Origin of the sequence: Streptomyces pyxinicus (assembly GCF_024753135.1) — a bacterium.
GTDB classification, from domain to species: Bacteria; Actinomycetota; Actinomycetes; order Streptomycetales; family Streptomycetaceae; genus Streptomyces; species Streptomyces pyxinicus.
On the sequence record NZ_JANUGP010000028.1, the window covers coordinates 1 to 57,248 of the forward strand.

Genomic DNA, 57,248 nt, shown 5'->3' on the forward strand with positions numbered 1-57,248 from the left:
CCCGGCCCGCACCCCCCACTCCAGCTAGGCTCACCCCTGGACGACCAGGACACGGACGGATGCCAGGGGAGGCCCAGCATGACGCCGGGGCGCAGGAGCAGTACCTTCACCCGTCTGCTCCGGCACGGCTTCACCGACCCCTCCGCCGCCGAGCGCCTGCTGGACGGCCCGGAGCTGGGACCCGTACGCGAGGACCCGGTCCTGCTGGAGGCCCTCGGCGCCACCGCCGACCCCGACCTCGCCCTGCACGGCCTGGTCCGCCTGCTGGAGGCCCAGGACGGCCCGACGGGCCACCGAAGCCTGCTGGACACCCTGATCGCGGCCAAGCCGCTGCGCGACCGCCTGCTCGGCGTGCTCGGCGCCTCCGAGGCCCTCGCCGACCACCTCGCCCGGCACCCGGGCGACTGGCAGGCTCTGGTCACCTACGAGCCGCGCGACCTGCACCCGGGCGTCGCGGAGTTCGAGCGGGGCCTGGCCGAGGCTACCGACCCGGTCTCCCTGCGCGTCGCCTACCGCCGCTGCCTGCTGTCCATCGCCGCGCGGGACGTGTGCGGCACCACCGACCTCGCCGAGACGGCCGCCGAACTGGCCGACCTCGCCACCGCGACCCTGCGCGCGGCGCTGGCAATAGCGCGGGCGTCGGCCCCGGAGGACGCCGCCGCCTGCCGCCTCGCGGTGATCGCGATGGGCAAGTGCGGCGGCCACGAGCTGAACTACGTCTCCGACGTGGACGTCATCTTCGTGGCCGAGGCAACCGAAGGCACGGAGGAGGCCAAGGCGATCAGCGCGGCGACCCGCCTCGCCTCGCACCTGATGCGGATCTGCTCGGAGACGACCGTCGAGGGCTCCATCTGGCCGGTTGACGCCAACCTCCGCCCCGAGGGCCGCAACGGCCCCCTCGTGCGCACCCTCTCCTCCCACCTCGCCTACTACCAGCGCTGGGCCAAGACCTGGGAGTTCCAGGCCCTGCTGAAGGCCCGCCCGGTGGCGGGCGACGAGGACCTGGGCCGGGAGTACGTCGAGGCGCTCGGCCCCCTGGTCTGGAAGGCGGCGGAACGCGAGAACTTCGTCGCGGACGTGCAGAAGATGCGCCGGCGCGTGGTCGAGAACATCCCGGTCACCGAGGTGGACCGCGAGCTGAAGCTCGGCCCCGGCGGCCTGCGGGACGTCGAGTTCGCCGTACAGCTCCTCCAGCTCGTGCACGGCCGCACCGACCCCGCGCTGCGCAGCGGCACCACCCTGGACGCCCTCCAGGCGCTGGCCGCCGGCGGCTACGTCGGCCGCGAGGACGCCGCCCGCCTGGACGAGGCGTACCGCTTCCTGCGCACGATGGAGCACCGCATCCAGCTCTACCGCCTGCGCCGCACCCACCTGGTCCCGGAGGCGGAGCCGGACCTGCGCCGCCTCGGCCGCTCGCTCGGTCTGCGCACCGACCCGGTGGCCACCCTGAACCGCGAGTGGCGCCGGCACGGCGGCGTCGTACGACGGCTGCACGAGAAGCTGTTCTACCGCCCGCTGCTGGACGCCGTGGCGCAGCTCGCCCCCGGCGAGACCCGGCTGAGCCCGGAGGCGGCCCGCGAACGCCTGGTCGCCCTCGGCTACGCCGACCCGGCCGCCGCCCTGCGCCACCTGGAGGCCCTCGCGTCCGGCGTGACCCGCAAGGCGGCGATCCAGCGCACCCTGCTGCCGGTGCTGCTCGGCTGGTTCGCGGACTCCGCCGACCCGGACGCCGGCCTGCTGAACTTCCGCAAGGTCTCCGACGCCCTCGGCAAGACCCCCTGGTACCTGCGGCTGCTCCGGGACGAGGGCGCGGCGGCCGAGAACCTGGCCCGGGTGCTGTCGGCCGGCCGCCTCGCCCCGGACCTGCTGATGCGCGCCCCGGAGGCGGTGGCGCTGCTCGGTGACGGCGACGGCGGCACCGGTCTGGAGCCGCGCGGCCGGGCCCAGCTCGAACAGGAGATCCTGGCCGCGGTGCGGCGCGCGGAGAACGCCGGGCAGGGCGTCACCGCCGCCCGCGGGGTGCGCCGCCGGGAGCTGCTGCGGACGGCCGCCGCCGACATCATCGGCTCCTACGGCACCGAGACCAGCCCCGCCGAGGCCGACCAGGGCGCCCTGGTGGACCGGGTCGGCGCGGCCGTCTCCGACCTCACCGCGGCCACCCTGGCCGGCACCCTGCGCGCGGTGGTGCGGGCCGGCTGGGGCGACACCCTGCCGACCCGGTTCGTGATCATAGGGATGGGCCGCTTCGGCGGGCACGAGCTGGGCTACGGCTCGGACGCGGACGTGCTGTTCGTGCACGAGCCGCGGGACGGCGTGGCCGAGCAGGAGGCGTCGGCCGCCGCGAACAAGGTGGTCGCCGAGATGCGCCGGCTGCTGCAACTGCCCAGCTCGGACCCGCCCCTGCTGATAGACGCCGACCTGCGCCCGGAGGGCAAGTCGGGCCCGCTGGTGCGCACCCTGAAGTCGTACCAGGCGTACTACCGGCGCTGGTCCCTGGTCTGGGAGTCGCAGGCGCTGCTGCGGGCCGAGCAGGTCGCCGGCGACGACGACCTGGGCGGGCGCTTCCTGGAGCTGATCGACCCGCTGCGCTACCCGCGCCAGGGGCTCACCGAGGAGTCGGTGCGCGAGATCCGGCGGCTGAAGGCGCGCATGGAGGCCGAGCGGCTGCCGCGCGGCGCCGACCCCAAGCTGCACACCAAGCTCGGCCCCGGCGGCCTGTCGGACGTGGAGTGGACCGTGCAGCTGCTCCAGCTCCGGCACGGCTGGGAGGTGCCGGGCCTGCGCACCACTCGCACCCGCGCGGCCCTCGCCGCCGCCCGCGAGGCGGAGCTGCTGAGCGCGGAGGACGCCGAGATCCTGGACGAGGCGTGGGTGCTGGCGAGCCGGGTGCGCAACGCGGTGATGCTGGTGCGCGGCCGGGCCGGGGACACCTTCCCGACCGAGCCGCGCGAGCTGGCGGCGGTGGGCCGGTATCTGGGTTACGGCTCCGGGCACGCGGGCGACATGCTGGACGCCTACCGCCGTACCGCCCGGCGGGCGCGCACGGTGGTGGAGGAGCTGTTCTACGGCGACGGGAGCTGAGGGGCGGGCCCGGGGTGCCGGGCCGGGCTGGGCAGCCGGTACGGCAGGGCGCCGTACCACAGGCGGGCCACGGTGAAGCCGAAGGCGAGGCAGAGCAGGCCGCCGACCGCGTCCAGCCAGAAGTGGTTGGCGGTGGCGACGATCACCAGCAGGGTGACCGCCGGGTAGAGCAGCCCCAGCACTCGCGCCCACGGCACCGAGGCCAGCGCGAAGACGGTCAGCCCGCACCACAGCGACCAGCCGATGTGCATGGACGGCATCGCCGCGTACTGGTTGGACATGTGCTTGAGGTCGCCGGAGGCCATGGAGCCCCAGGTGTGGTGCACCATCACGGTGTCCACGAAGCCGCCGCCGCGCATCAGCCGGGGCGGCGCCAGCGGGAACAGGTAGTAACCGAGCAGGGCCACACCGGTGGTCGCGAACAGCACTGTCCGGGAGGCCGCGTACCGTCCGGGATGCCATCGGTAGAGCCACACCAGCACGCCGATGGTGATGACGAAGTGCAGGGTGGCGTAGTAGTAGTTCATGCCGACGATCAGCCAAGTCGCCGAGTCGAACGCATGGTTGACCGACCGCTCGACGGCGATGCCCAGGGTGTGCTCGGCGCGCCAGATCCAGTCCGCGTTGCGCAGCGCGGCCGAGCGCTGCTCCGGGACGGCGTTGCGGATGAGCGAGTACGTCCAGTAACTCACCGCGATCAGAAGGACCTCGAACCAGAGCCGGGGGCGACGGCCCGGACGCCGCAGCCGGCCGAACGGACGCCGGGCACCCCTACCCGTGACGGTGTCCGGAACGGCCACCTCCTCGCGACCTTCCGACTGTGTCACGGTCGAGTCACTCATAGGCATCAAGTCTGCCAGACAAGGCTTCCTCGACCGATCATCCCAAGGCCGGGTCCGCCGCGCACCTTCTACGGCGTGCGCGGGACACGCGGGTGCTACGGCAGGCGGGGGAACGCGGGTTCTACGGCGTGCGCAGGACGTGCGGGGCGGAAGCCGTCGAACCGCGCACCACCAGCTCCGGCATGAACACGAACTCGCTGTGCGGCGCCGGCGTCCCGCCGATCTCCTCCAGCAGCGTGCGCACCGCCGCCTGACCCATCGCCGGGACCGGCTTGCGGATGGTGGTCAGCGGCGGGTCGGTGAAGGCGATCAGCGGGGAGTCGTCGAAGCCGACGACCGACACGTCCCGCGGCACCTCCAGGCCCTGCTGCCGGGCCGCCCTTATGGCGCCGAGCGCCATCATGTCGCTGGCGCACACCACCGCCGTGCAGTCCCGCCCGATCAGCGCGGTCGCGGCGGCCTGACCGCCCTCCAGCGTGTACAGGGAGTGCTGCACCAGCTCGGTCTCGACCCGCTCGGCGGTCAGCCCGAGCTGGTCGTGCATCGCGCGGACGAAGCCCTCGATCTTGCGCTGCACCGGCACGAACCGCTTCGGCCCGAGCGCGAGCCCGATCCGGGTGTGCCCGAGGGAGGCCAGGTGGGTCACCGCGAGGCCCATCGCGGCCCGGTCGTCGGGGGAGATGAACGGCGCCTGCACCTTCGGCGAGAACCCGTCCACCAGCACGTACGGCACGCCCTGGGCGCGCAGCCGCTCGTAGCGCTGCATGTCGGCGGTGGTGTCCGCGTGCAGCCCGGAGACGTAGATGATGCCGGCGACCCCGCGGTCCACCAGCATCTCGGTCAGCTCGTCCTCGGTCGACCCGCCCGGGGTCTGGGTGGCGAGCACCGGCGTGTAGCCCTGGCGGGTCAGCGCCTGGCCGATGACCTGGGCCAGGGCCGGGAATATCGGGTTCTCCAGCTCCGGCGTGATCAGGCCGACCAGGCCCTCGCTGCGCTGGCGCAGCCGGACCGGACGCTCGTAGCCGAGGACGTCCAGGGCGGCGAGCACGGACTGGCGGGTGGTGGCGGCGACGCCCGGCTTCCCGTTGAGGACCCGGCTGACAGTCGCTTCGCTCACCCCCGCCTGCGCAGCGATGTCGGCAAGCCGTGTGGTCACGGCATTGGACTGTACCGGTCGCCCGCCGCCTTGCACACCGGCGGGACGCCGGGCGCGGGCGGGCGTGCGGCCTGCTCCGGGTTGCTGCCTCATCGCGCTCCCTCGGGTTCCTCGTGGCAAGAGCTTGCAGAGTCTTGCACAACCGGCCCCGATACCGCTCAAAGGCCTGGCCAAGCGGTCGCGAACCGGTCGACCTCCGGTCACGGCGGCGTAACCATCGCGTTCCCTTGCACTTTTTTTCTGCAAGGTCTTTCGCAACGCTTACATGGCTGTTACGTTCCGAGTCGCCCGGCCGCGGCAACGGCGCAGTCGGCACGACCGCGGGGACGGCGGACGGGACCGTCCCTGCTTCACACGGGCTTAACCCTCAAGGAGAACTCATGCGGCGTGGCATAGCGGCCTCCGCGCTGGTGGCGTCCCTCGCCCTCACGGCGACGGCCTGCGGCGGGAGCGACAGCGACGGCAAGTCGGACGGCCCGGTCACCATCACCTGGTGGGACACCTCCAACGCCACCAATGAGGCACCGACGTACCAGACCCTGGTCAAGCAGTTCGAGGCCGCTCACAAGGACATCAAGGTCAAGTACGTCAACGTCCCCTTCGACCAGGCGCAGAACAAGTTCGACACCGCCGCCGGCGCCTCGGGCGCCCCGGACGTGCTGCGCTCCGAGGTCGGCTGGACCCCGGCCTTCGCGAAGAAGGGCTACTTCGCGCCGCTGGACGGCACCGAGGCCCTCGCCGACCAGGCGAAGTTCCAGCCGAACCTGATCAAGCAGGCCCAGTACGACGGCAAGACCTACGGCGTGCCGCTGGTCACCGACACCCTGGCCCTCGTCTACAACAAGGCGCTGTTCCAGAAGGCCGGCATCACCGACGCCCCGAAGACCTGGGACGAGCTGAAGGCCGACGCCGCCAAGGTGCGGCAGAAGACCGGCGTCGACGGCTACTGGGGCTCCACCCAGGCCTACTACGCGCAGAGCTTCTTGTACGGCGAGGGCGCCGACACCGTGGACGTCGCCGGCAAGAAGGTCACCGTGCGGTCGGCCGCCGCGAAGAAGGCGTACGGCACCTGGCTGAGCCTGTTCTCCGGCAAGGGCCTGCACAAGGCCGACACCACCGCCGACGCCTACGCCCACATCCAGGACGCGTTCGTGAACGGCAAGGTCGCCGCGATCGTCCAGGGCCCCTGGGAGATCACGAACTTCTACCAGGGCAGCGCCTTCAAGGACAAGGCCAACCTCGGCATCGCCACCGTCCCGGCCGGCTCCAGCGGCAAGGCGGGCGCCCCGACCGGCGGCCACAACCTCTCGGTCTACGCCGGCTCGGACAAGGCCCACCAGGATGCGGCCGAGACGTTCGTGAAGTTCATGACCTCGGCGAAGTCCCAGGAGACCATCGCCCTGAAGAACTCCACGCTGCCCACCCGCTCCGACGCCTACACCGCCCAGGTCAAGGCCGACCCCGGGATCGCCGGCTACCAGACGGTGCTGTCCGCCGCCCAGCCCCGCCCGGCGCTGCCCGAGTACAGCTCCCTGTGGGGTCCGCTGGACACCGAGCTGCCCAAGATCGCCGGCGGCAAGGAGTCGCTGGACAAGGGGCTGAGCAACGCCGAGCTGGCCATCGCCAAGCTCGTGCCGGACTTCAGCAAGTGAGCCCGGGTGGCCGTCGGAATCCTCGCCGAGCGGGGCGGGGATTCCGACGGCCACCACCCCGCGGGGTTCCGATGGCCACCACTCCGCGCCCGGCCCCACTCCCGGAACCCGCCCGGCCCCCCTCCTGGAACCATTGAAGGTGTCGAACCATGACAGTCGCCATCGACCGCGCGACCGGCAAGCGCCGCGGTGACCGCGCGCCTCGGCCCGGGCTGGGCCGGCGCGTCCGCAACGGCTACCAGCGGCACTGGTACGCCTACGCGATGATCGCCCCGGTCGTCGTCGTGCTCGGCGTCCTGGTGCTCTACCCGCTGGTGTACGGCCTCTACCTGACGCTGACCGACGCCAACAGCCTCAACACCGCGCGCACGATCGGCGTCAACCACATCGACGCCACCTACAAGTTCATCGGGCTGGACAACTACCAGGACATCCTGTTCGGCCCGACGGCGTACGACCGCTTCTGGTCGCACTTCATCTGGACCATCGCCTGGACCGCGCTCTGCGTCGCGCTGCACTACTGCATCGGCCTCGGCCTCGCGCTGCTGCTCAACCAGAAGCTGCGCGGACGCACCGTCTACCGGCTGATCCTCATCCTGCCGTGGGCCGTGCCCACCTTCGTCACCGTCTTCGGCTGGCGCTTCATGCTCGCCGACGGAGGCGTCATCAACTCCGCGCTGGACGCGCTGCACCTGCCGGCGCCACTGTGGCTGGAGGACACCTTCTGGCAGCGGTTCGCCGCGATCATGGTCAACACCTGGTGCGGTGTGCCGTTCATGATGGTCTCCCTGCTCGGCGGCCTCCAGTCCATCGACGCCTCCCTCTACGAGGCCGCCGAGATGGACGGCGCCAACGCCTGGCAGCGCTTCCGGTACGTCACCCTGCCCGGCCTGCGGTCCGTCAGCTCCACCGTGGTGCTGCTCGGCATCATCTGGACGTTCAACCAGTTCGCCGTCATCTTCCTGCTGTTCGGCAACACCGCCCCGGACGCGCAGATCCTCGTGACCTGGGCCTACTACCTGGGCTTCGGACAGCAGCCGCGTGACTTCGCGCAGTCGGCCGCCTACGGCATCCTGCTGCTGGCCGTCCTGATCGTCTTCACCTCGTTCTACCGCCGCTGGCTGAACCGCGACGAGCAGCAGCTCGCGATCTGAGGCAGGAGTCCTGATGAGCACCACCACTCCCCCCGAGACCGCCGCCGGCGAGCCGGTGGCGAAGGTCCTCGCCGCGCCGGGCCCCGGCCCCCGGCGCCCCCACGGCCGGCGCGGGCTCCTCACCTCCCTCGCCTCCCACGGCATCCTGACCGTCGCGAGCCTGATCGCGCTGTTCCCGATCGCCTGGCTGGTCTTCCTGTCCCTCGGCCCGGACAAGGACGACTACCTGCACCCCGGCGACATCTGGCACAAGATGACGTTCAGCAACTACGCGTTCGTCCTGGAGCACACCGGGTTCTTCGGCTGGCTGAAGAGCTCGCTGATCGTCTCCCTCGGCACCACCGTGATCGGCGTCCTCGTCGCCGCCACCACCGGGTACGCCGTCTCCCGCATGCGCTTCCCCGGCTACAAGAAGCTGATGTGGGCGCTGCTGGTCACGCAGATGTTCCCGATCGCCGTGCTCATCGTGCCGATGTACCAGATCCTGTCCGACCTCCAGCTCATCGACAGCTACCTCGGCCTGATCCTGGTCTACTGCTCGACCGCCGTGCCCTACAGCGCCTGGCTGCTCAAGGGCTACTTCGACACGATCCCCTTCGAGATCGACGAGGCGGGCCGGGTCGACGGCCTCACCCCCTTCGGCACCTTCTTCCGGCTGATCCTGCCGCTGGCCAAGCCCGGACTCGCGGTCGCCGCCTTCTACAACTTCATCACGGCCTTCGGCGAGGTGGCCTTCGCCTCGACGTTCATGCTGGACGACAGCAAGTACACCTTCGCCGTCGGCCTGCAGAGCTTCGTCAGCGAGCACGACGCCCAGCGCAACCTGATGGCGGCCACCGCCGTGCTGGTGGCGATACCCGTGTCCGCGTTCTTCTACCTCGTGCAGAAGAACCTCGTCACCGGTCTCACCGCCGGCGGCACGAAGGGCTGACCCGCCCTTCGCGGCCCACGAGCCAGGCGGCCGCGGTGTCCCATCCGACCCCGCAGACACCGCGGCCGTCTCACCCCACCCCCCGGCTCCCGCACCCACGTCATGACCCGAACACCGTCACGCACCACCAAGGACGCCATGAGCCAGCAGCACTCCGCAGCCCCGGCCACCGACTCCGCCGTCGTCACCGTCGCCTCGCGCCGCGACTGGTGGCGGGACGCGGTCATCTACCAGGTCTATCCGCGCAGCTTCGCCGACAGCGACGGCGACGGCATGGGCGACCTGGAGGGCGTGCGCTCCCGCCTGCCCTACCTGCGTGACCTCGGTGTCGACGCCGTGTGGCTCAGCCCCTTCTACGCCTCCCCGCAGGCCGACGCCGGCTACGACGTCGCCGACTACCGTGCCGTGGACCCCATGTTCGGCACCCTGCTGGACGCCGACGCGCTGATCCGCGACGCCCACGAGCTGGGCCTGCGCATCATCGTGGACCTGGTCCCGAACCACTCCTCCGACCAGCACGAGTGGTTCAAACGCGCCCTCGCCGAGGGCCCCGGCTCCCCGCTGCGCGAGCGCTACCACTTCCGCCCCGGCAAGGGGGCGGACGGCGAACTGCCGCCCAACGACTGGGAGTCCATCTTCGGCGGGCCGGCCTGGACTCGGGTCACCGAGCCCGACGGCACCCCCGGCGAGTGGTACCTGCACCTCTTCGCGCCCGAGCAGCCCGACTTCAACTGGGAACACCCGGCCGTCGGCGACGAGTTCCGCTCCATCCTGCGGTTCTGGCTGGACATGGGCGTGGACGGCTTCCGCATCGACGTGGCCCACGGCCTGGTGAAGGCCGAGGGCTTGCCCGACCTCGGCGACCACGACCAGCTGAAGCTGCTGGGCAACGATGTCATGCCGTTCTTCGACCAGGACGGCGTGCACGAGGTCTACCGCCAGTGGCGCCGCATCCTCGACGAGTACTCCGGCGAGCGGATCTTCGTCGCGGAGGCGTGGACGCCGACCGTCGAGCGCACCGCCCACTACGTCCGCCCCGACGAGCTGCACCAGGCCTTCAACTTCCAGTATCTGAGCACCGAGTGGGACGCGGACGAGCTGCGTGCCGTCATCGACCGCACCCTCGCCGCCATGCGCCCGGTCGGCGCCCCGGCCACCTGGGTGCTGTCCAACCACGACGTCACCCGGCACGCCACCCGCTTCGCCAACCCGCCCGGCCTCGGCACCCAGATCCGCACCGCGGGCGACCGCGCGCTCGGCCTGCGCCGGGCCCGCGCCGCCACCCTGCTGATGCTGGCCCTGCCCGGCTCCGCCTACGTCTACCAGGGCGAGGAACTGGGCCTGCCCGACGTGGTGGACCTGCCCGACGAGGTGCGCCAGGATCCGGCGTACTTCCGGGGCGCCGGCCAGGACGGCTTCCGCGACGGCTGCCGGGTGCCGATCCCGTGGACCCGCGCGGGCGGCTCGTACGGCTTCGGCGCCGGCGGCAGCTGGCTCCCGCAGCCCGCGGGTTGGGCCGAACTGAGCGTCGAGGCGCAGACCGGGGAGCCCGGCTCGACGCTGGAGCTGTACCGGACGGCGCTGCGGCTGCGCCGGTCGCAGCCGGACCTCGGCGCGGGTGACGCGGTGGAGTGGCTGCGCGCCCCCGAGGGCGTCCTCGCCTTCCGGCGCGGGGAGTTCGTGTGCGTCGCGAACACCACGGGGGAGTCGGCGACGGTCCCGGCCCACGGCCGGGTGCTGCTCACCAGCGGTGAGGTGACCGAGGCGGACGGTGAGGCGAAGGTGCCCGCGGACACCACCGTGTGGTGGTCCACGGCCGCCTGACGGCCCCTCGGAAAGTTCTTGCATCAACTTCACATCGGCCCGCTGTCTTTCAGGCAGCGGGCCTTTACCATCTGCGTCACCGAAAGTTTGCTGCAATATTGCAGCAAGCGCCTTCAACGATGAAGGACCCCACATGGCACGCAGACTCCTCCCCATGGCGGTCGCCCTCACGACCGCCGCCTTGATTGGCATGAACCCGTCCACCGCTGCGGCCTCGCCGCCCGGCACCAAGGACGTCACCGCCGTCCTCTTCGAGTGGGACTTCGCCTCGGTCGCCAAGGAGTGCACCAACACCCTCGGCCCCGCCGGCTACGGATACGTGCAGATCTCCCCGCCCGCCGAGCACATACCGGGCTCCCAGTGGTGGACCTCGTACCAGCCCGTGTCGTACAAGATCGCCGGCCGGCTGGGCGACCGTACCGCCTTCCGGAACATGGTGAACACCTGCCACGCGGCCGGTGTGAAGGTCGTGGTCGACTCCGTCGTCAACCACATGTCGGCGGGCAGCGGCACCGGCACGGGCGGCTCGTCGTACACGAAGTACGCCTACCCCGGGCTGTATTCGAGCTTCGACTTCGACGACTGCACCGCCCAGGTGAGCGACTACCAGGACCGCTGGAACGTCCAGCACTGCGAACTCGTCGGCCTGGCCGACCTGGACACCGGCGAGGAGTACGTCCGCAAGACCATCGCCGGCTACCTGAACGACCTGCTCTCGCTCGGCGTCGACGGCTTCCGCGTCGACGCGGCCAAACACATACCCGCCGAGGACCTGGCCGACATCAAGAGCCGGCTGACCAATCCGTCCGTGTACTGGAAGCAGGAGGTCATCTACGGCGCCGGCGAAGCCGTCCAGCCGAGCGAGTACACCGGCAACGGCGACGTCCAGGAGTTCCGCTACGCCTACGACCTCAAGCGCGTCTTCACCAGCGAGAAACTCGCGTACCTCACCAACTACGGTGCGGGCTGGGGCTATCTGAACAGCTCGGTCGCCGGTGTCTTCGTGGACAACCACGACACCGAGCGCAACGGCAGCACCCTGAACTACAAGAGCGGCGCCGACTACACGCTGGCCAACGTCTTCATGCTGGCCTGGCCCTACGGCGCCCCGGACATCAACTCCGGTTACGAGTGGTCGGACGCGGACGCCGGACCGCCCAACGGCGGCAGGGTCAACGCCTGCTGGCAGGACGGCTGGAAGTGCCAGCACGCCTGGCCCGAGATCAAGTCCATGGTCGCCTTCCGCAACGCCACCCGCGGCCAGGCGGTCTCGAACTGGTGGGACAACGGCAACAACGCCATCGCCTTCGGCCGGGGCGGCAAGGGCTACGTGGCCATCAACCACGAGTCCTCGTCCCTGACCCGCACCTACCAGTCCGCGCTGCCCGCCGGCACCTACTGCGACGTGCAGAACAACACCACGGTCAGCGTGAACTCCAGTGGCCAGTTCACCGCCACCCTCGGCTCCGACACGGCACTGGCCCTCTACGCGGGCAAGTCGAGCTGCTGACCGGCACGGTGACCGGATGAAACCTCTTTCCCGAGGTTTCAGAAGTCTTGCTGCAACCCTTTCGTCGGCGGTACGGTCGCGCGGGCGCCCGGCGGCGCGTCGTGCCGCCGGCGGAGGGGTCGGACCCAACAGAGCCGCAACCGCAAGGAGTTACCACCGGTGATACCGAGATGGCCGGCGCCCGGAAGGCGCCGTACCCCGCTTCGCGGAAGGGCGGCGGCCGCCACCGCCCTGGCCCTGGCCGCCGCACTGATCCAGCCAGGGGCCGCCCGGGCCGCGACCCCGCCCGGGCCCCCCTCGGACGCGCGGCTCGCCGCCGCGCCCGCCCGGCACGACGACACCCGCGAGCAGTTCTACTTCGTCATGCCGGACCGCTTCGCCAACGGCGACACCGCCAACGACCGCGGCGGCCTCACCGGCTCCCGGCTGAGCACCGGCTACGACCCCACCGACAAGGGCTTCTACCAGGGCGGCGACCTCAAGGGCCTGACGAAGAAGCTGGACTACATCAAGGGGCTCGGCACCACCGCCATCTGGATGGCGCCCATCTTCAAGAACCGGCCCGTGCAAGGCACCGGCAAGGACGCCTCGGCCGGCTACCACGGCTACTGGATCACCGACTTCACGCGGGTCGACCCGCACTTCGGCACCAACCAGGACCTGTCGAAGCTCATCTCCCAGGCACACACCAAGGGCATGAAGGTCTTCTTCGACGTCATCACCAACCACACCGCCGATGTCGTGGACTACGAGCCGGCCTCCCACGACTACCTCTCCAAGGGCGCCTTCCCGTACCTGACCAAGGACGGCCGCCCCTTCGACGACGCCGACTACGCCGACGGCAGGCGGAAGTTCCCCGCCACCGGCACCGGCACCTTCCCGCGCACTCCGAGGGCCACCGACGACTCCAAGGTCCCGGCCTGGCTCAACGACCCGACGATGTACCACAACCGGGGCGACTCCACCTACACCGGCGAGTCCACCACCTACGGCGACTTCTCCGGCCTGGACGACCTGTGGACCGAGCGTCCCGAGGTCGTCAGCGGCATGGAGAGGATCTACCAGCGCTGGGTGCGGGACTTCGGCATCGACGGCTTCCGGATCGACACCGTGAAGCACGTGAACATGGAGTTCTGGACCCAGTGGGCCACCGCGCTGGACGCCTACGCGGCCCGGCACGGGCGCAAGAACTTCTTCATGTTCGGTGAGGTCTACTCCGCCGACACCTCCGTCACCTCCCCGTACGTCACCGAGGGCCGCCTCGACGCCACCCTCGACTTCCCCTTCCAGGACGCGGCCCGCGCCTACGCCTCCCAGGGCGGCAGCGCCCAGCGCCTCGCGAGCGTCTTCGGCGACGACTACACGTACACGACCGACAAGGCCAACGCCTACGAACAGGTCACCTTCCTCGGCAACCACGACATGGGCCGCATCGGGTCCTTCCTCAAGCAGGACAACCCCGAGGCGACCGACGCCGAGATCCTCAAGAAGGACGAACTCGCCAACGAGCTGATGTTCCTCAGCCGCGGCAACCCGGTCGTCTACTACGGCGACGAGCAGGGCTTCACCGGCGCCGGCGGCGACAAGGACGCCCGCCAGACCATGTTCGCCTCCCGGGTCGCCGACTACCTGGACGACGACGAGATCGGCACCGACCGCACCCACGCGAGCGACGCCTACGACACCAAGGCCCCGCTGTACCGGCAGATCGCCGCGCTCGCCAAGCTGCGCAAGGCGAACCCGGCGCTGACCGACGGCGTCCAGACCCAGCGGTACGCGGCCGACGGCGCCGGTGTCTACGCCTTCACCCGGACCGACGCGAAGACCGGCCAGGAGTACGTGGTCGCCCTCAACAACGCGGAGACGCCGAAGACCGCGAGCTTCCCGACCGACGCGGCGAAAATGTCGTACCGGGGGATCTACGGCGCCACCGGCACCCTGAGCACCGACGGCGACCGCAGGCTCACCGTCACCGTCCCGGCCGGCTCCGCCGTCGTCTACAAGGCGGCCGGCACCCTCGCCGAGCCCACCGCCAAGCCGGTGATCAGCCTCAAGGCGCCGGACGCGGGCGCCACCGGCACCGTCGAGCTGTCCGCCGACGTGACGGGCGGCGGCCTCGACCGGGTCGTCTTCGCCGCCCAGGTCGGCAACGGCCCATGGCGGACGCTCGGCTCCGCCGACCACGCCCCCTACCGGGTCACCCAGACCCTCGGCGAGGACGTGCCGTCCGGCACCGCCCTGCGCTACAAGGCCGTCGTGGTCGACTCTGCCGGGCACACCGCGAGCGCCCTGGCGACCAGCAGCACCGGCACCCCACCCGCGCCCGAGCCCCCCACGGCCTCGTCCCGGGACTACGCGATCGTCCACTACCAGCGCGCCGACGGCGACTACGCCGACTGGAGCCTCTACGCCTGGGGCGACCTCGCCGACGGCGAGGCCACCACCTGGCCCGCCGGCCACCCCTTCACCGGCCGGGACGCCTACGGCGCCTTCGCGTACGTCAGGCTCAAGCCCGGCGCCTCCACCTTGAACTTTTTGGTGGTCGACAAGAACGGGACCAAGGACGTCTCCGCCGACCGATCCATCGACGTCACCCGGACGGGCGAGGTCTGGATCGAGCAGGGCAAGCCGGACGTACGCACCGAGAAGCCCGGCTACCCGCCCCAGGACACCACGAAGGCCGTCCTGCACTACCACCGCGCCGACGGGGACTACGACGGCTGGGGGCTGCACGTCTGGACGGGCGCCGCCCAGCCCACCGACTGGTCGAGCCCGCTGAAGCCGGTGAAGACTGACGCCTATGGCGCGGTCTTCGAGGTGCCCCTCACCGAGGGCGCCGGCAGTCTCGGCTACATCCTGCACAAGGGCGACGACAAGGACCTGCCCACCGACCAGTCGCTCGACCTCAGGGCGAACGGCCACGAGGTGTGGCTGGTGAGCGGGCAGGAGAAGTACCTGCTGCCGCAGCCGGCCGGCACCGCCGCCGCGCTCGACCTGACCACCTCAAAGGCGGTCTGGATCGACCGGGACACCCTCGCCTGGAACGGCGCCGAAGGGGCCGCCTCCACCCAGCTCCTCTACTCCCGCGACGGCTCCCTCACGGTCAAGGACGGGACGCTGACCAGCGACGACGAGCGCTGGATCCGGCTCACGAAGTCCACACTCAGCGACGCGCAGAAGGCGAGGTTCCCGCACCTGAAGGACTACACCGCCTGGACCGTGGACCCGCGCGACCGCAGCCGGGTGCGCTCCGCGCTGACGGGCCAACTCGTCGCCTCGCAGCGCACCGCCGACGGCGCCGTCCTCGCCGCGACCGGCGTGCAGACCGCCGGCGTGCTGGACGACCTCTACCCGGCGGCGACCAAGGCGAAGCTCGGCCCGACGTTCCACCACGGCAGACCGACCCTCGCCGTGTGGGCGCCGACCGCCCAGCGCGTCTCCCTCGAACTGGACGGCTCCCTCAGGCCCATGCGCCGCGATGACACCACCGGCGTCTGGTCGGTCACCGGCCCGGCGTCCTGGACGGGCAAGCCCTACCGGTACGTCGTCCAGGTGTGGGCGCCCAGCGTCGACAAGATGGTCACCAACAAGGTCACCGACCCCTACTCGGTCGCGCTCACCGCGAACTCCGAGCGCAGCCTCGTCGTCGACCTGGCCGACAAGTCCCTCGCGCCGAGCGGCTGGTCGGACCTGCGCAAGCCCAAGGCCGTACCGCTGAAGGACGCGCAGATCCAGGAACTGCACATCCGGGACTTCTCGGTGGCCGACCCCACCGCCCGGCACCCCGGCACCTACCTGGCCTTCACCGACAAGGACAGCGACGGCACGAAGCACCTGAGGGCCCTGGCGAAGTCCGGGACCTCGTACGTGCACCTGCTGCCCGCCTTCGACATCGCCACCATCCCCGAGAAGAAGGCCGACCAGGCCCACCCCGGCTGCGATCTCGCCTCCTACCCGGCCGACTCCGACCGGCAGCAGGAGTGCGTGGCGAAGACCGCCGCCAAGGACGCCTACAACTGGGGCTACGACCCCTACCACTACACGGTCCCCGAGGGCTCGTACGCCACCGACCCGGACGGCACCGCCCGTACCGTGCAGTTCCGGAAGATGGTGCGGGGGCTCAACCAGGACGGGCTGCGGGTCGTCATGGACGTCGTCTACAACCACACGGCGGCCGGCGGCCAGGCGGACACCTCGGTCCTCGACCGGATCGTGCCCGGCTACTACCAGCGGCTGCTCGCCGACGGCTCGGTGGCCGACAGCACCTGCTGCGCGAACACCGCGACCGAGAACGCGATGATGGGCAAGCTGGTCGTGGACTCGATCGTCACCTGGGCCAAGCAGTACAAGGTCGACGGATTCCGCTTCGACCTCATGGGCCACCACCCGAAGGCCAACATCCTCGCCGTCCGCAAGGCCCTCGACGCGCTGACCGTCGCCAAGGACGGCGTCGACGGCAAGGAGATCATCCTCTACGGCGAGGGCTGGAACTTCGGCGAGGTCGCCGACGACGCCCGTTTCGTGCAGGCCACGCAGAAGAACATGGCCGGCACCGGCATCGCCACCTTCTCCGACCGGGCCCGCGACGCCGTACGCGGCGGCGGCCCCTTCGACGAGGACCCCGGCGTCCAGGGCTTCGCCTCCGGCCTCTACACCGACCCCAACTCCTCCACCGCCAACGGCAGTACGGCGGAGCAGAAGGGCCGCCTGCTGCACTACCAGGACCTGATCAAGGTCGGCCTGACCGGCAACCTCGCCACATACCGCTTCACCGACACCGACGGCAAGGAGGTCACCGGCGCCGAGGTCGACTACAACGGCCAGGCCGCCGGGTACGCGGACGCGCCCGGCGACGCCCTCGCCTACGTCGACGCCCACGACAACGAGTCGCTGTTCGACGCCCTCACCTACAAACTGCCCGCGAAGACCAGCGCGTCCGACCGGGCCCGGATGCAGGTGCTCGCGATGGCCACGGCCACCCTCTCGCAGGGGCCGGCCCTCTCCCAGGCCGGCACCGACCTGCTGCGCTCCAAGTCGCTGGACCGCAACTCCTTCGACAGCGGCGACTGGTTCAACGCCATCCACTGGAACTGCGCCGACGGCAACGGCTTCGGACGCGGGCTGCCCCCGGCGGCCGACAACGCCGCCAAGTGGCCGTACGCCAAGCCGCTGCTCACCACGGTCACGGTCGGCTGCCCGCAGATCACCGGCGCCTCGGCCGCCTACCAGGACCTGCTGAGGATCCGGACGACCGAGAAGGCGTTCTCCCTCGGCACCGCCGCCCAGGTGCAGGACCGGCTGTCCTTCCCGCTGTCCGGCAAGGACGAGACGCCCGGCGTCATCACCATGCGCCTCGGTGACCTCGTCGTCGTCCTCAACGCCACCCCCGAGCGGCAGACCCAGCGGATCGACGCCCTCGTCGGCACCCCCTACCGGCTGCACCCGGTGCAGTCCGGCGGCACCGACCCGGTGGTGAAGACCTCCGCCTATTCGGCCGCCTCGGGCACCTTCACCGTACCGGCGCGGACCGTGGCGGTGTTCACGCGAGGGGGGAACTGAGGCCTGTCGCCTGACGCCCGACCGCCGGCGCCGTCCTAGGACGCCAGCGAGATGAGCCGGCCGGCCAGCTCCGCGAAGGGGCCGTCGGCCGGCTCGTCCTTCACCATCGTGCGCAGCAGCCGGGCCATGTCCTCGTCGTAGGCGGCGCTCACGGCGGCCAGCGCGGCGAAGTCGTGCACCAGCTTGAGCTCCAGCTCGGCGCGCGGGATGCGGCGGCCGTCCAGCCAGAGCAGGGCCGTGGACTCGGCGAGCGAGATCCACGAGCGGACCACCAGCTCCAGGCGCGCGGAGGCATCGGTGACACCCAGATGCGCGAGGATCTGCTCGTAGGCGGCCTGGCGGACCGAGTCGATGAGCGCGTTGGTGGCCGATACGTGCTCCTTGGCGCCGGCCCCCTCGGCGGAGACGGCCGGACCGCCGCGCATGAGCGCCGAGAAGCCGGGGCCGTGCTCGTCCACGAAGTCGAAGTAGCGGCGCATCACCCGCAGCAGCCGGGTGCCCAGCGGGCCCTCGTGCGGTTCGGCGAAGCGACCCGCGAGATCCTCCGCCGCGCGCCGCAACGCGGCCTGGTACAGGCTGAGTTTGCCGGGGAAGTAGTGGTAGACCAGCGGGCGCGAGATGCCCGCCGCCGTCGCTATCTCGTCGATGGAGACCTCGTCCGGCGAGCGCCTGCTGAACAGGTCGAGGGCGACGCCGATCAACTGCTGCCGCCGCTCCTCGACGCCCATCCTGCGGCGAACCCCGGTACTCATGCGAACACCTTACCGACCGGTTCCGGCCGCCGGAGATCACATGTCGAGCACCAGACGCTCGCCGCGGGCCCGGGAGACGCAGATCAGCATCGAGTCGCCGCGCTCCGCGTCCGTCAGCAGCTCGTCCCGGTGGTCGATCTCGCCCTCCAGCACCCGCTGTTGGCAGGTCCCGCAGAAACCCTGCTCGCACGAGTAGACGGTGTCCGGCAGCTCCCGCCGTACGGCGGCCAGCAGGGTGGAGTCGGCCGGCACGGTCAGGGTGCGGCCACTGCGCCGCAGTTCGACCTCGAACCCGGCGTCCCCGTCGCCCGAGGCGCGCGGCGCGAACCGCTCCAGGCGCAGGGCGGCGCCCGCGGGCAGCCGGGCCTCGACCGCCGCCATCAGCCCCTCGGGACCGCAGCAGTACACCGCCGTCCCGGCCGGCACCCCGGCCAGCAGCCCGTCCAGGTCCGGCAGGCCGTCCTCGTCCTCGGCGACCACCGTGAGCCGGTCCCCGGCCAGCTTCGCCACCTCGTCGAGGAACGGCATCGACGCCCGGCTGCGCCCGCCGTACAGTAGCCGCCACTCGGCGCCGGCCGGCAGCGAGCGCAGCATCGGCAGGACCGGGGTGATGCCGATACCGCCGGCGACGAACACGTACGCGTCCGCCTCGACGAGCGGGAACCGGTTCCGGGGGCCGCGCACCTCCAGCTCCATGCCCTCGGCCAGGTGCTCGTGCACCTCGCGCGAGCCGCCCCGGCCGTCCTCGACCAGCCGGGCGGCGACCGTGTAGGAGGAGCGGTCCGCCGGGTCCCCGCACAGCGAGTACTGCCGCACCAGACCGGACGGCAGCACCAGGTCCAGATGCGCCCCCGGTTCCCAGGCGGGCAACTGATCGCCCTCCAAGCGGAGTTGTACGACCCCGTCGGCGATCTCCTCGTGCGAGGTGAGCAGCAGCCGCAGCGCCCGGGAGCGCGGCCGGCCGGAGATGGGCGGGTCCAGCGTAGGCAGCGGCCACAGCGGGGAGGTCCGCACCCGGCGGCGCAGGGCCCGGCGGCTCAGCAGGGCGGCGCCGCCCGCGAGCAGGACGGCGGCGGTCGTCCGCGCCTTCGGCATCACAGGGTCCCTTCCACGGACTTCATCGACTGCTCTGCCTGTTCGGCGGCGCGTGCGGCGGGGGAGGAGGCCAGATAGGCCACGGCCTGCGCGGTGGAGCACTCGTGGGAGGGGTGGTAGCCGCGGCTGAGGTAGCGCGGGATGGACTTCAGCATGTCCCCGGTGGCGGGCAGGGTGCCCTGCCGGCCGCGCACGTGGAAGTCCTTCAGCGAGGCATTGGGGGCGGTCAGGGTCGGGTCGTGCTCCAGGAAGAAGCGGACCCCGCGCTGCCACAGGAAGACCAGCGCGCTGAAGGCCGTCGCCCAGGTGCGCACCCGGCGCCGGTAGCCACCGTCGAGGTGCGCGAACAGGTCGAAGGCGACCGAGCGGTGCTCGACCTCCTCGGCGCCGTGCCAGCGCAGCAGGTCCAGCATGGTCGGGTCGGCGCCCCGCCGGTCCAGCTCGGCCGCGTTGAGCACCCAGTCGCCGAGGAAGGCGGTGTAGTGCTCGATGGCCGCGATCAGCGCCACCCGCTCCAGCAGCCACCAGCGGCGGGCCCGGCCCGGCGGCAGGGTGCGGTCACCGAGCAGCTTCTCGAAGAACCAGTCGACCTGCGCGGTGTACGGCGTCGGGTCCAGGCCCTGTTCGCGCAGGTGCGGCAGGACCTCGTCGTGGGCCTGGGAGTGCATGGCCTCCTGGCCGATGAACCCGACGACGTCCGCGCGCAGCCGGTCGTCCGTGATCAGCGACAGCGCCTGCTTGTACACGTGCACGAACCACCGCTCGCCGGCCGGCAGCAGCAGGTGCAGCACGTTGATGGTGTGCGTGGTGAACGGGTCGCCGGGCACCCAGTGCAGCGGTGTGTCCTCCCACGAGAAGGACACGTTGCGGGCCTTGAGCGCGACGCGCTCGGACTCCACCGGCCGGGCCTGCGTGTTAGACATGGCGTCAATGTACTGACGGGTAGGGCGTCTGAGAAGCCCTCCGGCCCGTCTTGTTCACGTCCGTGTCAACAGCGTCCCGGTCCGGCCGGGCTCAGTGCAGCCCGCTGACCGACCGCCCGTTCGCCAGCGTCGCCTTCAGGTCGGCGCGCGCCCCCTGCTCCGCCCTGGCCGCCAGCAGCGGCCCCTGGCCGGAGGCGATGACCCCGCCGGTCGACTGGATCGTCGCCGTGTCCTTGCCGCCCGCCGCCAGCAGGTACCAGTGCCCGGCCGCCGACTTCCACAGCACCCCGGCCAGCACGTGCGGATCGCGCGGACCGCAGGCCGGCACGTCGGTGCCCTTGGCGACGACCGCGCCGGCCGCGCCGCCCGGCGTGTGGAACTGGGCCAGCGCCGCCGTGCCGGCACCGCGCCAGGTCTCGGCCCGGGTGCACACCCAGTCGCCCGCCCCGCTGCCGTCGGGCAGCGGCTGCGCCGCGTACGCCCACGCGTTGACGCTGCGGACGCCGGACGAGCGCTCGGTCGCCAGGGAGCAGGCGAAGGGCGCCCATGCCTTGAGCGCCTCGGCGCCGGACACCTCGCCGGTCGCACCGGGCCGGCCGGCGGTGAGGTGGACCGGCACCAGCTCGCCGAGATCGGAGGACACCTGCGTACCGGAGGCGTCGGTGACCTGGAGCGCGGTCCAGGACGTGCAGTCGCCGGACCGGAGCGCGGGGCTGGCCAGCGGCGCGGTGACGCCGTTGGTGACGGTCAGCGGAACCGGGGCCGAACCGGGCTTCGTCAGGTCCCGGGCCGCCGCCTTCTTCACCCAAGGGGCGAGCAGGTAGCGGACGTTGCCGTCGGCCCGGCCCAGCACCAGCGCGCTCGCCTCCGCGCCGGTCGCGCCGTCCACCCGGGCGAAGTCCAGGGCCGCGCCCTCGGTGCCGTCCTTGGGCTCGGCGTAGCGGACGATGCGCAGGCCGTCGTAGAGGATCACCAGCCGCGCGGTGTCGACCACGCCCGCGTACAAGAGCTGCGGCGGGCCGGCCGGGCCGCCGGTCTGGGTGCCGGGTGTCGCCGAGACCTGGACCTTCTCGCCGGGGCGGGCCCAGACGGCGAGGGCACGGCGCAGCAGTGCCTTGTCGCCGGTGAGCGGGCCGCGCGCGGGCCACGCCGTGAAGTCGGTGCGGGCCGCGTCCTGCCAGGCGGTGGGAGAGACCTTGGTCAGCCGGCCGGGGTCGAGGGCGGCCTCGGCGGACGGGTTCTCGGCGTACGCGGGCGCGGCGGCGCCGTCCGGGCCCCAGCCGCCGCCCGGCAGGACGACCAGCGCCCCGCACACCGCGAGCGCGGCGGCTGCGGCGAGCGCGGCCTTGGTGTGCTGGCGGCGGCGCGTCAGGTCGGTGGGCCGGGCCTGGAGCGAACAGGGGTCGAACTCGGCGGAGGTGAGCAGGCCGGGCTGGGCCGGCACCCCGTTGGCGGAGGCCAGCGCGCCGCCCGGGTCGTCCACCCCGGCGCCCCTGAGGACCTTGTGGGCGGCCGAGTCGGACAGCTCGTCCAGCTCGCGCAGCACATAGGCGGCGCGGGCCGGTGCGGACAGGACCGACAGCCGTTGGTCCAGGGCGAGTTCGTCGGCGCCGCCGGAGCGCGGGAAGAGCCGCAGCCCCCACACCTGGGGCAGCAGCGGGGGCAGCTGGGACAGCCGGGGCAGGCCCTTGCGGGGGCGGGCCGCCTCCAGCGCCGCCCGCAGCACCCGCTCGCGCAGATACGCGTACCCCGGGTCGGTGTCCCGGCCGGTGGTCTGCGCCGGGACCAGGGCGCGCTGCTTGCGGCCGCGCGGCAGGGCGCGCTGGGCGAGGGCGTGTGCGGTCAGCACCCGGCGGCCCCGGCCGAGGTCCGGCGGCAGGACCAGGTAGGCGATCCGGACCAGGCGCGGGTAGTGCTCGACGAGCGAGGCCTCCGCCTGCTCCAGATCGACCGGTCCGGCGGCGGGTGTGTGACGCGGGGCTACATCCTGTGACTGCACGTCCGGGAGAACGAGCGAACCGGTGGGAGGTCACCCCCGGACGAGTGACCGGCGCCGGCTACTCGGTCAGTGCGCGGGCGTAGTTGGCCATCGACCGCTGGTAGCGAGGCAGATGGGGGGCGAGGGCGCCGAGGACCAGGGACAGACCTTCGCGGTCGCGGCCGAGGCCGGACAGGCACAGGGCGAGACAGGCGCGTACCGCGTCGTCCAACTCGTCCGATGGCGCGTCCAGTTCGGGCCTGAGCAGCGCGACGCCCTCCGCCGCCTGTCCGGTGTTGCGCAGCGAACTCGCGAGCTGGATCTTCGTCCGGCGGCCCCGGTACCCGTCCAGGCCGCGCGCCAGCGCCTCCCGGTACAGCGGCACCGCCCGGTCCGAGTGGCCCGTGGAGTCCCAGGCGCAGGCCTGCTCGAAGGGGCCGAGCGGGCTGCCGGCGGGCAGTTCGGCCACCAAGGCGTCGATCAGCGCCCGGAACTCGGCGGCCCGCTCCCGCGGATAGGCGCCGGCGTCGAAGGCGGCCCAGGCGGCGGCCACCCGGTCTTCCCAGTTCTGGTCCATCGCGTCACCCTCGCACATCCGCGCACACCCCGGCCGGGGAATGTTGAGCGGACCGCGCGTGGCAGCCGTATCCGATGGACGGGGTCCCGCGCCGGGGCCCGGACGCGGCATGCTTGGTTCACCAGGACCGGAGGAACAGATGAGGGTGCAGGGACTGCTGCTCGGTGCGGCGGCCGTACTGGCGCTGGCGGGCTGCGGCGCGGGCGGTGATGCCAAGGCGGTGCCGCCGACCGCCACGGGCAGCCTGGAGAGCCTGGCCGCCGAGGTGAAGTGCCGGCCGAACATGCAGACCGACGCCGACGAGATCCGCCAGGCCCTCTGCCGTACCGGGCAGGGCAGGTTCGTCCTGGCCACCTTCGCCACCGACCGCGGCCAGCGTGAGTGGATCAACGACGCGAAGGACTACGGCGGTCACTACCTCGTCGGCCGCAAGTGGGTGGCCGTGGGCGACGACGGGGTGGTGGAGTCGCTGCGCGGCACGCTCGGCGGCGATGTGGAGCAGGGCGCCGACCACCACGCGCACGGCGGCTGACCGGCTCCGGGCGCGACGAAGGCCGGCGACGGGAGGGGGGTCCGTCGCCGGCCTTCTGCTGTGGGGGCCGGATGCGCGGGTCAGGCGCAGTTCTGGCCGCGGTTGAGGCAGTTGGCGATCTTGTTGGCCAGGTTGCCCCGGGTGACGCTGATGAAGTCGTCGTGGTCCGTGGCCGCCTTGTGCAACTGCTCCGGGAAGCCGTCGACCGCGTAGGCGTTCTTCACCTGTCCGTTCCGGACCGTGGGCGGCGTGATGTCGTACACCAGCCGCATCGTCAGCTGCGGGATCGCCTTGAAGCCGTTGCCGCAGGCGCCGCTGCCGGGATCGGCGAAGGCGACGTGCGTACGGTGGTTGGCGCTGTCGATGTTCTGCCCGTCCCAGCAGCTCTGGAAGGCGAAGGTGCGCACCACCTTGCTGCCCTGCGGGCAGACCGGGTACTGCTGGGTGAGCTGGACCCGGTTCTCGAAGCCGGTGCAGCTCCAGTGCGCGTTGGCGTTGGCCAGACCGTTGGTGGTGGTCTTGGCGTCACCGGTGATGATGCGCAGGAACTGCGGCATCGGCACGACCTTCCCCGCCGGGCTGCCCACGTACGTGATCTGGGCCCGCACCGGGGTGAGGATCTTGCCGACGTTGCCTTCCTTGCCGCCGCCGTCGCTGTTCTGGTCGAAGTCCTGGCTGCCGTCCTGGATCCTGACCACGGGCCAGTAGTACGACGACAGGTCACTGCGGTTCTGGCAGCTGGTGCCGCCCTGGAGGAAGGTCTGGTTGCCGGCGAAGGCGTTGACCTTCTGGTTGCCGACGTAGTCGTGCAGGTGGTGCGCGCCGTTGGCGACACCGGGTGCCACGATGACGTTGTCGGTGTTGTGGTTCTTGTTGGCGTTCACCCCGCAGCGGGTGGTGAAGGTGCCGGTGGAGGCGCCGCGGGTCCGGGACGGCTTGCGCTGGACGTTCGGCGCCACCTTGGTGATGTCGACGAAGTCGGCGGCGACGGGGCCGTTGCCGGCCTGCCCGCCGATGTTCGGCTGCTGCTGGCCGTTGCCGTTCTGCTGCCCGCCGTTCTGCTGCCCTCCACCCTGCTGCTGGCCGCCCCCCGTGGTCTGATTGGGACTCTGCGCGGTGCAGTTGGCGAGTGTGTCCAGGTCGGTCGGCGCGGTGCCGCCGACGCGGGTGATCTCCAGCCTGATCCGGTCGAGGATCACTTTCCGCCGCTGCTGGAGCGGTTGCAGGATGGAGTTCTGCACGAAACTCGCGTCCCTGGTCTGCGCGTCCCGCGTGGTCGCGAGCCGCTGGTAGGCGTCGGTGATCTGGCGGTCCAGGTTGGCCAGTTCGCCCGCGACCTCGTTCCGGGCCCGGTACGGCACGTTCGTCAGCTTCTGGCCGACGTCCGGGCAGGAGATCGTGGCGACCTTGGCCTGCGCGGCCTTGGTCTGGTCGCCTCCCCAGGACTGGTGGCCCGACTCGTGCGCCGAGGCGTAGAAGTTCGCCCAGATCAGCCCGCCCCCACCGAGCGCTAGGGCCGCCGATGCGGCAATGGCCTTGGTGGCCAGCGGCGTACGGCGTTTGCGTGTGTTGCGTCCCATGGAACTCCTCTGACTTCCTTGCGGGGCAGCATCGGGGCGCCCGACAGGAGTGAAGCGGCGCCCTTCCATACGCGCGCCGCCCCGGAGGTGTTCATCCGTCCCGTGAATTACTCGGCGTACCAGCCGAGTTGGCAGGTCAGCGGTCCTGGTCCAGATGGGCCAGCACCGCGAGCACGCGCCGGTTGTCGTCGTCCGACACCTCAAGGCCCAGCTTGGCGAAGATGTTGGAGGTGTGTTTGGCGACGACCCGCTCCGTCACCACCAGCTGCGCGGCGATGCCCGCGTTGGAGCGGCCCTGCGCCATCAGCTCCAGCACCTCCCGCTCGCGCGGGGTGAGCCGGCCGAGCGGCTTGTCCGCGGCCGACCGGCGGGCCAGCAACTGCTGGATGACCTGCGGGTCCATGGCCGTACCGCCCGCCGCGACCCGCCGTACGGCGTCCACGAACTGTTCGGCGTCGAAGACCCGGTCCTTGAGCAGATAGCCGATCGCGCCGTCGCCGTCGGCCAGCAGCTCGCGCGCGTAGAGCTGCTCCACGTGCTGGGACAGGACCAGCACCGGGAGGCCGGGGCGCCGCTTGCGGGCGGCGAGCGCGCACTGCAGCCCCTCGTCGGTGTGCGTGGGCGGAAGGCGGACGTCCACCACGGCGACGTCCGGCGTCAACTCGGCCAACGCACGCGTCAGTTCGGGTCCGGACTCGACGGCGGCGGCGATCTCGAAGCCGTAGGCCTCCAGCATCCGGACCAGACCGTCCCGCAGCAGGAAGAGGTCTTCGGCTAGGACAACACGCACGGGATCTCCATGGTCACCATGGTGGGGCCGCCGGCGGGGCTGCTGACGGCCAGGACGCCGTCGAATGTACCGAGCCGTCGCTCGACCCCGGCGAGCCCGGAGCCGGCCACGACCCGCGCCCCGCCCCCGCCGTTGTCGGTGACCGTGATCCGCAGCATGCCGTCCGTGTGGTGCAGGTCGGCCCAGACCCGGTCGGCACCGGCGTGCTTGACCGCGTTGGTGAACACCTCGCTGACCGCGAAGTACGCCGCCGACTCCACCGGCGCCTCCGCGCGCCCCGGCAGGTCCACGCTCACCTCGGCGGGCAGCGGCAGCCGCAGCGCGAGCGCCCGTACGGCGTCGCCGAGCCCGCGTTCGGCCAGCACCGGCGGATGGATGCCCCGCACCAGGTCGCGCAGCTCCTCCAGGGCGTCGGCGGAGTTCCGGCGGGCCTGCGCGAGCAGCCTCCTGGCCTGGGCCGGGTCGCGTTCCACCAGCATCTCGATGGTGCCGAGGTCCATGCCCATGGCCACCAGGCGGGCCTGCGCCCCGTCGTGCAGGTCGCGTTCGATGCGGCGCAGTTCGGCGGCGGAGGTGTCCACGGCGTCGCGCCGGGTCTCGGTCAACACCCGCACTCGCTCGGCGAGTTCGCGCTCGTCACCGCCGAGCATCCGCCTCACCAGCTCGAAGTGCGCGGTCAGCAGGCGCGGGGCGTACCGGTAGGCGGCGACGAGCAGCAGGGCGGCGAGGACGACGGCGGCGAGCGAGGTCGGCGCGTCGTGGACGGGCAGGAAGAGGTACCAGTAGGTGTCGCCCCCGCCGGACACCCGCAACTGGAGGGGCTGGAAGACCAGCACGGCCGGCAGCAGCGCGGTGGCGAAGCCGGCCGTCGTGTCCACCGGCAGCCACCGCAGGTCCCGCCGCACCTGGGGGTCCCGCAGTTGCGTGACGATGCGGGTCCAGGGGCCGGCGACGGCCGGGACCGGCTCGTACACCACCGGGATCCTTATCCCGCACCATTCCGCCGCCAGCCGCCTGCGCACGTCCGCCAGGGCGCGGACACCGGTCAGGAGCGCCGGGGTGGTGACGAGCCCGATGCCGAGCGGGATCAGCGCGAAGGAGAGGGGGGTGAGGAGCAGGAGGACCACCCCGCACGGCAGCGCGGTCACGGCCAGTGTCAGTCCCCGGACGGCGGCCAGCAGCACCTCGCGGAGGCGGGCCCGGACGGCGGTGCTCGGCATCTCGGTGTTCATGCCGTCAGTCTTGCCGACGGCTTCCCGCGCGTCAGTCGTCCGAGGCCCCCTCTCCGGGGGTGGTGCCAGGTACACCCTCCACCCCCGCGAGGACCTTCGCCTCCACCTCCGGGTCGAGCCCGGGAGGGGTACGGTCGGGCCGCTGCGGCGCGGTGCCGCCGAGGTCCGTCAGCCAGCGCCAGGTGTCCGCGACGGTCTCGCCGACCGGCCGGCACGCCAGACCGGTGGCCAGCGCCGGGGACACGTCGGCGCGGTGCACGCCCGCGTACCCCTCGCTCTCCGGCGGCAGCCAGACCGGCAGCTGCGTCCACGGCTCGATCCCGGCGCCGAGGATCACCTCCGGGTCCGTCCAGCGCAGTTCGGCGGCCGAGCCGGTGACGCGAACGCAGGCCGCCAGCAGCTCGCCCATGGTGCTGTGGCCGGGCGGGGCGGCCAGGTCGTACGGCCCGCTCAGCTCCCGCGCCACGGCCCCGGTGATCCAGCCGGCCAGGTCGCGGACGTCGATGAACTGCACCGGGAGCGTCCGCGGGCCGGGCGCGAGGACGGGTCCGCCCCGGGCGATCCGGCCCAGCCACCAGGGCAGCCGCCCCACGTTCTCGTACGGCCCGAGGATCAGCCCGGCCCGCACCAGCAGCGAGTCCGCCGCGCCGAAGGCCTCCAGCGCGGCCAGTTCACCGCCCCGCTTGTCCCGCGCGTAGTCGCTCGCGCCCGCGTCGGCGGCGGCGCCCTCGACCAGGCTCCCGGCGCCGGTGGCCGGCCAGGGCCAGGTGTACACCGACCGGCTGGACACGTACACGTACCGCCGGGCGCGGTCCCGCAGCAGCCGTGCCGCGTCCAGCACGGTGCGGGGTGCCCCCGACCAGGTGTCGACCACGGCGTCCCAGGTGCCGTCCGACGCCGCGAGGGCGGCGAGGCCGTCCGGTGCGGTGCGGTCGCCGTGCAGCGACCGCACCCCCGCCGGTGCCGGGTGCCGTCCCCGGTGGAAGACGGTCACCTCCCAGCCGCGCTCGCGCGCCGCCGCCACCACGGCCCGCCCCGCGAACTCCGTTCCGCCCAGCACGAGAAGTCTCATGCCGGTGATCGTGCCCGGTCGGGGCGTCCGGCGGTACGGCGCTCTGCCCAGGGCAGAGCCGGGGGATCAACGGCCGGTCGGCGGGGTGTACTTGTAGCCGACCCGGCGCACCGTCTGGATGGCCTGGCGGTGCTGGGCGCCCAGCTTGCGGCGCAGCCGGGCGATGTGGACGTCGACGGTGCGGCCGTCGCCGACGTGGCCGTAGCCCCACACCGTGGTGACCAGCTGGTCGCGGGTGTGCACCCGGTTCGGGTGCGCCACCAGGTGGGCGAGCAGCTCGAACTCCAGGTAGGTGAGGTCGAGATCGCGGCCGTCCACGCCGGCGGTGCGCTGTACGGAGTCGATCCGCACCAGCGGCTCGCCGCCGGCCGCCGGTCCGGTGCCCGCGTCAGCCGCCTGGTTGGGTACGGCAACCGGGAGGAACGGGGGCTGCTGGTCGGCGGGGACCAGCACCAGGTAGCCGACCATCGGGGGCCGGCCGGGCAGGGCGGGCAGGGTGTGCTGCGGTGCGGGCAGCCAGGTGGCGCCCGGGGGCAGGAAGTCCGCGACGTCCACCACCTCGTCCCGGTCGACGGCGCGCAGCCGGTGCCGGGTGCCGTTCGGGGTGGGGGCGGTCAGGGCGGCGGTGGGCAGGGAACGAGTGGTCGCCATGAGAGGTCAGCTCTTTCGCGCGAGGAGTTCGTCGGGCGGGACGGCGGCCGCGATTCGTGGTCGGGCGCACCGAGGGGACGTACGTCGTGTCGCGCTGGCCGAAGGCCGGGGTGTACGGCTTTAGCGGGCCGGCGCGTTCGTCGCGCGGCAACACACCCGGTCGAAGTCGTGGTGCTGACGGGAAGGCCAGAAGGGCTCAAGGTCGTGGCGACCCGTCGCGGAGTTCCTCTGGAAGCTGGCCATGGGCCCATTGAAGCAGACAAGGCCGCCGGGCAGGACCCTCCTCTCACTGCTTGGACGCCTCCTTGGCGTGAAGTTGACGTTGGGTGCGGCCGGACCCGGTTCACAAGCCGCTGGTCAGCGGCTTTCGTCCACTCAGGGTGTCCGGATCGCTGTCTCGGCATACGGACAGGGGCCTGGGTCGGGGTGCGCGCGGAACGCCCGGAGGGGGCGCCCGCCGGTGTGGCGGGCGCCCCCTTCACGCATGGTCCGCGGGTGCCGGGATCAGACCTGGCCGGCCTTCTCCAGGGCCGAGCAGCAGGTGTCCACCAGCAGGCGGGTCACGGTGTACGGGTCCACGTTGGCGTTCGGACGGCGGTCCTCGATGTAGCCCTTGCCGTCCTTCTCCACCTGCCACGGGATGCGCACCGAGGCGCCGCGGTCGGAGACGCCGTAGGTGAACGTGTCCCAGGGCGCCGTCTCGTGCAGCCCCGTCAGGCGGTCGTCGATGCCGGCGCCGTAGTTCTTGACGTGGTCCAGCGGCTTCGAGCCCTCGCCGAGCGACTCGCACGCGGTGATGATCGCGTCGTAGCCCTCGCGCATGGCCTTGGTGGAGAAGTTGGTGTGCGCGCCCGCGCCGTTCCAGTCGCCCTTGACCGGCTTCGGGTCCAGGGTCGCGGAGACGCCGAAGTCCTCGGCGGTGCGGTACAGCAGCCAGCGGGCCACCCACAGCTGGTCGGAGACCTCCAGCGGGGCGAGCGGGCCGACCTGGAACTCCCACTGGCCGGGCATGACCTCGGCGTTGATGCCGGAGATGCCGAGACCGGCCTTCAGGCAGTTCTCCAGGTGGGCCTCGACCACGTCACGGCCGAAGATCTCGTCGGCGCCGACACCGCAGTAGTAGCCGCCCTGCGGGGCCGGGAAGCCGTTCTCCGGGAAGCCGAGCGGACGGGTGCCGTCGAAGAAGGTGTACTCCTGCTCGATGCCGAAGACCGGCTCCTGCGCGGCGAACTCCGCGGCGACCTCGGCCAGCGCGGCCCGGGTGTTGGACGGGTGCGGGGCCATGTCCGTGGTCAGGACCTCGCACAGCACCAGCACGTCGTCGCCGCCGCGGATCGGGTCGGGACAGGTGAAGACCGGCTTCAGCACGCAGTCCGAGGCGTGGCCCTCGGCCTGGTTGGTGGAGGAGCCGTCGAAGCCCCAGATCGGCAGCGCGTCCAGACCGGCCTGAGTACCCGTGATGATCTTCGTCTTGGAACGGAGCTTGGCCGTCGGCGCGGTGCCGTCGATCCAGATGTACTCAGCCTTGAAGGTCACGGGGCCACATCCTTAAGCGTGGGTCGGGCGCCCTCGCGCGTACCGCTGCGCTGCGGCCCGGGGGCACCGCTCGATCTGCCGAGCAGCCTGTCAACAGGCCGTTTCCCACCCATTGCCCGAGTGTGAACCCCGTGTTACCGGGTGTTTTTCCGGCCGGTCCCCTCTTGTGGGGCGGGGCCGGGCGGGGTATGGGCGGCCTCGGTCGCGGACGACGAGGTGACGGCGAAGCGGCCCCCGGACCGAGCGAGCAGGCCGGCGACCGTCACCCCCGTACGGTCGCCGGCCCGGCCGACCGGCTGGACGAACCTGGCCGGCCACCTGGTCGGTTTCCCGAGTCTCACCCCACCTTCTCGATGACCGCGCGGCGGATGAGCAACTTGCCGGGTTCCCGGACCTGCTCGAAGGCCGCGTTGTTGAGCAGTACGCAACTGCCGGACGGTGACGTGACCTTGACCGTCGTGGACTTGTCGTTGTCCAGGTTGGTCACCTTCAGCGTGGTGCCGGCCGGGAACCGGCCACTGGACGCGGCCGGGGCGCCGCCCTCGCCGGACAGCGTGACGGTGGACCCCTTGCAGACCTGCTGACCGGTGCCGGTGCCGGTTTGCTTTCCGGCGGCGCCCTGCCCCGACCGGGAGTCCTGAGCCGACTCCCCAACGGTGCAACCGGACGCCTTCTGCTGGACCTTGATCTGCGCGATGACCGCCTCGCGGTTGGCGATCCGGGCCGCCGACTGCGCGTCGGGCTTCGCCTTCTGGTCGTCGATGAACCGCTGGTTGTTGCCGAGGGCGGTGGCGAGGCCCTGGCAGACGGTCGAGTCGCCGGCCGACAGCGTCTTCGCCTCCGCCGGAGACTGCGACGCGTTCGAGGTGCCGGCCAGCGCGAAGGCCCCGCCGCCCGCCACCGCCGCGGCACTGACGAGCAGCGCGATCTTCTTCTTCGTACCGAGTGTTCTCCTGCGCGACATGCGCGCCTCCTGAAAGAGCCGGGGGAGCGTACGCCGCTATGTACGAGATGCCGAACGAGGTTACTCAGTCGTTACCGTGCGACCTGAAGTAACCTGCGTCACACGGGAGTTGCCCGACCGCGTCACCTGCTCCGGGACAGCGCCTCCCGTACGGCCTCCTCGGTGCGGGCCACCACGGCCGTACCGTCGTCGGCGGTGATGATCGGGCGCTGGATGAGCTTCGGGTGCGCGGCGAGCGCGGCCACCCACCGGTCCCGCGCCCCCGCGTCCCGGGGCCAGTCCTTCAGCCCCAGTTCCTTCGCGGCCGCCTCCTGGGTGCGGGTGATGTCCCACGGCTCCAGGCCCAGCCGGTCCAGCACGTCCCTGATCTCGTCCTCGCCCGGCACGTCCTCCAGGTACCGGCGCACGGTGTACTCGGCCCCCTCGGCGTCGAGCAGACCGAGTGCGCCGCGGCACTTCGAACAGGCCGGATTGATCCAGATCTCCATGCCTCCCACGCTACGCGAGAACCGTTCTCACCCCAGGTCACAGCGGCCCCGAAACCCTTGTGGCCAGGGGCTTCTGTCAGTGGTGGGCCGTAGAATGGAAGCAGTGTTCGAGGGCATCGCCGGACTCTCCCGGCGGTGTCCTGACCGCGACAGGAGGATGCCCGTGCCCGCTGCCGCCCTGCGGACGAAGCCGTCGCCGACCCAGTCCACCGCGCAGCACCCCGTGCTGTTCGACTCGCCCTACCAGCCCCCGACGAAGCGCCCCCTGCCCGCCGGCCGCCCGCGTGACTGGTACGTCAGCCACAACCGGCGTCTGAAGGCCATGCGCCTCGCCATAGCCCTGCTCGACTCCGGCATCTACCTGCCGGCCCAGGCCCACGACGAGGCGATCCGCGACACCGCGGCGGAGCTGGGGATGCGTCCGCCGTCCGGCACGACGTGCCACATGGTGCGCGCGTTCATGCGCTACAGCCGCTGAGCCGCTGAGCCGCTGATGCGGTGATGCGGTGATGCGGTGATGCGGTGAGCGGATGCCGGGTGCCCTTCCGTGCGGATCGGGCACCCGGCATCCGTCACTTCGCCCGGGCCGGCGTCTCCAGCAGCGCGGCCACCAACTCCCGCCGGTCCTCGGCGTGGTCGCGGTACCACAGCCCCAGGAAGTGGTCGGCGCCCGGCAGTTCGAGCCGGGTGTACGCGGCCTTGGCCGACACCGCGTCCCGCACCGCCCGGGTCACGTCCGGCGGGATGATCGTGTCGTCCCCCGGCACGACCAGCACCGCCCGGCCCTCGTACGAGGCGAGCGCCGACAGGGCCGGAGAGTCGCGCCAGGTGTCCGGCGTCCGGATGACCTCGCTGAAGCGGCTGTCCCCGGTGCCGAAGGGCAGGTCCCAGGCCTCGGCGGCGTAGACGGCGGGCGCGCACAGGCCGAGGGCCGCCACCCGGCGCCCGTAGTGCCCCGCCAGGTCGGCGACGGTCTGGCCGCTCATGCTGAAGCCGACCAGCACCAGCGGATCGTCCGCCGGCGCGTGCGCGTCCAGCACCGACACGGCCTGCTCGAACCTGCGCCGGAGACTCAGCTCGGCCGGCGTGCCGCTGCTCTCGCCGTGCCCGGAGAAGTCGACCGCCAGGGCCAGACACCCCTGCCGGGCGAACTCCTCGGCCAACGGCACCAGCCGCTCCTTGCTGCCGTTGCCGGCGCCGTGCAGCAGCAGGACGGTCGCCCGGCCGGGGGCGCCGACGGCCACCGCGTCCAGCCGCTCGCCGTCGGTGTCGTGCGTGAAGAAGGAGAGTTCCGCCATGGACGCCATTCACTCACGCCCGGAGCCCCGCCCGGCGAACCGGGGTCACAGGCCGGGGGCGCCCCACACCGGGAACCAGCGGCCGAGGTCCTGCTCGATCCGCAGGTCGTCGCCGAGGGCCGCCCTCACCCGCAGTTCCAGCGCGTTGTCCCGCCGCTCGCCGGCGCCGGGCAGCGGGGCGAAGGGGTAGAAGGTGCCGCGTTTGTAGAGGTAGACCAGGGCCAGTCGCCGGCCCGCGTCGTCGGTGAAGTCGGCCAGGGAGCACAGCAGCTGGGGGCCGAAGCCGTTGACCTCCATGGAGCTGTTGACCGCGTGCAGGTCGTTGACCAGCTGCGGCAGCTGGTCCGGGGTGCGGCGCGAGACCAGCCAGGAGTAGCCGTACCCGTCCTGGGCCAGCTCCACCGGCGGGCCGGTGCGGTCGGCGTCGGCGTCCAGCAGCGCCTGCACCTCCCGGTGGGTCTGCTCGAAGGCCGCGCCCTCCACCGTGGCGAAGCACACCGCGCCGGTGCCGGTCGGCGTGAAACCGGCCGCCGCCTGGAGGGTGACGGCCGCCGAGGGCAGCGCGAAGAGCCGGTCGAGATCGGGCGCGACGGGTTTCGTACGGCCCAACAGGATGTCCAGCAGCCCCACCGCTCACTCCGCCTTCCCGAGCGCCCGTCCGTGCTCCGTCTCAGTGTCCCTCGGACGCCGCCCCCGGCCGCGCGGCCTCGCCCAGCTCCACCGACATCCGGCCGAGCTGCGCCAGCCGCTGCTCCAGGGTGGGGTGCGTGGAGAAGAACCGCTCGATGCCGGGCTCCTTGCCGATGGCCGGGGTGAAATAGAACGCGTTGAACGCCTGGGCGGTGCGCAGGTCCTTGGTGGGGATCCGGGCGATGTCCCCGGTGACCTTGGTGAGCGCGGACGCCAGCGCCGAGGGCCGCCCGGTGAGCTGCGCCGCCGCCCGGTCCGCCGCCAGCTCCCGGTAGCGCGACAGCGCCCGGATCAACAGGAAACTGAGCGCGTACACGGCCGCCGAGACGCCCATCACGGTGACGAACACGAGGGCGGTGTTCTGGTCCCGGCGGCCCCCGCCGAACAGCTGCGAGTAGAAGGCGAACCGTACGATCAGCCCCGCGATCACCCCGAGGAACGAGGCGATCGTGATCACCGCGACGTCCTTGTGCGCGACGTGCGACAGCTCGTGCGCGAGCACGCCCTCCAGCTCGGCCGGCTCCAGCCGGCGCAGCAGCCCCGTGGTCACACAGACCACCGCGTGATCGGGGTTGCGGCCGGTCGCGAACGCGTTCGGCATGTCCATCGCGGACACCGCCACCACCGGCTTCGGCATGTCCGCGATCGCGCACAGCCGGTCCACCACCGCGTGCAGCTCGGGATACTCCTCCCGCTCCACCACCCGCCCGCGCATCGCGAACATGGCGATCCGGTCGGAGAACCAGAACTGCGCCACGAACATCGCCCCGATCAGGACGACGACCAGCAGCCACGACTTCAGCAGCACGATCAGCGCGGCGACGAACCCCACGTACAGCAGCCCGAGCAGGAACAGCGTCAGGCCCATCCGTACGGTCAGCCGACGATCGCTCCGGAAGCGACTCCGCATCTCACACCACCCCGCACTCAGGCACTCGGCCCCGCTGTCCAGTGTGCACCCGCCGACTCCCATGGAGCCCTCCCGAACGGCCCTAGGAGCGGCAAAGGTCCCTGCCTCAGCACCCCCGGGCGACGACCTGCCCGGCCCGCTCGCGCAGCCGTTCGTCCGGGTCTTCGAGCAGTGCGCGGGCCGCCCGCAGCCGTACGGCGTGGCCGTGCGCGGCGAGCAGCCGCCAGGCCGAGACCCGCTGCCACCGGGGCCGGGCCGCGTCCAGCCGCTCCAGCAGCCACTCGGCCGGCAGCGCGCCGGCCGACGGCAGCAGCGCGAGCGTGGCCTCGCCGGCCACACCGGGAGCCGGGTCGTCCAGCAGCCGCCGCATCCGCGGCACGTCCGTCACGCCCAGCGCCCGCAGCCCGCTCACGGCCCGCGCCCGCACCCCCGGCACCGGATGCTCCAGCAGTGCCCACAACAGACCGGCGTCCGCGCGCTGACCGCACTCGCCGAGCCCGACAGCGGCCCCGGGCGGCAGCGCCGGGTCGGCCGGGTCGGCACAGCGGGCCCGGTACCAGGGCAGCGGATCCCGCCCGTGCTGCCGCAGGACGTACCGCGCGCAGGCCCGTACCGGGGCCGACCGGTCCGCGAGGAAACCCACGGCCCGCTCCGGCAGCTCCAGCCGCCGCAGCGCGGTCACTCCGGCGGCCCGGGCCCGCGGGTTGCGGGCCCCGAGCAGCGCCTCCAGCACCTCGTCCGCGCCCTCCGCGTCCCGGCCCGGGAGACCGGCGAGCGCGGCGTCGGCGCACCGGCCCTGCACGACGGCGTCCTCGTCCCGGGCCGCTGCCCGCGCCAGCTCGGCGGGGGAGAGGGCGCCCCACTCGATCGCCCGCTCGTGGGCGTACCGGCGAACGGCGCGGTCGGCGCAGGTGAGCAGCGGGGCCAGCCGCTCCCGGGAGGCCCCGCGCAGCACCCGGCCCAGCAGACCGAGGGCATGGTCCCCCTCCCGCCGGCCGGCGAGCCGCAGGATCAGCGGCGCGAGCGGTACGGCCGACTCCGCGTCCAGCGCCTCGGCGAGCCGCTCGCGGGCCCGGTCCCGCACCGGCTCCGCCCAGTCGGCACACCGTACGACGACCAGCGCGAGCAGCGCCGGACGGCCGGCGGCCCGCTCCAGCGCCCGCTGCCGTATCCGGCCGTCGTGGTGGCACAGGGCGAGGGCGAGCCGGTCGTCGTCGATCGGGACACCGTCGCGCAGGGCGGCGCTCAGGGAGCGCCCGGCGATCTCCGGCGGCCGGTGGTAGGTCTCCGACCGGGCGGCCTGGTCCAGCGCGAGCCAGGCCCCCGGGTCGCGGCTGTCGAAGAGGTCGAAGACATCGACCGGCGCGACCCCATATCCCTCACGCATCTCGGCAAAGCCCCTCATCTTCTCCACTCTTCTCGACTCTTCTCGACCTTCTCGGCGGGAGGATCTCCTCAGGAGGCGGAGCGCAGCTGCGCCCACCCCAGCAGGACGATCACCGCGGCGACGCAGCCGAGTACCACCGCCGTGGAGACCCAGGACGAGCGGCGTGGGCCCGCCGGGTCCGGGTCGGCGCGGAAGGGGGCCGGATTCGGCGGGTTCTCCTTCCAGCGGGCGGCGAGCATCCGGGCCCGGGCCGAGGGTTCCTTGTACTCGGCCGAGTCCGCCCAGGCGTGATCGAACTCGTCCTGCCGGTCGTCCTGTTCCGCCATCCCCGTACACCTCTCTCGAAGGTCTCCCGACAGTAGGAAGGGCGGGAGCCGGGAAAGGTTGCACGGGACACGTCACCCGTCGAGTCCCTCGGCGAAGGCCCGGGCCGCCGCGAGGTCCCGCCCGTCCGGGCGACCCCGGTGGATGCCGCCGACCAGACGGAACGGCGCCCAGGTGTCGTGCCCACGGCACCCGAAGGCGCCGGCGTCCTCGTACCCCTTGCCCCGGAGCGTCCGGACGAGAGACCGGGTGAGGAACGGCCGCTCGGGAAGACCGCAGGTCCAGAAGAGGAACCCCCGCCCACTCCGCCGTACCGGCAACGCGGCGACGAACCGGCGCAGCTCGGGGTGGAAGCGCTGATTGAAGATCCCGGACCCGAACCCGACCAGGTCGTGGGCCGCCAGCTCCGCGGGGCCCACTTCCCCGGGCGCGACCACCTTCGCCCCCAGCACCTCCGCCATGGCCTCGGCGACCCTCCGGGTGTTCCCGTGCGCGATGGACGTGCAGATGATCAGGGCTTTCGTCACGGTGATTCCTCCTGGTGTACCCACGGCCGCCTCTGGAGAGAGGACCGGACAGGCACCGGGAATGTGACAGTGGCGGGAACGGGGAGACCTCGGCGCGTGGGCCCAACAGCCTCGCATCACCGGTACCGTTCCCCTTTCAGGACCTGCGGTGGTGTCGGGATCGCGCACAGATCGGCGACGCTGCCCACGTCGGAGACCGGCTGGAAGTGTGGGAAAACCTCTTCATGATCTCCTTTGGTTCACGGGCCTGGATCACCGGATGCACCCTGGCGGCGTCGGCGCTCACGCTGGCCTCCTGCACCTCCTCCAGCCACGACACCCACGCCTCCGACCGTCCGTCGCCGACGGCCGGCCGGTCCCGGCCGGCGACCGGCCCCTCGGAGCAGCAACTCACCGAGCGGGCTCAGGAGGCCCTCGCCTCGGTCCACACCGGTCACATGCTCGAATCCGGCACCGAACGCGTGTCGGACGGCGTCCATACCGAACCGAACGTGAAGCCAGGCAAGACGTACAAGCTCAGCCTGGTGTGCTTCGGCAGTGGTAGCGCGCGCCTGTCGTTCTCGCCCGCCGGCACCGGATCGCAGGCCGAGCTGCCGTGTGATCGGTCCGTGGTTCAGCAGCGGATCACCGCGCGGAAGCAGCGGCTGCACGTCGATGTCGACGGCTCCAAGGGATCGAGTGGCGTCATCGCTTGGCAGATCGATTCGGTCTGAGCCCCTCCTCGCCCGGCTTCCTGCCCGTTGATGAGCCGACCCGGAAGGCCGGTGGCCGAAAGACCGTTGGCCGGCCCTCCCACGTGGGAGGGCCGGCCAACGGCTCGCAGACGGCTCAGAGGGGCAGCACCCGCTCTGACCCGGGGCGGAATCACACGTCGAAGTACAGCTCGAACTCGTGCGGGTGCGGGCGGAGCTGGAGCGGGGCGATCTCGTTGGTGCGCTTGAGGTCGATCCAGGTCTCGATCAGGTCGGACGTGAAGACGTCGCCCTGGAGGAGGAACTCGTGGTCGGCCTCCAGGGAGTCGAGGACGGCGCCGAGGGAGGTCGGGACCTGGGCGACGTTCGCGTGCTCCTCGGGAGCCAGCTCGTAGAGGTCCTTGTCGATCGGCTCGGCCGGCTCGATCTTGTTCTTGATGCCGTCCAGGCCCGCCAGCAGCAGCGCGGAGAAGGCCAGGTACGGGTTGCCGGAGGAGTCGGGCGCGCGGAACTCGACGCGCTTGGCCTTCGGGTTGGAGCCCGTGATCGGGATACGCATCGCGGCCGAGCGGTTGCGCTGCGAGTACACCAGGTTGATCGGCGCCTCGAAGCCCGGCACCAGACGGTGGTACGAGTTCACGGTCGGGTTGGTGAAGGCCAGCAGCGCCGGGGCGTGCCGCAGGATGCCGCCGATGTAGTAGCGAGCGGTGTCCGACAGGCCCGCGTAACCGGCCTCGTCGTAGAAGAGCGGGTCGCCGCCCGACCACAGCGACTGGTGCACGTGCATGCCCGAGCCGTTGTCACCGAAGATCGGCTTCGGCATGAAGGTCGCGGTCTTGCCGTTGCGCCAGGCCACGTTCTTCACGATGTACTTGAAGAGCTGGAGGTCGTCCGCGGCGGCCAGCAGCGTGTTGAACTTGTAGTTGATCTCCGCCTGGCCGGCGGTGCCCACCTCGTGGTGCTGGCGCTCGACCTTCAGGCCGGACTGCTCCAGCTCCAGGGAGATCTCGGCGCGCAGGTCGGCGAAGTGGTCGACCGGGGCCACCGGGAAGTAGCCGCCCTTGTAGCGGACTTTGTAGCCGCGGTTGTTCTCGACGGCGCCGGTGTTCCAGGCGCCCGCCTCGGAGTCGATGTGGTAGAACGACTCGTTCGCCGAGGTGGCGAAGCGGACGCTGTCGAAGACGTAGAACTCGGCCTCGGGGCCGAAGTACGCGGTGTCGGCGATACCGGTCGACGCCAGGTACGCCTCCGCCTTCTTCGCCACGTTGCGCGGGTCACGGGAGTACTGCTCGCCCGTGATCGGGTCGTGGATGAAGAAGTTGATGTTGAGGGTCTTGTCCCGGCGGAACGTGTCGACACGGGCCGTCGACAGGTCGGCACGCAGCGCCATGTCGGACTCGTGGATGGCCTGGAAGCCGCGGATCGACGATCCGTCGAAGGCCAGCTCCTCGTCCGGGTCGAACGCCTCGACGGGCACCGTGAAGTGCTGCATGACGCCCGGCAGGTCGCAGAAGCGGACGTCGACGAACTTGACGTCCTCGTCCGCGATGAACTTCTTGGCCTCGTCGGCGTTCTGGAACATCCAGCTCCTCCTACTCCCGACCGTCCGCGCCGGGGTGGTAGATCGTTCGTGCGGCCAGTGCGGTGGCACACGCTGGTCTCGACCCTAGGGATGGGTGATTTCTCGGGCGTGACCCGTTTGTTTCGCAGAAGTTAACCGGCCACGCGGACAGCGGGTACCCGCCACCCCGCCGTGTACTGCCCGGAACCGGGCACAGTACCGTGGTCGGGTGGACAACAGGCAGGCAATGGGATCGTGGCTCTCCGGCCCGCGCGCGGCCATGGAAGAGGCCGGCGCCGACTTCGGGTACCGCGGTGAGCAGCTCGGTCTCCCCGAGGACGGCCCGAACTCGATCGCCCGGCCGGGGCGGCGGCTCGGCGCCCTCGCCGTGGACTGGGCGATGAGCGTACTGATCGCATACGGCCTGATCACGCACGGCTACACCCCCGCTACCAGCAACTGGGCGCTCGGCGTCTTCTTCGTCCTGAGCGTCCTGACCGTCGGCACCATCGGCTCCACCCCGGGCAAGCGCCTCTTCGGCATCCGGGTCGTGGCCCTCGGGACCGGCACCGTCAACCCCGGTCGCGCCCTGCTGCGCACGGTCCTGCTCTGCCTCGCCATCCCCGCCCTGGTGTGGGACCGCGACGGCCGCGGCCTGCACGACCGGCTCGCCAGGACCGTCGAGGTACGGATCTGACCGGTACCGGCGTCACCGACCGGAACGAGGGCCACCCCGCGGGGTGGCCCTCGTCGTGTCCGGGCGGCTGCCGGTGGCTCAACGCCGGTCCAGTACCGCCCCGAGCACCGTCCGCAGCTCCGCCTCCGCGTCCGTCGCCGCGTCCGTGGCCCGCCAGGCGACGAAGCCGTCCGGGCGGACCAGTACCGCGCCGTCCGCGTTCGTGCCGTGTTCCGTCGCCCAGTCGGTGCCCTCCGTGTCGTAGGTGAGGTCGGCGTCCGGGCCCGTGCCGATGCGGTAGGCGTCCAGTCGTACCCCGTCCGCCTCGGCGATCCGGCGGGCGGCGGTGTGCCAGGCGCTGCCCGCCGGTGCGGCCGCGTCGCTGAGCAGGACCATCGAGCGCTCGTAGAGGTCGAGCGTGGAGAGGCGTTCGCCCGACCGGCGCAGCCACAGGTGCGGGGCGCGGCTGCCCGGCCGGCCGGACAGGTTCATCCCTTCGGGTACGATCGGCTGGTCCGGGTCGGCGCCGAGGACCGCGCCCTCGGGGTAGCGGTAGCCGAGGACGATGTTGAGGATGCCGCCGCGCCGGCCGGCGCCGATGCCCGGGGCCGGGGCGAAGCCGGGGTGACTGTGCTCCACCGAGCGGGCCGAGGCGCGGGCGCTGGTGGCCTCCGCGACCGGGCGGCGCTCGGTGTCGTACGTCTCCAGCAGGCCGGGGCCGGCCCAGCCGTCGAGCACCGCGGCCAGCTTCCAGGCCAGGTTGTGCGCGTCCTGGATGCCGGTGTTCGAGCCGAAGGCGCCGGTCGGGGACATCTCGTGGGCGGAGTCGCCGGCCAGGAACACCCGGCCGGACGCGTACCGTTCGGCGACCCGTTCGGCCGCCCGCCAGGAGGCCTTCCCGGTGATCTCCACGTCCAGGTCGGGCGAGCCGACCGCCCGGCGGATGTGCCGCTGGAGCCGCTCCTCGGTGAACTCGTCCAGGGTTTCGCCGAGTTCGGGGTGCCAGGGGGCGTGGAAGACCCAGTTCTCCTTGTTGTCGACGGGCAGCAGGGCGCCGTCGCCGTCCGGGTCGGTGAGGTAGCAGCAGATGAAGCGCCGGTCGCCGACGACCTCGGCGAGCAGCTTGGAGCGGAAGGTGACGCTCACGTTGGCGAACAGTTCACCCGGACCGCTCTGGCCGAGGCCGAGCCGGCCCCGGACCGGGCTGCGCGGCCCGTCGCAGGCGACCAGGTAGTCCGCGCGGACGGTGTAGAGCCGGTCGCTGTCCCGGTCGCGGACGTACGCCGTCACTCCTTCGGGGTCCTGGGAGAAGGACTCCAGCTCGTGGAAGTAGCGCAGGTCGCCGCCGAGCGCGCCGGCGCCGCGCACCAGGACCGGCTCCAGGTCGTTCTGGCTGCACAGGCACCATTTCGTCGGGCTGAACCGGGCCAGGCCACCGCCCGGGTCGATCTCCCGGAACAGCCATTCGCCGGCGTCTCCGACCAGCGTCGGGGCCTGCAGGATGCCGTGGTTGTCGGCGAGGAGAGAGGCCGCCGCCTTGATGTCCGGCTCGATGCCGGCCGTCCGGAACAGCTCCATCGTGCGGACGTTGTTGCCTCGGCCACGCGGGTGGATCGAGGTGCCGGAGTGCCGCTCGACGAGCAGGTGCCGTACGCCTAGACGGCCGAGGAAGAGGGACAGGGACAGGCCCACCAGAGAGCCGCCCACGACGAGGACGGGAACCTGGTGATCGGCTTTCTGCTGCATCAAGAACTCCTGAGGCAGTGGTGGGGGGTGTGGGGCGTCTCGCAGGTTCCATGCCCTCTGGGAGGGCATCCGCGTGCTCATTCACCCGCGTGATCACCCACGTGGTTCACGCGAGTCGCGCGCACCGGGGGACCGGCACAGGATCGAGAAGCGCTGACGTCGCGTCACCGGCGGCCGGCGTTCGCCTCTGCCCCTTGCGAAGGAGATGTGCGCAGCAATGACCACCACGACCGAGAAGGTCTCCCAGCCGTCGACGCGACAGGTGTCGAAGAGGGTCTCCCAGTCCGTGTTCGACGGCTCCCGCCTGAGGGTCGTCCTGCTGGTGGACGTGTACGACGGTGCCCAGCAGCAGTTCCTGGAGGCCTACGAGGAGATGGGCAAGCAGGTCTCGTCCGTCCCCGGGCACATCAGCGACCAGCTGTGCCAGTCCATCGAGAACCCCTCCCAGTGGCTCATCACCAGTGAGTGGGAGAGCGCCCCGCCGTTCCTCGCCTGGGTCAACAGCGAGGAGCACGTGCGGATGGTGCAGCCGATGCACAGCTGCATCCGGGACACCCGGTCGCTGCGCTTCCACATCGTCCGCGAGACCGGCGGCGAGGCGGCGGGCACGGAGCGCCGGCTCCAGACCGCCCCGCGCATCGGCGACGGCGTGATCCGGCACGCCATCACCTTCACCGTGAAGCCGGGCAGCGAGCAGAAGGTCAAGGAGATCCTGTCGGACTACGCCTCGCCCGAGGCGCGGGTCGACGAGCGGACCCGGCTGCTGCGCACCTCCCTCTTCATGCGGGGCAACCGCGTCGTCCGCGCCGTCGAGGTACGCGGCGACCTGCTCGCGGCGCTGCGGCACGTGGCCCGGCAGCCCGAGGTGCGGGCCGTCGAGGAGGCCATCAACCCCTATCTGGAGCAGGACCGCGACCTCAATGACGAGGAGTCGGCGCGGGTGTTCTTCACCCGGGCGGCGCTGCCCGCCGTCCAGCACCTCGGCGCGGACGAGGAGGCCGAGGGCGAGCGGTACGCGCTGTCCTACCCGGCCCGCTCCGGCCGCGGCATGGAGGTCGCCGAACTGCTCGCCCGGCAGGACGAGGCGGCGGCGGAGGACCCGGACAGCCCGGTCCTGCGCAGCACGATCTTCCAGCGCGACGACGTCGTCGTCCGCCTGGTCGACGTCCGCCCCGGCCACGGACCCGAGGCCGCCCTGCCGAAGTCCGCCCCCGCCCCGCTGACGGCCCTGCTCGACGGCGCCGCCGCGCGCATGGACTTCGTCACCGACCGCCGCTCCCCGGACGCCTGACCCCGCCGACGCCCACACCCACGGAGGAAGTCGTGATCAAACCCCTTCCGAAGATCATCGACCTGAGCGAGACCGAGCCCAACACCAAGCGCGGCGGCGACCTGCGCGCCATGCTCACCCCGGCGACGGTGGGCTCCACCAGCGGCTTCATGGGCCTGGCCATCGTGCGGCCCGGCGACCGCATCGGCGAGCACTACCACCCGTACTCCGAGGAGTTCGTCTACGTCGTCTGCGGCGACCTGGAGGTCGACCTGGACGGCGAGCCGCACCCGCTGCGCCCCGAGCAGGGGCTGATGATCCCGGTCAACATGCGCCACCGGTTCCGCAACGTCGGCAACGTGGAGGCGCGTCTCGTCTTCCACCTCGGTCCGCTGGCCCCGCGCCCGCAGCTCGGGCACGTCGACACCGAGGAGACGTCGGTCATCGGCGCGGCGGCCGTCGCGACCGAGCCGGCCCGGGCGGGCGCCGACCGGGAGCAGGTCCGGTCATGACCCGGCGCGTGGCGGTCACCGGCATAGGCATCGTGGCTCCGGGCGGGATCGGCGTGCCGGCGTTCTGGAACCTGCTCGCCGACGGCCGTACCGCGACGCGGGGCATCACGTTCTTCGACCCGTCCGGGCTGCGCTCCCGGATCGCCGCCGAGTGCGACTTCGATCCCACCGCGCACGGCCTTGACGCCGAGCAGGTCGAACGGGCCGACCGGTACATACAGTTCGCCCTGGTCGCCGGCGCGGAGGCGGTCCGGGACTCGGGCCTCGACCTGGGCCGGGAGGACCCCTGGCGGGTCGGCGTCTCCCTGGGCACCGCGGTCGGCGGCACCACCCGGCTGGAGCACGACTACGTGCTGGTCAGCCATGGCGGCGAGCGCTGGGACGTCGACCACGCCGAGGCCGAGCCCCAGCTGCACCGGGCGTTCACGCCGGCCACCGTGGCCTCCGCGGTGGCGGAACGCTTCGGCGCCCAGGGCCCGGTGCAGACCGTCTCCACCGGCTGCACCTCCGGCCTCGACGCGGTCGGCTACGCCTTCCACGCCGTCCAGGAGGGCCGCGCGGACATCTGCATCGCGGGCGCCTCGGACTCCCCGATCTCCCCGATCACCATGGCCTGCTTCGACGCGATCAAGGCCACCTCCCCGAACAACGACGACCCCGCGCACGCCTCCCGGCCCTTCGACAACAACCGTGACGGCTTCGTCATGGGCGAGGGCGGCGCGGTGCTCGTCCTGGAGGAGCTGGAGCACGCCCGGGCCCGCGGTGCCCACGTCTACTGCGAGTTCGGCGGCTACGCCACCTTCGGCAACGCCTACCACATGACCGGCCTGACCAAGGAGGGCCTGGAGATGGCGCGGGCCATATCCACCGCCCTCGACCAGGCGCGGCTGGACCCGACGGCGATCGACTACGTCAACGCGCACGGCTCCGGCACCCGGCAGAACGACCGCCACGAGACGGCGGCCGTGAAGCGGGCGCTCGGCCGGCACGCCTACGACACCCCGATGAGCTCCATCAAGTCCATGGTGGGGCACTCCCTGGGGGCCATCGGCGCCATCGAACTGGTCGCCTGCGTGCTGGCCCTCGCCAAGCAGGCCGTCCCGCCGACCGCCAACTACGAGACCCCCGACCCCGAGTGCGATCTGGACTACGTCCCGCGCGTGGCCCGCGAACGCAAGCTGTCCAGCGTGCTGTCCGTCGGCAGCGGGTTCGGCGGCTTCCAGTCCGCGGTGATCCTGACCCGGCCGAGGGAGTGAGGACAGACAGATGAGCGAACCACAGGACCGGCCCGCGGCCATCACCGGCATCGGTGTGGTCGCGCCCAACGGCACCAGCACCGACACCTTCTGGAAGGCCACCCAGGAGGGCGTCAGCGTCCTCGACCGGGTCACCCGCGAGGGCTGCGAGAACCTTCCGCTCAAGGTGGCCGGCGAGGTCCGCGCCTTCGACCCGGCGGACACGATCGAGGAACGCTTCCTCGTCCAGACCGACCGGTTCACGCACTACGCCATGGCCGCGGCCGACTTCGCGCTGGCGGACGCCCGGCTCGGCCAGGCCGACACCTCCGCGTCGCCGTACTCCATCGGCGTGGTCACCGCGGCCGGCTCGGGCGGCGGCGAGTTCGGCCAGCGCGAGCTCCAGCGACTGTGGGGCAAGGGCAGCCGGTTCGTGGGCCCCTACCAGTCCATCGCCTGGTTCTACGCCGCCAGCACCGGCCAGGTCTCCATCCGCCGCGGCTTCAAGGGCCCCTGCTCGGTCGTCGCCTCCGACGAGGCCGGCGGCCTGGACGCCCTCGCGCACGCGGCACGGGCGGTGCGCCGGGGCACCGACGCGATCGTGGCCGGCTCCACCGAGGCCCCGCTCGCGCCGTACTCGATGGTCTGCCAGCTCGGCTACGACGAACTGAGCCGGGAGACCGACCCCACCCGGGCCTACCGTCCCTTCACCGACGCGGCCTGCGGGTTCGTGCCGGCCGAGGGCGGCGCCATGCTCGTGGTGGAGTCCGCGGCCGCCGCCCGGGAGCGCGGGGTGGAGGTCCGGGCCGTCATCGCCGGGCACGGGGCCACCTTCACCGGCGCCTCCCGCTGGGACCGGTCCCGCGAGGGCCTCGCCGAGGCCATCCGCAAGGCGCTCGCGGACGCCGACTGCGCCCCGGAGGAGGTCGACGTGGTCTTCGCCGACGCCCTCGGCGTGCCGGCCGCCGACCGGGCCGAGGCGCTGGCCCTGGCCGACGCCCTCGGCGCGCACGCCGCCCGGGTGCCGGTGACGGCACCGAAGACCGGGATCGGCCGCGGCTACTGCGCGGCGCCCGTGCTGGACACCGCCGCCGCGGTGCTCGCGATGGAGCACGGCCTGATCCCCCCGACGCCGAACGTCTTCGACGTCTGCCACGACCTCGACCTCGTGACCGGCCGGGCCCGGCCCGCCGAAGCGCGGACCGCGCTGGTGCTCAGCCGGGGCCTCATGGGGTCGAACTCGGCGCTGCTGCTCCGGCACGGCGCCGGCAAGTGAGACAGCAAAGGAGGAGAGCAATGCCCCAGATCACCGTCGAGGAACTCGCCACGCTGATGAAGAAGGCCGCCGGGGTCACCGTCAGCCCCCAGCAGCTCCAGGAGAGGCCGGACACCGGCTTCGAGACGCTGGGCGTCGACTCGCTCGGCCTGCTCGGCATCGTCGGCGAGCTGGAGAACGCGCACGGCACCCCGATGCCGGTGGACGCCGAGCGCTGCAAGACCCCCCAGCAGTTCCTCAACCTCGTCAACACCACCCTGATGGCAGGAGCCTGAGATGGCAGGACACACCCAGAACGAGATCACCATCGCCGCGCCCCTCGACCTGGTCTGGGACATGACCAACGACCTGGAGCGCTGGCCGCAGCTCTTCAGCGAGTACGCGTCCGTCGAGGTCCTCAAGAAGGAGGGCGAGAAGACGACGTTCCGGCTCACCATGCACCCGGACGACAACGGCACCGTGTGGAGCTGGGTCTCCGAGCGCGAGCCGGACCGCGACTCCCGCACCGTCGTCGCGCGCCGCGTGGAGACCGGGCCGTTCGCCCACATGGACATCCACTGGAGCTACGAGGAGGTCCCGGCCGGCACCCGCATGGTGTGGACCCAGGACTTCGCGATGAAGCCGGACGCGCCGGTCGACGACGACTGGATGACCGACAACATCAACCGGAACTCGAAGGTCCAGCTGGCCCTCATCCGGGACAAGATCGAGAAGGCGGCCGCCGGTCACCGGCCCGCCCCGGCCCTGGCCGACTGAGCCGGACGACAGGAGACACGACCGTGCACCAGGCCCTGATCGTCGCCCGCATGGCCCCGGGTTCCGCCCCCGACATCGCGAAGGTGTTCGCGGAGTCCGACCGCGGAGAGCTGCCGCACCTCGTCGGGGTCACCCGGCGCAGCCTCTTCCAGTTCGGCGACGTGTACATGCACCTGATCGAGTCGGAGCGTGAGCCGGGACCGGCCATCGCCAAGGTCACCTCGCACCCGGAGTTCCGGGACGTCAGCGAGCGCCTCACGGCGTACGTCAGCGCGTACGACCCGGAGACCTGGCGGTCCCCGAAGGACGCGATGGCGCAGCGCTTCTACCTCTGGGAGCGCGACGCCGCCCGCGCCTGAGTCCCTCTTCCGGCCACCGGTGCCGGGCCCGCGTCCGACGCGGGCCCGGCACCGGTGTGCCGCGGGGACGGTCAGCTCATCCGCGGACCGTGCACTCGAACGCGTGCAGGTACGGGTTGACCGGCCGGACCTCGCCGACGGCCAGACCGGCCGCCTCCAGCCGCTCCACCATGCTCTTCCTGGTGTGCTTGGCGCCGCCCACGTTCAGCAGGAGCAGCAGGTCCATCGCGGTGCTGAAGCGCATCGACGGGGTGTCGTCCACCAGGTTCTCGATGACGACGACCCGGGTGCCGGGACCGCCCGCCTCGATCACGTTGGCCAGCAGCCGGGCGGTGGACTCGTCGTCCCACTCCAGGATGTTCTTGATGACGTAGACGTCCGCCTTCACCGGCACGGACACCCGCACGTCACCGGGCACGATGTGCGCGCGCTCGGCGAGGTCGCCGCCCGGCCGCAGCCGCGGTACGGCGTTCTCCACGACCCGGGGCAGGTCCAGCAGGTGGCCCTCCATCGCCGGGTACTTGTCCAGCAGGCTCGCCACCACGTGGCCCTGGCCGCCGCCGAGGTCCGCGACGGAGGAGGCGCCGGACAGGTCGAGCAGCGCGGCCACGTCCCGCGCCGACTGCTCGCTGGACGTGGTCATCGCGCGGTTGAAGACGTCGGCCGACTCGGGGGCTTCCTCGTTCAGGTAGACGAAGAACTCCTTGCCGTACAGGTCCTCGACGACGTTCCGGCCGGAGCGGACCGCCTCGTCGAGCCGGGGCCAGGCGTCCCAGGTCCACGGCTCGGTGCACCACAGCGAGATGTAGCGCAGGCTGTTCGGGTCGTCCTCGCGCAGCAGCCGGGACATCTCGGTGTGCGCGAACGTCCCGTCGGGGCGCTCGGCGAAGACGCCGTAGCAGGACAGGGCGCGCAGCAGCCGGCGCAGCGGCTTCGGCTCGGTGCGCACCGCGGCCGCGAGGTGCTCCACGGTCATCGGGGCGTCCCCGAGGGCGTCGGCGACGCCCAGCCGGGCGGCGGCGCGGACGGCGGCGGCACAGGCCGCCCCGAACACCAGCTCCCGCAGCCGCATCGACGGCGGGGGCGAGGGGGGCGCGGGCTGCCCGTGCGGAGCGGACAGTTCGGCGGATGGTGCGGTCATGTGCCGCCTTCCTTCCTGGCATGGGCCCTGGGCGGGCCCGGGGTGGGGGAGTCCGGCCGTCCGGTCAGCACAGACCCGCGGGCCTGGAGGCCCGGCAGGTGTTGCCTTCGAAGACGTTGCGGCTCTTGGCGGTCTCCTGGTTCACCAGGTCGGCCGGGGTGTTGTGCTCCAGGCGGTTGCCGGTGACCCGGTTCTTCTCGCTGGTGACGCCCACGAAGCTCTTGAACAGGACGATGCCGCCGGACAGCGGCGACTTGCCCGAGTGCCCGGTGACGACGTTCCGGGTGACCGTGACCTTCTCGGCGCCGGTCAGCACGATCCCGGAGCCCTGGAGGAAGGGCAGCCGGGCGGTCTTCGGGCAGTACTTGTTGTTGTTCTCGACCCGGTTGTCGCTGACGGTCAGCGCGCCCGCCTTGGGCTTGTTCTCGTCGCCGACGACGAAGACACCCGCGCAGTTGCCGGTGAGGTAGTTGCCCTCGACAGCGAGGTCGCGCAGCCGGCGGACGGTCAGCCCGATCCGGTTGCCCTCCAGGTGGTTGCCCGTGACCCGGGTGCCCTTGGTGTCGCGGGCGCCCTCCTCGGCCTTGACGTTGTTCGCGAGGAACAGGCCGGCGTCGCCGTTGCCCCGGGCGGTGTTGTCCTGGAAGTCGCCCCGGGTGGAGTGCTCTTGGGCGATGCCCCACTGCCCGTTGTCGTCGGCGGTGACCCGGCGCACGGTGAGCCGGTCGGTCCCCATGGACCACACCCCGGTCCGCGAGAACCCGGCGACCTTGAGGTTCGCGACGGTGACGTCCTTGAGGGCCTTGTTCTTCCCCCCGACGACACAGATCCCGTTGCCGCCTTCGAGACAGCTCACGGAGGCCTTGGCGGCGGACTTCCTCTTGGCGGCCGCCTTCTTGGCCGGAGGCCGGATGACCGTGCGCTCACCCATGCCGCGAAGGGTCAGCCCCGCCGTCCTCACGGTGACGCTCTCGCGGTAGGTGCCGGCCGTCACGAACACGGTGTCACCGGACTTCGCGGCGTTCACCGCCTTCTGGATCGACTCACCGGGATGCACCACGAGAACCTGATGGGCGGCGGACGCCGGAGTGGTGCCGACGAGCCCGCCGAGGAGCGCCGTCGTGCATGCGATGTACGTGATATGGCGTTTTGTCACATTGCGAAGGCTAGAAGCGCATGACCCGACAACCCGCCGGATACTCCGTTCGGCGGCGTGTCACCGGGCCCTGGCGGTTCGGGCAGAGTAGGGCCACGCCGACGACTCGTACCGCCTTCGAAGAGCTGCCCGCAGACGTGCTTGCCGCCGTCGAAGGGCACATGGGCCGGAACCACCGGGCCGAGGCCGTGTCCGGCGGCCTGAACAGCGAGATCGCGGCCCGCCTGCATACCGATGCCGGCGCTTGCCACGTCACGGGTTTGCGCTCGGATCACCCTCGGGCGTGGACTCAGCGCCGGGAAGCGGAGGTGAATTCCTACCTCGCGGGCATCTCCCCTGAATTGCTGTGGAGGATCGAGGAGAGCGGCTGGGATCTGCTCGGCTTCGAGCCGGGGACTGATCCCGGTACGGAGCCGGTTGCGGAGTTCGCTGCCGAGGAGCCTCCAGGGCATGCGACGGCGCCCCCGTGTCGTCGTCACACGAGGGCGTCGCCAAGGAGTGCGGGCGGCGGTATGCACATGCCCTCGGGCACCGGGCCCAAGGGCACGGGCATGTTGTCCATCAGGTCGCCCAGGATACGGACCGTGCTCAGCGGCCCTTCGGCATGCGCATGCCCTTGGGCATCGGGCCCTTCGGGACCGGCATGTTGCTCATCAGGTCGCCGAGGGCGCGCAGGCGGTCGTTGGTGGCCGTGACCTGGGGGCCGGTGAGGACGCGGGGGAACTTCAGGAGGGTGGTGCGGAGCTTCTTCAGCTCGACCTGGCCCTCGCCGGTGCCCACGATGACGTCGTGCACGGGGACGTCCGCGACGATGCGGTTCATCTTCTTCTTCTCGGCGGCCAGCAGGGACTTCACCCGGTTCGGGTTGCCCTCGGCCACCAGCACGATGCCGGCCTTGCCGACCGCGCGGTGCACCACGTCCTGGCTGCGGTTCATCGCCACCGCCGGAGTGGTCGTCCAGCCCCGGCCGATGTTGTCCAGGACCGCGGCGGCGGCGCCCGGCTGGCCCTCCATCTGGCCGAAGGCGGCCCGCTCGGCCCGGCGGCCGAACACGACCGCGGTGCCCAGCACGGCGACCAGCAGACCGAAGATCCCCAGGTAGACCGGGTGACCGATCAGGAAGCCGATCGCGACGAAGACGGCGAGGATCCCGATGCCGACGGCCGCGAGTACAAGACCGATCTTCTTGTCGGCCTTGCGGGTCATCTTGTACGTGAGGGCGATCTGCTTCAGTCGCCCTGCGTTCGCGGCGTCCGCCGCGGTGTCCTTCCTCGCCATGCCACGAAGTCTACGTGGCCCACGGAGCGCCGACGACGGCAGTGCCCCGTGATCCCGGCGTCAGGGACGGGTGGCCGCCTGCTCCAGCACCCGCTCGGCCTCGACCCGGTCCTTCGCCCGGCGGCGGTCCTCCAGCACGGAGGTCCAGGCGTTGCGCCGGGCGGTGCGCTGGCCGGCGCTCATGAGCAGGGACTCGACGGCCCGCAGGGCGTCGGTGACGGACGGGATGGCGGTGGCGCGAACCGGCGCGGCCTGCATGATCGAGGTCCCCCCTCGGAACGGGTGGTGTACGGGGCGTGATACCAGAGTCACTGAATGGTGTTACCAGGGCGTGACCGACCGGTCAAACGCACATGAAACCTTGATACGGAACCCGGAAACGCTGACGCGGCCCTGACGGTCGCCCTCATCAGCGAGGACGTTCAGGGCCGCGTCGTCTCGGCCATTACTGGCCGGTAACTGCTTGTGCGTGATTTCACACGCTGGACTCACACCGCCTGGGCGGCGATGTACGCGCCACGCTTCTCGACGGCCATCCGGTACAGCCGCCCGGCACGGTAGGAGGAGCGCACCAGCGGGCCGGACATCACTCCGGAGAAGCCGATCTGCTCGGCCTCCTCCTTCAGCTCCACGAACTCCTGCGGCTTCACCCAGCGCTCGACGGGGTGGTGGCGCACCGAGGGGCGCAGGTACTGGGTGATGGTGACCAGCTCGCAGCCCGCGTCGTGCAGCTGCCGCAGCGCCTCGCCGACCTCCTCGCGGGTCTCGCCCATGCCGAGGATCAGGTTCGACTTGGTCACCAGGCCGAAGTCGCGGGCCTCGGTGATGACCTTCAGGGAGCGCTCGTAGCGGAAGCCGGGGCGGATCCGCTTGAAGATCCGCGGGACCGTCTCGACGTTGTGCGCGAAGACCTCGGGCCGGGACTCGAAGACCTCGGCGAGCTGCTCCGGGACCGCGTTGAAGTCGGGGGCCAGCAGCTCGACCTTGGTACGGCCGTCCTCGCGCTCGGCGGTCTGCCGGTGGATCTGGCGCACGGTCTCGGCGTAGAGCCAGGCGCCGCCGTCCTCCAGGTCGTCGCGGGCGACGCCGGTGATGGTGGCGTAGTTCAGGTCCATGGTGACCACGGACTCGCCGACCCGGCGCGGCTCGTCACGGTCGAGCGCCTCGGGCTTGCCGGTGTCGATCTGGCAGAAGTCGCAGCGCCGGGTGCACTGGTCGCCGCCGATGAGGAAGGTCGCCTCGCGGTCCTCCCAGCACTCGTAGATGTTCGGGCAGCCGGCTTCCTGGCAGACCGTGTGCAGGCCCTCGCTCTTCACAAGGCCCTGCATCTTCGTGTACTCGGGGCCCATTTTCGCCCGCGTCTTGATCCACTCGGGCTTGCGCTCGATGGGGGTCTGGCTGTTGCGGACCTCCAGGCGCAGCATCTTGCGTCCGTCGGGTGCGACTGCGGACACGACCGGCTCCCTGTGACTTCGATTCTTCGGCGTACACCAGGGTACGCCCGTGCTCCACGCGCCCTGCCGCTCAGGCCAACCCCGCAACCGCAGGGCGCATTCCCCGGGACGGGGCCGAGTCAGGCGGTCGCCCGCTCGATCTCCCGGGGCCTGAGGTCGGCGTTCTCCAGGATGTCCCGCAAGTGCCGCTCCACCACCGGCAGTACGTCCTCGACCGTGATCGCGCGGCCCAGTTCGTTCGCGAGCGAGGTGACGCCCGCGTCCCGGATGCCGCACGGGATGATCCGGTCGAACCAGACGTTGTCCGGGTTCACGTTGAAGGCGAAGCCGTGCATCGTGACGCCCTTGGCGACCCGGATGCCGATCGCGGCGATCTTGCGGTCCTCGCGCCGCTGCCCCGCGTTGGAGGGGGCGTACTCCGGGCCGTTGAGCCGGGGGTCGAACTCCTCGTCGGTCAGGCGGGGGTCGAAGTCGAGGGAGAGGCCCCCGAGCGCCGGCCGCCGCTCCACCGGGTCGCCGAGCACCCAGACGCCACTGCGGCCCTCGACCCGGGTGGTGTGCAGGCCGTACTCCGCGCAGGTGCGGATCAGGGCCTCCTCCAGCCGCCGGACGTGCGCGACCACGTCCACCGGGCGCGGGAGCTTCTGGATCGGGTAGCCCACCAGCTGCCCCGGCCCGTGCCAGGTGATCTTGCCGCCGCGGTCCACGTCGATCACCGGGGTCCCGTCCAGCGGCCGCTCGCTGTCCGCGGTGCGCCGGCCTGCCGTGTACACCGGGGGGTGCTCCAGGAGCAGGACGGTGTCCGGGACCTCGTCGGCGAACCGGGCCGCGTGCACCCGGCGCTGCTCGTCCCAGGCCTCCTGGTACGCGACGGCGTCCGCTCCGAACCCCATACGGACGAACCGCAGACCACTCACGGCAAGCGCCTCCCTCGGTGACCGGTGTGTCAGGCGCGTCAAGCGCCCACGCCACTGTACGTCCGACCGGCGGACGTCAGCCCCGAGGGCAATCCTCACACGATCGGATGAATGCCCGTCGAAGCGTGCGATCACCTGCTCACTCTCCGCTACATTCGCGCCGTTCGTGAGGCCATAAGGGCTGCTCAAAGGCAATCCGGGCACTTCAGCAGGCCCGGAAGGCAGGAGACCGCACCGCAGATGACGGACCGACCCGCGCAGCGCACCCCCAACCGCCAGCTCGCCGCGCTCATCGCAGAGGCTGGGTTCTCCAACGCGGGTCTGGCCCGACGCGTCGACCAGCTCGGCCTGGAGCACGGGCTGGACCTCAGATACGACAAGACCTCGGTCACCCGCTGGCTGCGCGGCCAGCAGCCGCGGGGCACGACGCCCGCCCTCATCGCCGAGGTGTTCACGCGCCGGCTCGGGCGCCGGCTCACGGCACAGGATCTCGGTCTGGACGCCTGCGCGCCGGTGTACGCCGGGCTGGAGTTCGCGGCCACCCCGGAGGAGGCCGTCGACATCGTCGCCGGGCTGTGGCGCAAGGACTCCGGCAGCCACGCCGAGCTGCGCAAGATCGCCTTCACCCCGGCGGGGCTCGTGGTGCCCAGCCGGGACTGGCTGATCGGCAAGCCGGACGACAGGGTGGCCCGGGAACCGGCACCCCGGGTGCCCCCGCAGGGTCGGCCCGCCGCGACCCGGGTCCCGGCGCCGCCGCTCGCGCCACGCACCCGGGCGGCGGCCGAGCGCGGTCCCGGCCACCGGGTCGGCGGCGGTGACATCGCCGCGCTGCGCTCGGTGGGCGAGCTGTTCCGCACCCTCGACGACCGCTTCGGCGGCGGGCACGCCCGGCAGGCGCTGGTGCGCTACCTGGAGCACGAGTGCGAGCCGATGCTGCGCGGCAGCTACGACGAGCCGACCGGCCGCCGCCTCTTCGGCGCCGCCGCCGACCTCACCCGGCTCGCGGGCTGGACGTCGTACGACATCGCCGCGCACGGCCTCGCCCAGCGCTACTTCGTCCAGGCGCTGCGGCTCGCCCAGGCGGCCGGCGACCGGGCCTACGGCTCCTACGTCCTGGTCACCATGAGCCGGCAGGCCGTCTACCTCGGGCACGGCAGGGAGGCCGTCCAGCTCGCCCGGGTCGCCCAGCAGGGGGTCGGCACCGGGGCCGCGCCGGTCGTCCAGGCACTGCTGCACGCCTCCGAGGCGCGGGCCCACGGGGTCCTCGGCGAGGTGCGGGCGTGCACGGCGGCGCTGGTGCGGGCCGAGCGGGCGCTGGACGCCGCCCGGCCCGGGGACGAGGTGCCGTACTGGGCCAGGTTCTTCGACGACGCCCAGCTCGCGGACGAGCTGGGGCACTGCCACCGGGACCTCCAGCAGTTCCGGGCGGCGGCCCAGCACGCCGAGCGCTCCCTCCAGCTGCGCGCCCCCGCCTTCGCCCGCAGCCGCCTCTTCTGCCGGGTCGTCCTCGCCACGGCCCGCCTGGGCCTCGGCGAACTCGACCAGGCCTGCGCCCTCGCGGCGGAGGCGGCGGGCCAGGCCCTGGAGATGCGCTCCGCCCGCGCGATCGAGTACGTCAAGGACTTCGAACGGCGCCTGGAGCCCTACAAGGACGCGGCCCCGGCGCGGGGGTACCGCGAGAAGGTGGCGGCGCTGGGGTGACCGGTGCGGTGGCCCCCGGTCTCACGCCGCCTTCGGCAGCCTCGGGGCCGGGTCCGCCGTGTGCAGGGAGCCGGTGGCGCCCAGGTCGGTGAGGAGGGCGGTGGCGGCGCGGTGGGCCGAGTGCAGGGCGCCCTGGACCGTACTGGTGTCGCGGTGGTCGCCGCAGACGTACAGGCCGGCCATGAGCCGCACCGGGCGGCGCAGGTCGTGCGGCGGGCGCATGGTCGGCACCGCCTGCGGGGTGTGGTGCACCGCCAGCGTCTCCCAGCGGCGCGTGGAGGTGCCGTAGAGCCGGGCGAGGTGGGTGCGGACGGCGGCGTCGAGGTCCTGCGGCGGAGTTCCCAGCACCGTCGAGGAGATCAGCGTCCGGCCCGCCGGTGCCCGGGTCGGGTCCACGGTGCTCAGCACCGCCGTGTGCGCCACCGGGCCGCCCCGGTCCGCGTCCAGCAGCAGCGAGGCGCCCGTGGCGAACGCCGCCGCCGGATCGTCGGTGGTGTGGTGCACCACCGTCACCGGGTGGAAGTCCGGCACCCGCAGCCCCGGCAGCAGCTCCGCCGCCGCCCGCGCGTCCGTGGCCAGCAGCACCGCCCGGCACCGCACCCGGCCGTGCTCGGCGGTGGTCACCGAGGTCGTGGCCACGGAGGTGACCCGGACGCCGGTGCGCACCGTGCCCGGCGGCAGCGCCCGCGCCAGCAGCTCCGGCAGCACGTCCGCGCCCCCCTCCGGGATCGCCAGCCGCCCCCCGGCGAAGGCCCGCAGCGCCAGGTCGGCACACCGGCTTGACGTGCTCAGCTCCGGGTCGCACAGCAGCGCGGCGAGCAGCGGGCGCAGAAAGCCCTCGATGGTCCGGGCCGGCACCCCGCGCCGGGCGAGCGCCTGCCCGGCCGGCAGCTCCGGGCGGGACAGCAGCCGTTCGACCGGCGCCGTGGCGATCCGGCCCAGCGCGGCGCCCAGCCGGGCCTGGTCCACCGCGCCGCCCACCGGCGCCCCGGTCCGCCCCGGCGGCACCGCCCCGCCCCTGGGGGCGCTCGCCAGGGCGCGTACCGCATGCAATGCGCCCCTCGCGCTCCCGCCGCCCGCCGGGGCGCCCGCGCGCTGGGCGCGGCCGTCCCGGTGCAGCAGCACGCCGGGCGCGAACCGGCGCAGGGGCAGGGCGTCCAGGCCCGGGGTCAGGCGCAGTTCGGGGGAGGACGTGGACAGCAGCTGTCCGACGCGGTCGAGCCGGAAGCCGTCGATCTTCTCCGTCGACATCCGGCCGCCGGTGTAGGGGGCGGCCTCCAGGACCGCCGTGGTGATTCCTGCGCTGGTCAGCCGATGAGCCGCCGAGAGTCCGGCGATCCCGGCTCCCACGATGACGACGTCCACCTGGTACGCGGGCTCAAGCACGAGGCCCCTCCTGTGGTTGCGCGGCCGGTGGAGGCGTCATGCCCCCAACTGGCTCCGGGGATACCCGAGTTCGGCTTGAGGGTAGGCCCGCTACCGGTCAGTAGCAGTCGCGCATCGACAGAGCACGGTCGCATGGAGGTCGCATACGGTCACATTCGTTCGCAGCCGTTACGGTCACATCCGGAGCCCGGCGAGACCACCGCCCGGCACCGCCGACCCCGGCCGCCCCGCCGCTCACCCCGCCGCGCGGATCGCCTCGTCGATGCCGGGGAACGCGAACCGGAACCCCGACTCCAACAGCCGCCGCGGCACCACCCGCTGGCTGCCCAGCACATCCCCGGCCAGCTCGCCCAGCGCCGCCCGCAGCACCGGCGCGGGCACCGGGAACGGCGTCGGCCGGTGCAGCACCCGCCCCATCGCCGCCGTGACCTCACGGTTCGTCAGCGGCTCGGGCGCCGTCAGGTTGAACGGCCCCGACAGACCCTCGGTCTCGATCAGATGCCGGATCGCGGCCACCTCGTCGTGCAGCGCGATGTACGACCAGTACTGCCGCCCGTCGCCCAGCCGCCCCCCGAGCCCCGCCCGGAACAGCGGGAACAGCCGCCCCCACGCCCCGCCGCCGCGCGCCACGACCAGCCCCGTGCGCGCGAACACCGTCCGGATGCCGGCCTCCCGCACCGGCTCCGCCGCCTCCTCCCACTCCACGCACAGCCCCGGCAGGAACCCGTCGCCCGGCGCGGCGCTCTCGTCCACCGCCCGGTCGCCGGTGTCGCCGTAGAAGCCGATCGCGCTGCCGCCCACGAACACCCGCGGCGGCTCCGGGAGCGCGGCCGCCGCCTCCGCCAGCGTGGCCGTGCCCAGCACCCGGCTCTCCCGCAGCAGCCGCTTGTACTCCGGCGTCCAGCGCCGGTCGCCGATCCCCGCCCCGGCCAGGTTCACCACCGCGTCGCAGCCGATCAGCCCGGCCGCGTCCACCGACTGCCGGGCCGGGTCCCAGCGCACCTCCCCGGGGCCCCGGGGCGCCCGGCGCACCAGCCGTACCACCTCGTGCCCGTCGGCGGTCAGGGACCGCACCAGAGCGCTGCCGATCAGACCGGACGCGCCGGCCACCGCGATA

The 57,248-nt window shown here is 72.2% G+C and carries 50 protein-coding genes (1 of these 50 running past the window's edge); 19 read left to right on the top strand and 31 right to left on the bottom strand.

Translation table 11 applies throughout. The features are described from left to right. Positions 1 to 78: 78 nt before the first annotated feature. Positions 79 to 3,081, top strand: a complete 3,003-nt coding sequence (locus tag NX794_RS28490; RefSeq protein WP_258782112.1) for a bifunctional [glutamine synthetase] adenylyltransferase/[glutamine synthetase]-adenylyl-L-tyrosine phosphorylase — start codon at positions 79 to 81, stop codon at positions 3,079 to 3,081. Here NX794_RS28490 and NX794_RS28495 read toward each other — a convergent pair. Together NX794_RS28495 and NX794_RS28500 are read right to left on the bottom strand one after the other, a co-directional pair. Further along, a complete protein-coding gene (locus NX794_RS28495; protein ID WP_258782113.1) occupies positions 3,063 to 3,923 on the bottom strand; it encodes a phosphatase PAP2 family protein in 861 nt (286 codons plus the stop codon). The two genes, NX794_RS28490 and NX794_RS28495, sit on opposite strands and share 19 nt — an antisense overlap. A gap of 121 nt (positions 3,924 to 4,044) precedes the next feature. Then, a complete protein-coding gene (locus tag NX794_RS28500; protein WP_258782114.1) occupies positions 4,045 to 5,079 on the bottom strand; it encodes a LacI family DNA-binding transcriptional regulator in 1,035 nt (344 codons plus the stop codon). Between the two features lie 380 nt (positions 5,080 to 5,459). Here NX794_RS28500 and NX794_RS28505 point away from each other — a divergent pair, with 380 nt between their 5' ends. From NX794_RS28505 to pulA, 6 genes are all read left to right on the top strand, one after another. Then, the gene (locus tag NX794_RS28505) at positions 5,460 to 6,731 is read left to right on the top strand and encodes an extracellular solute-binding protein (protein ID WP_258782115.1); all 1,272 of its coding nucleotides are present in this window, start codon (positions 5,460 to 5,462) and stop codon (positions 6,729 to 6,731) included. A gap of 149 nt (positions 6,732 to 6,880) precedes the next feature. After that, positions 6,881 to 7,885: a carbohydrate ABC transporter permease gene (locus NX794_RS28510; protein ID WP_258782116.1), complete on the top strand. Its 1,005-nt coding sequence runs from the start codon at positions 6,881 to 6,883 to the stop codon at positions 7,883 to 7,885. Between the two features lie 13 nt (positions 7,886 to 7,898). Continuing rightward, complete coding sequence (locus NX794_RS28515; protein ID WP_258782117.1) at positions 7,899 to 8,816, top strand: sugar ABC transporter permease; 918 nt, start codon at positions 7,899 to 7,901, stop codon at positions 8,814 to 8,816. 138 nt (positions 8,817 to 8,954) lie between these two features. After that, positions 8,955 to 10,640 (top strand): glycoside hydrolase family 13 protein, encoded by a 1,686-nt coding sequence (locus NX794_RS28520; RefSeq protein WP_258782119.1) that lies wholly within the window; start codon positions 8,955 to 8,957, stop codon positions 10,638 to 10,640. A 133-nt stretch (positions 10,641 to 10,773) separates the two neighbouring features. After that, on the top strand, positions 10,774 to 12,150 hold the full coding sequence (locus NX794_RS28525) for an alpha-amylase (protein ID WP_258782122.1): 1,377 nt from the start codon (positions 10,774 to 10,776) through the stop codon (positions 12,148 to 12,150). Between the two features lie 159 nt (positions 12,151 to 12,309). Next, positions 12,310 to 17,709, top strand: coding sequence for a pullulanase-type alpha-1,6-glucosidase (gene pulA / locus NX794_RS28530; protein ID WP_258782123.1), 5,400 nt, complete (start codon positions 12,310 to 12,312; stop codon positions 17,707 to 17,709). Between the two features lie 35 nt (positions 17,710 to 17,744). Here pulA and NX794_RS28535 read toward each other — a convergent pair whose 3' ends face one another. From NX794_RS28535 to NX794_RS28555, 5 genes are all read right to left on the bottom strand, one after another. Beyond that, positions 17,745 to 18,461, bottom strand: coding sequence for a TetR/AcrR family transcriptional regulator (locus NX794_RS28535; RefSeq protein WP_258782124.1), 717 nt, complete (start codon positions 18,459 to 18,461; stop codon positions 17,745 to 17,747). A 36-nt stretch (positions 18,462 to 18,497) separates the two neighbouring features. Beyond that, positions 18,498 to 19,556 carry a PDR/VanB family oxidoreductase gene (locus NX794_RS28540; protein WP_258782126.1) on the bottom strand — a complete coding sequence of 353 codons (1,059 nt, stop codon included), beginning with the start codon at positions 19,554 to 19,556 and terminating at the stop codon, positions 18,498 to 18,500. Continuing rightward, positions 19,556 to 20,479, bottom strand: a complete 924-nt coding sequence (locus tag NX794_RS28545) for a metal-dependent hydrolase (protein ID WP_258782127.1) — start codon at positions 20,477 to 20,479, stop codon at positions 19,556 to 19,558. The genes NX794_RS28540 and NX794_RS28545 overlap by 1 nt, the downstream gene beginning before the upstream one ends. A 91-nt stretch (positions 20,480 to 20,570) precedes the next feature. Further along, complete coding sequence (locus tag NX794_RS28550) at positions 20,571 to 22,478, bottom strand: hypothetical protein (RefSeq protein WP_258782129.1); 1,908 nt, start codon at positions 22,476 to 22,478, stop codon at positions 20,571 to 20,573. Between the two features lie 58 nt (positions 22,479 to 22,536). Beyond that, positions 22,537 to 23,034, bottom strand: a complete 498-nt coding sequence (locus NX794_RS28555; RefSeq protein WP_258782130.1) for a tetratricopeptide repeat protein — start codon at positions 23,032 to 23,034, stop codon at positions 22,537 to 22,539. A gap of 139 nt (positions 23,035 to 23,173) precedes the next feature. Between NX794_RS28555 and NX794_RS28560 the strand changes: the two genes are divergently transcribed. Then, a complete protein-coding gene (locus NX794_RS28560; RefSeq protein ID WP_258782131.1) occupies positions 23,174 to 23,566 on the top strand; it encodes a hypothetical protein in 393 nt (130 codons plus the stop codon). Positions 23,567 to 23,646: 80 nt separating this feature from the next. On the opposite strand, the gene NX794_RS28565 is transcribed toward NX794_RS28560, so the two are convergent. The 8 genes from NX794_RS28565 to NX794_RS28600 form a co-directional block, all read right to left on the bottom strand. Beyond that, positions 23,647 to 25,146, bottom strand: a complete 1,500-nt coding sequence (locus NX794_RS28565) for a DUF1996 domain-containing protein (protein ID WP_258782133.1) — start codon at positions 25,144 to 25,146, stop codon at positions 23,647 to 23,649. Between the two features lie 136 nt (positions 25,147 to 25,282). Then, entirely contained in the window at positions 25,283 to 25,936 is a 654-nt protein-coding gene (locus NX794_RS28570) for a LuxR C-terminal-related transcriptional regulator (RefSeq protein ID WP_258782135.1), read from the bottom strand. Next, positions 25,921 to 27,168 carry a sensor histidine kinase gene (locus NX794_RS28575; protein ID WP_258782136.1) on the bottom strand — a complete coding sequence of 416 codons (1,248 nt, stop codon included), beginning with the start codon at positions 27,166 to 27,168 and terminating at the stop codon, positions 25,921 to 25,923. The genes NX794_RS28570 and NX794_RS28575 overlap by 16 nt, the downstream gene beginning before the upstream one ends. Before the next feature lie 31 nt (positions 27,169 to 27,199). Beyond that, positions 27,200 to 28,240 carry an NAD-dependent epimerase/dehydratase family protein gene (locus NX794_RS28580; RefSeq protein WP_258782137.1) on the bottom strand — a complete coding sequence of 347 codons (1,041 nt, stop codon included), beginning with the start codon at positions 28,238 to 28,240 and terminating at the stop codon, positions 27,200 to 27,202. 66 nt (positions 28,241 to 28,306) lie between these two features. Next, the gene (locus NX794_RS28585; protein WP_258782138.1) at positions 28,307 to 28,891 is read right to left on the bottom strand and encodes a winged helix-turn-helix domain-containing protein; all 585 of its coding nucleotides are present in this window, start codon (positions 28,889 to 28,891) and stop codon (positions 28,307 to 28,309) included. Between the two features lie 504 nt (positions 28,892 to 29,395). Beyond that, positions 29,396 to 30,427: a glutamine synthetase gene (gene glnII / locus NX794_RS28590; RefSeq protein WP_258782139.1), complete on the bottom strand. Its 1,032-nt coding sequence runs from the start codon at positions 30,425 to 30,427 to the stop codon at positions 29,396 to 29,398. Positions 30,428 to 30,764: 337 nt separating this feature from the next. Then, entirely contained in the window at positions 30,765 to 31,391 is a 627-nt protein-coding gene (locus NX794_RS28595) for a septal ring lytic transglycosylase RlpA family protein (protein WP_258782141.1), read from the bottom strand. A 122-nt stretch (positions 31,392 to 31,513) separates the two neighbouring features. Further along, entirely contained in the window at positions 31,514 to 31,879 is a 366-nt protein-coding gene (locus NX794_RS28600) for an arsenate reductase family protein (protein ID WP_258782142.1), read from the bottom strand. Positions 31,880 to 32,042: 163 nt separating this feature from the next. Between NX794_RS28600 and NX794_RS28605 the strand changes: the two genes are divergently transcribed. Beyond that, the gene (locus NX794_RS28605) at positions 32,043 to 32,357 is read left to right on the top strand and encodes a hypothetical protein (protein ID WP_258782143.1); all 315 of its coding nucleotides are present in this window, start codon (positions 32,043 to 32,045) and stop codon (positions 32,355 to 32,357) included. A gap of 94 nt (positions 32,358 to 32,451) precedes the next feature. Here NX794_RS28605 and NX794_RS28610 read toward each other — a convergent pair whose 3' ends face one another. From NX794_RS28610 to NX794_RS28635, 6 genes are all read right to left on the bottom strand, one after another. Continuing rightward, a complete protein-coding gene (locus NX794_RS28610; RefSeq protein WP_258782145.1) occupies positions 32,452 to 33,177 on the bottom strand; it encodes an alpha/beta hydrolase in 726 nt (241 codons plus the stop codon). Positions 33,178 to 33,222: 45 nt separating this feature from the next. After that, positions 33,223 to 33,807, bottom strand: a complete 585-nt coding sequence (gene pspAB / locus NX794_RS28615; RefSeq protein WP_258782146.1) for a PspA-associated protein PspAB — start codon at positions 33,805 to 33,807, stop codon at positions 33,223 to 33,225. Between the two features lie 40 nt (positions 33,808 to 33,847). Beyond that, positions 33,848 to 34,777, bottom strand: a complete 930-nt coding sequence (htpX, locus tag NX794_RS28620; protein WP_258782147.1) for a zinc metalloprotease HtpX — start codon at positions 34,775 to 34,777, stop codon at positions 33,848 to 33,850. Positions 34,778 to 34,883: 106 nt separating this feature from the next. Further along, positions 34,884 to 36,164: a hypothetical protein gene (locus tag NX794_RS28625; protein ID WP_258782148.1), complete on the bottom strand. Its 1,281-nt coding sequence runs from the start codon at positions 36,162 to 36,164 to the stop codon at positions 34,884 to 34,886. Positions 36,165 to 36,232: 68 nt separating this feature from the next. Beyond that, a complete protein-coding gene (locus NX794_RS28630; RefSeq protein WP_258782150.1) occupies positions 36,233 to 36,490 on the bottom strand; it encodes an SCO2583/SCO2584 N-terminal domain-containing protein in 258 nt (85 codons plus the stop codon). Positions 36,491 to 36,562: 72 nt separating this feature from the next. Next, on the bottom strand, positions 36,563 to 37,015 hold the full coding sequence (locus NX794_RS28635) for a flavodoxin family protein (RefSeq protein ID WP_258782151.1): 453 nt from the start codon (positions 37,013 to 37,015) through the stop codon (positions 36,563 to 36,565). 206 nt (positions 37,016 to 37,221) lie between these two features. On the opposite strand from NX794_RS28635, the gene NX794_RS28640 reads away from it, so the two are divergent. After that, positions 37,222 to 37,728, top strand: a complete 507-nt coding sequence (locus NX794_RS28640) for a DUF6023 family protein (RefSeq protein ID WP_258782153.1) — start codon at positions 37,222 to 37,224, stop codon at positions 37,726 to 37,728. A gap of 151 nt (positions 37,729 to 37,879) precedes the next feature. Here NX794_RS28640 and glnA read toward each other — a convergent pair whose 3' ends face one another. Continuing rightward, positions 37,880 to 39,289 (bottom strand): type I glutamate--ammonia ligase, encoded by a 1,410-nt coding sequence (gene glnA / locus NX794_RS28645; RefSeq protein WP_258782154.1) that lies wholly within the window; start codon positions 39,287 to 39,289, stop codon positions 37,880 to 37,882. Between the two features lie 208 nt (positions 39,290 to 39,497). Between glnA and NX794_RS28650 the strand changes: the two genes are divergently transcribed. Next, complete coding sequence (locus NX794_RS28650) at positions 39,498 to 39,965, top strand: RDD family protein (protein ID WP_258782155.1); 468 nt, start codon at positions 39,498 to 39,500, stop codon at positions 39,963 to 39,965. A 78-nt stretch (positions 39,966 to 40,043) separates the two neighbouring features. Here NX794_RS28650 and NX794_RS28655 read toward each other — a convergent pair whose 3' ends face one another. Beyond that, positions 40,044 to 41,690 carry an FAD-dependent monooxygenase gene (locus NX794_RS28655; protein ID WP_258782161.1) on the bottom strand — a complete coding sequence of 549 codons (1,647 nt, stop codon included), beginning with the start codon at positions 41,688 to 41,690 and terminating at the stop codon, positions 40,044 to 40,046. 217 nt (positions 41,691 to 41,907) lie between these two features. Here NX794_RS28655 and NX794_RS28660 point away from each other — a divergent pair, with 217 nt between their 5' ends. Genes NX794_RS28660 through NX794_RS28690 form a run of 7 tightly spaced genes read left to right on the top strand, consistent with a single transcriptional unit; the run spans position 41,908 to position 47,098 of the window. After that, positions 41,908 to 42,981, top strand: coding sequence for a SchA/CurD-like domain-containing protein (locus tag NX794_RS28660; RefSeq protein WP_258782162.1), 1,074 nt, complete (start codon positions 41,908 to 41,910; stop codon positions 42,979 to 42,981). Positions 42,982 to 43,013: 32 nt separating this feature from the next. Then, a complete protein-coding gene (locus NX794_RS28665) occupies positions 43,014 to 43,472 on the top strand; it encodes a cupin domain-containing protein (RefSeq protein ID WP_258782164.1) in 459 nt (152 codons plus the stop codon). Further along, positions 43,469 to 44,728, top strand: a complete 1,260-nt coding sequence (locus NX794_RS28670; RefSeq protein ID WP_258782166.1) for a beta-ketoacyl-[acyl-carrier-protein] synthase family protein — start codon at positions 43,469 to 43,471, stop codon at positions 44,726 to 44,728. The genes NX794_RS28665 and NX794_RS28670 overlap by 4 nt, the downstream gene beginning before the upstream one ends. 10 nt (positions 44,729 to 44,738) lie before the next feature. After that, positions 44,739 to 45,983, top strand: a complete 1,245-nt coding sequence (locus NX794_RS28675; protein ID WP_258782167.1) for a beta-ketoacyl synthase N-terminal-like domain-containing protein — start codon at positions 44,739 to 44,741, stop codon at positions 45,981 to 45,983. Positions 45,984 to 46,003: 20 nt separating this feature from the next. Continuing rightward, a complete protein-coding gene (locus tag NX794_RS28680; protein ID WP_258782168.1) occupies positions 46,004 to 46,258 on the top strand; it encodes an acyl carrier protein in 255 nt (84 codons plus the stop codon). A 1-nt stretch (position 46,259) separates the two neighbouring features. Next, positions 46,260 to 46,739: an SRPBCC family protein gene (locus tag NX794_RS28685; protein WP_258782170.1), complete on the top strand. Its 480-nt coding sequence runs from the start codon at positions 46,260 to 46,262 to the stop codon at positions 46,737 to 46,739. Between the two features lie 23 nt (positions 46,740 to 46,762). After that, the gene (locus NX794_RS28690; RefSeq protein WP_258782172.1) at positions 46,763 to 47,098 is read left to right on the top strand and encodes a TcmI family type II polyketide cyclase; all 336 of its coding nucleotides are present in this window, start codon (positions 46,763 to 46,765) and stop codon (positions 47,096 to 47,098) included. A 76-nt stretch (positions 47,099 to 47,174) separates the two neighbouring features. On the opposite strand, the gene NX794_RS28695 is transcribed toward NX794_RS28690, so the two are convergent. The 6 genes from NX794_RS28695 to lipB all read right to left on the bottom strand — a co-directional run bounded on the left by NX794_RS28695 (position 47,175) and on the right by lipB (position 53,044). Continuing rightward, complete coding sequence (locus NX794_RS28695) at positions 47,175 to 48,239, bottom strand: methyltransferase (protein WP_258782173.1); 1,065 nt, start codon at positions 48,237 to 48,239, stop codon at positions 47,175 to 47,177. 64 nt (positions 48,240 to 48,303) lie between these two features. Next, positions 48,304 to 49,395, bottom strand: a complete 1,092-nt coding sequence (locus NX794_RS28700) for a right-handed parallel beta-helix repeat-containing protein (RefSeq protein WP_258782174.1) — start codon at positions 49,393 to 49,395, stop codon at positions 48,304 to 48,306. 588 nt (positions 49,396 to 49,983) lie between these two features. Then, complete coding sequence (locus NX794_RS28705) at positions 49,984 to 50,673, bottom strand: DUF4191 domain-containing protein (protein WP_258782175.1); 690 nt, start codon at positions 50,671 to 50,673, stop codon at positions 49,984 to 49,986. A gap of 60 nt (positions 50,674 to 50,733) precedes the next feature. Beyond that, positions 50,734 to 50,931 (bottom strand): SCO2195 family GlnR-regulated protein, encoded by a 198-nt coding sequence (locus tag NX794_RS28710; RefSeq protein WP_258782177.1) that lies wholly within the window; start codon positions 50,929 to 50,931, stop codon positions 50,734 to 50,736. 230 nt (positions 50,932 to 51,161) lie between these two features. Next, the gene (lipA, locus tag NX794_RS28715) at positions 51,162 to 52,127 is read right to left on the bottom strand and encodes a lipoyl synthase (RefSeq protein ID WP_258782179.1); all 966 of its coding nucleotides are present in this window, start codon (positions 52,125 to 52,127) and stop codon (positions 51,162 to 51,164) included. Between the two features lie 119 nt (positions 52,128 to 52,246). Continuing rightward, on the bottom strand, positions 52,247 to 53,044 hold the full coding sequence (gene lipB, locus NX794_RS28720) for a lipoyl(octanoyl) transferase LipB (RefSeq protein WP_258782181.1): 798 nt from the start codon (positions 53,042 to 53,044) through the stop codon (positions 52,247 to 52,249). A gap of 240 nt (positions 53,045 to 53,284) precedes the next feature. On the opposite strand from lipB, the gene NX794_RS28725 reads away from it, so the two are divergent. Next, entirely contained in the window at positions 53,285 to 54,745 is a 1,461-nt protein-coding gene (locus tag NX794_RS28725) for an NsdA family TPR-like regulatory protein (protein ID WP_258782183.1), read from the top strand. A 21-nt stretch (positions 54,746 to 54,766) separates the two neighbouring features. Here the strand turns inward: NX794_RS28725 and NX794_RS28730 are convergent, their stop codons facing one another. Further along, a complete protein-coding gene (locus tag NX794_RS28730) occupies positions 54,767 to 56,131 on the bottom strand; it encodes an NAD(P)/FAD-dependent oxidoreductase (RefSeq protein WP_258782186.1) in 1,365 nt (454 codons plus the stop codon). 234 nt (positions 56,132 to 56,365) lie between these two features. Beyond that, positions 56,366 to 57,248, bottom strand: partial view of a TIGR01777 family oxidoreductase gene (locus tag NX794_RS28735; protein WP_258782187.1) — the 3' portion only. The gene runs 14 nt beyond the window's last position; 883 of the gene's 897 nt are visible here — the last part of the coding sequence; its start codon lies beyond the right edge, outside the window; it ends in the stop codon at positions 56,366 to 56,368.

What these genes read in the sequence shown, in the direction of transcription:
- NX794_RS28520 (WP_258782119.1), top strand. Translation starts at nt 8,955, where the DNA reads ATGAGCCAGCAGCACTCCGCAGCCCCGGCCACCGACTCCGCCGTCGTC.
- NX794_RS28710 (WP_258782177.1), bottom strand. Translation starts at nt 50,931, where the DNA reads ATGCAGGCCGCGCCGGTTCGCGCCACCGCCATCCCGTCCGTCACCGAC.
- NX794_RS28670 (WP_258782166.1), top strand. Translation starts at nt 43,469, where the DNA reads ATGACCCGGCGCGTGGCGGTCACCGGCATAGGCATCGTGGCTCCGGGC.
- NX794_RS28705 (WP_258782175.1), bottom strand. Translation starts at nt 50,673, where the DNA reads ATGGCGAGGAAGGACACCGCGGCGGACGCCGCGAACGCAGGGCGACTG.
- NX794_RS28515 (WP_258782117.1), top strand. Translation starts at nt 7,899, where the DNA reads ATGAGCACCACCACTCCCCCCGAGACCGCCGCCGGCGAGCCGGTGGCG.
- NX794_RS28680 (WP_258782168.1), top strand. Translation starts at nt 46,004, where the DNA reads ATGCCCCAGATCACCGTCGAGGAACTCGCCACGCTGATGAAGAAGGCC.
- NX794_RS28555 (WP_258782130.1), bottom strand. Translation starts at nt 23,034, where the DNA reads ATGGACCAGAACTGGGAAGACCGGGTGGCCGCCGCCTGGGCCGCCTTC.
- NX794_RS28675 (WP_258782167.1), top strand. Translation starts at nt 44,739, where the DNA reads ATGAGCGAACCACAGGACCGGCCCGCGGCCATCACCGGCATCGGTGTG.
- htpX (WP_258782147.1), bottom strand. Translation starts at nt 34,777, where the DNA reads ATGCGGAGTCGCTTCCGGAGCGATCGTCGGCTGACCGTACGGATGGGC.
- NX794_RS28655 (WP_258782161.1), bottom strand. Translation starts at nt 41,690, where the DNA reads ATGCAGCAGAAAGCCGATCACCAGGTTCCCGTCCTCGTCGTGGGCGGC.
- NX794_RS28565 (WP_258782133.1), bottom strand. Translation starts at nt 25,146, where the DNA reads ATGGGACGCAACACACGCAAACGCCGTACGCCGCTGGCCACCAAGGCC.
- NX794_RS28535 (WP_258782124.1), bottom strand. Translation starts at nt 18,461, where the DNA reads ATGAGTACCGGGGTTCGCCGCAGGATGGGCGTCGAGGAGCGGCGGCAG.
- NX794_RS28695 (WP_258782173.1), bottom strand. Translation starts at nt 48,239, where the DNA reads ATGACCGCACCATCCGCCGAACTGTCCGCTCCGCACGGGCAGCCCGCG.
- NX794_RS28540 (WP_258782126.1), bottom strand. Translation starts at nt 19,556, where the DNA reads ATGCCGAAGGCGCGGACGACCGCCGCCGTCCTGCTCGCGGGCGGCGCC.
- NX794_RS28490 (WP_258782112.1), top strand. Translation starts at nt 79, where the DNA reads ATGACGCCGGGGCGCAGGAGCAGTACCTTCACCCGTCTGCTCCGGCAC.
- NX794_RS28625 (WP_258782148.1), bottom strand. Translation starts at nt 36,164, where the DNA reads ATGCGTGAGGGATATGGGGTCGCGCCGGTCGATGTCTTCGACCTCTTC.
- NX794_RS28580 (WP_258782137.1), bottom strand. Translation starts at nt 28,240, where the DNA reads ATGAGACTTCTCGTGCTGGGCGGAACGGAGTTCGCGGGGCGGGCCGTG.
- NX794_RS28525 (WP_258782122.1), top strand. Translation starts at nt 10,774, where the DNA reads ATGGCACGCAGACTCCTCCCCATGGCGGTCGCCCTCACGACCGCCGCC.
- NX794_RS28510 (WP_258782116.1), top strand. Translation starts at nt 6,881, where the DNA reads ATGACAGTCGCCATCGACCGCGCGACCGGCAAGCGCCGCGGTGACCGC.
- NX794_RS28630 (WP_258782150.1), bottom strand. Translation starts at nt 36,490, where the DNA reads ATGGCGGAACAGGACGACCGGCAGGACGAGTTCGATCACGCCTGGGCG.
- NX794_RS28495 (WP_258782113.1), bottom strand. Translation starts at nt 3,923, where the DNA reads ATGAGTGACTCGACCGTGACACAGTCGGAAGGTCGCGAGGAGGTGGCC.
- NX794_RS28505 (WP_258782115.1), top strand. Translation starts at nt 5,460, where the DNA reads ATGCGGCGTGGCATAGCGGCCTCCGCGCTGGTGGCGTCCCTCGCCCTC.
- NX794_RS28685 (WP_258782170.1), top strand. Translation starts at nt 46,260, where the DNA reads ATGGCAGGACACACCCAGAACGAGATCACCATCGCCGCGCCCCTCGAC.
- NX794_RS28610 (WP_258782145.1), bottom strand. Translation starts at nt 33,177, where the DNA reads ATGGCGGAACTCTCCTTCTTCACGCACGACACCGACGGCGAGCGGCTG.
- glnA (WP_258782154.1), bottom strand. Translation starts at nt 39,289, where the DNA reads ATGTTCCAGAACGCCGACGAGGCCAAGAAGTTCATCGCGGACGAGGAC.
- NX794_RS28725 (WP_258782183.1), top strand. Translation starts at nt 53,285, where the DNA reads ATGACGGACCGACCCGCGCAGCGCACCCCCAACCGCCAGCTCGCCGCG.
- NX794_RS28660 (WP_258782162.1), top strand. Translation starts at nt 41,908, where the DNA reads ATGACCACCACGACCGAGAAGGTCTCCCAGCCGTCGACGCGACAGGTG.
- NX794_RS28595 (WP_258782141.1), bottom strand. Translation starts at nt 31,391, where the DNA reads ATGTCGCGCAGGAGAACACTCGGTACGAAGAAGAAGATCGCGCTGCTC.
- NX794_RS28575 (WP_258782136.1), bottom strand. Translation starts at nt 27,168, where the DNA reads ATGAACACCGAGATGCCGAGCACCGCCGTCCGGGCCCGCCTCCGCGAG.
- NX794_RS28585 (WP_258782138.1), bottom strand. Translation starts at nt 28,891, where the DNA reads ATGGCGACCACTCGTTCCCTGCCCACCGCCGCCCTGACCGCCCCCACC.
- NX794_RS28600 (WP_258782142.1), bottom strand. Translation starts at nt 31,879, where the DNA reads ATGGAGATCTGGATCAATCCGGCCTGTTCGAAGTGCCGCGGCGCACTC.
- NX794_RS28545 (WP_258782127.1), bottom strand. Translation starts at nt 20,479, where the DNA reads ATGTCTAACACGCAGGCCCGGCCGGTGGAGTCCGAGCGCGTCGCGCTC.
- NX794_RS28560 (WP_258782131.1), top strand. Translation starts at nt 23,174, where the DNA reads ATGAGGGTGCAGGGACTGCTGCTCGGTGCGGCGGCCGTACTGGCGCTG.